Genomic DNA, 57,671 nt, shown 5'->3' with positions numbered 1-57,671 from the left:
CGACGGAAGTAGATTGACTTAGGTAGTTTGTGCCACAACATGTTTTCAGCTCGCTTCGCAACAGTTTTCTTGTTGATTAGGTGCTTAGGACCTACGTTCTCAGAGATAGAGTTACCACCCCATGAACCACAACCAAGAGTTAGAGATGGTGCAACGTTAAAGTTGTAAAGGTCACCGATACCACCGTGAGTAGTTGGGATGTTTACAAGGATACGTGCAGTCTTCATCTTGTCACCGAAGTAACGGATACGGTCTGCGTTTACGTCTTGGTTAGTGTATAGGCCAGATGTGTGACCGATACCACCGATTTCAACCATAGTTACCGCTTGAGCAACTGCGTCTTCGAAGTTGTCTGCGCGGAATAGACCTAGAGTTGGAGATAGTTTCTCGTGAGCAAATGCGTCATCGTATGACACTTTACCAAGACCTTCACCAACAAGAACTTTAGTGTCAGCTGGAACTTTAACGCCTGCCATTTCAGCGATTGCTGGCGCTGGCTGACCTACGATTTTCGCGTTTAGGTTACCGTCGATTAGCAGAACTTTACGAACTTTGTCCGCTTCAGCTTTGTTTAGAACGTAAGCTTTGTGAGAAGCAAAACGCGCTTTCACTTCGTCGTATACAGAGTCAACAACGATTGCAGCCTGCTCAGAAGCACATACTACGCCGTTGTCGAATGTTTTAGACATTAGGATAGACGCTACAGCACGTTTGATGTCTGCTGTTTCATCGATAACAACTGGAACGTTACCTGCACCTACACCGATTGCTGGTTTACCTGAAGAGTAAGCTGCTTTAACCATGCCTGGACCACCAGTTGCAAGGATAAGAGCGATACCATCGTGCTTCATAAGAGCGTTAGAAAGCTCAACTGAAGGTTGGTCGATCCAACCGATGATGTCTTTTGGTGCGCCTGCTGCAACTGCTGCGTCTAGTACTAGTTTCGCTGCGTCGTTAGTTGAGTTTTTCGCACGTGGGTGTGGTGAGAAGATAATACCATTACGAGTCTTCAGAGAGATTAGAGACTTGAAGATCGCTGTTGATGTTGGGTTAGTAGTTGGAACGATACCGCAGATGATACCTACAGGCTCAGCAATAGTCATTGTGCCTAGATTGTCGTCTTCTTCAAGAACACCACAAGTTTTCTCATCTTTGTATTTGTTGTAAATGAACTCAGATGCGAAGTGGTTCTTGATTACTTTATCTTCAACAATACCCATACCAGACTCAGCAACCGCTTGTTGTGCTAGCGGGATACGAGCTTGGTTAGCTGCTAAAGATGCTGCGCGGAAAATTTTATCTACTTGCTCTTGAGAGTAAGTAGCAAATTCAGCTTGAGCCGCTTTTACGCGTTCTACTAGAGCATCTAGTTCAGCCAAGTTAGTTACAGGCATAGGGAATCTCCTAAAATTAACAAATATTAAAAACTTTTTAGTAAGGCTACTTGTCTATCGTTTTTACTGTTTATCAGTAAGTTACTTAACAACCGACTTAGTAAATTGCTTTCAGGGCTGAGTATAATATTTCAGAGTATGAAAAAAATTGACTTGGATCAGATCCCACACTTTAAATACCCCGAAAGTGGTGCTTCAGCACAACGAAAACCGCTAATTCATTGATAAACAAATAAATTAAAAGCCACATTTGGTTGAGCAAAAAAGAAGCAAACGAACCAAAAGGTCAAATTAACAACAAAACCTTGTAAAAAAGTTTCATCATAAATCTACAAAATTACATAAAATTACATGTAGACGAGAAATTCTGTGCTACTGAGAGTATATCCAAATGGTTAACTCGCTAAAGAAGAGTGCTGGGTTTTTATCAAAAATGTGCGAATGTTAACGTTTATGTAAATTAATTGGATGCTTGCGAAGAATTATACACAACAAAGTGTGACAAATTATTTTACAACTCTTTCAATGATTAGTTTTTCTCAGCAATCAAACAGCTCACACGTTAGTTTTTTTCATTCGTGAAGTCGCGCAATATCGACTATATTTCGCCAACAATCTGTTCTCCTATCTTTCGTGTGGTTTCTCTAATGCAAACGTTCGAAGTCGCTATCTTTTTGCAGTTTTTCTTAGGCTTAGTGGCCGCAGTAAACCCTGTGGGCATCATGCCGGTATTTGTGTCGCTTACAGGCCACATGACACCGGAAGAAAAATACAAAACCGCACTAACCGCCAATGTCGCAGTTGCGATTATTCTGACCGTTTCATTGCTAGCGGGTCAGATGCTACTCGATATGTTTAGCATTTCTCTCGATTCCTTCCGCGTTGCCGGTGGTTTGCTACTACTTAGCATCGCCTTTTCGATGATGAGCGGTAAGTTGGGTGAAGATAAACAAAACAAACAAGAGCAATCGGAATACGTGAGTCGCGAACAAATTGGTGTTGTGCCTTTGGCAATGCCTTTAATGGCGGGTCCTGGTGCGATTAGCTCGACCATCGTTTATGGTTCTCGCTACCCAAGCATGTTCGATACCATGGGTATTGTGATCACCATTGTTGCCTTTAGCTTTTGCTCATGGCTGCTATTTCGCTCAGCGCCAATTATCGTTCGCTTTTTAGGACAAACAGGCATCAACGTGATCACCCGTATTATGGGTCTGATCTTGGGTGCACTCGGCATCGAGTTCATCGCCAATGGCCTGCGTAATCTCTTCCCCGGATTAGCCTGATTCCCGAAATAAAGGTATGATGTTGCAACGTTTCCACTATGTCGCAACATCATGTCACGCCAGTCACTCAAGCATCATCTATACGTTATAATTTTCGGTACGCACACGCCTGCAGGCAGAGCCTTTGATATTGGCTTGATTGTCGCGATTTTGACCTCGCTGCTGGTGCTTTTACTTGAATCTATCCCATCGATTCGCGCTCAGTGGGCCAGCGAACTCAAATATCTTGAGTATGGTTTTACCGCTCTATTTACGCTCGAGTATTTGCTGCGTTTATATTGCTCGCCAAAACCTGCCGCCTACGCACGCAGTTTTTATGGTGTGGTGGACTTACTGGCGATACTGCCGACCTATCTTGCCTTCTTGTTCCCTTCAGCGGCTTTTATGGGCGTAATTCGACTGCTGCGTGTGATGCGTATCTTCCGTATTCTGAAACTCGTTCGTTATTTGCAAGACTCAAACTTGCTGATGCGCTCCTTGCTGATGGCTCGAAGAAAAATACTGATATTTTTCAGTGCCGTGGCCATTTTGGTGACCATATTTGGCTCTCTGATCTACGTGATTGAAGGTCCGCACAATGGCTTTACCAGTATTCCAAAAAGTATCTACTGGGCCATTGTGACCATTACGACCGTGGGCTATGGTGACCTCGTGCCACAAACCGATTTAGGTAAAGCCATCGCGTCGCTGACAATGTTACTCGGTTACTCTATTTTGGCGGTGCCAACGGGGATCATTACCGCCGAACTCAACCAAGAGATGAACTCACACCGACAATTGGTCAAGTGCCCCAACTGCTCACGTGCTGGACATGAATCCGATGCACTATTTTGCAAACACTGCGGCAGTGAACTGGCGGATCCCGATAAACGTGTGGTTGCCGTACAAAGCACAGAATCCGACAAAAAATAAGCGCTCGTGTGAGCGCTTGATTGCCTTGTTGAATGAGCCGTAGCGGGTTCAACATCCGTCTGTGATGGTTTCCACTGCGAAGTCCGCCCCCGGTTCCATCGCTGCGGTGTATTTGACGTAGCAACGGCTCTCTTCGATGGCTTTATTGAAATCCACAATGTTGCCATCTGCCAACCATTGTGACTGCGTGATGATCCACCAATCGGGATCTGAGGCTGAGCCATTATTGTGTGCAGCCCAAACCCATTCACGTTCTAAATCATGGTACCCCGTGTCAATTTGTAAGAAGCTTTCCATTCCACCACGCGAGACACTCGGATAACCATATTGCACAATCCCGTAATTCGGCACGTGATAGGATTCAAGCTCTTCCATCCCTTCCACAGCGGTTTTTCCATACGCCATCTCAGCGGCATTCGTCACGGCGCCAGCTAAACCTTCGACGACGGAACGCCGTGCATCAGATTGTAAATTCAGGAATCTTGGCGCAGCGATCACCGCTAACACGGCGACAAGCACAATCACCACGATTAATTCTATTAGCGTAAAACCTCGAAATTTCTTATACATACAGAACACCACTCTCAAAACCCACGCTAAATTAGGTCATCAATGTCAACGAACTGTCATTGAACAAACAAAAAAAGCGCCAACAAGGCGCTTTTTAGAATGATGTCTCATATTTGAGTTATTGCTTCTCAGCAAGAATGATTCTTAGCGTACGACGCAAAGGTTCTGCCGCACCCCAAAGAAGCTGGTCACCCACGGTGAATGCGTTAAGGAAATCATCACCCATCGACATTTTGCGTAAACGGCCAACAGGAATTGAAAGCGTTCCTGTTACTTTAGCTGGCGTTAGCTCTTGCGCGGTAATGTCACGCTCGTTTGGAATCACTTTCACCCACTCATTGTCACTCGCAATGATCTCTTCGATTTCATCAAGAGGTACATTTTGCTTAAGCTTGATAGTCAGCGCTTGTGAATGACAACGCATTGCACCGATACGAACACAAGTGCCATCGATTGGAATTGGAGAGTTTTGTAAACCAAGGATCTTGTTCGCTTCTACGCCACCTTTCCATTCTTCTTTGCTTTGACCGTTTTCACGTTTCACGTCGATCCATGGAATCAATGAGCCAGCCAGAGGCGCACCAAAGTTGTCAACTGGGAACGAGCTGCTGCGCATCGTTTCCGCAACCTTACGATCGATATCAAGAATAGAGCTTGATGGGTTTGCCAGTTCTGAGCTTACTGCATCATTGATCACACCCATCTGAGAAATCAGTTCACGCATGTTCTGCGCGCCCGCACCAGAAGCCGCTTGGTAAGTCATCGCGCTCATCCACTCAACCATACCTTGTTTGTATAGTCCACCTAACGCCATCAACATTAGAGAAACGGTACAGTTACCACCAACAAAGGTGTTTGTGCCACTATGGATGCCTTGCTGAATTTGAGCTAGGTTAACTGGGTCAAGAGTGATAATCGAATCTGGAGCCATACGCAGCGTAGATGCCGCATCGATCCAGTAGCCTTTCCAACCCGCTTCGCGCAGTGCTGGGTATACCTTTTCTGTATAACCACCACCTTGACAAGTGATGACTGCGTCGAGCTGTTTCAACGCGTCAATATTGAATGCATCTTGTAGTAAACCAGCATCTTTACCAAAATTTGGCGCTGGAATACCAATTTGAGAGGTACTGAAAAAGACTGGTTCAATCAGATCAAAGTCTTTTTCTTCAACCATGCGCTGCATCAGCACCGAGCCAACCATGCCACGCCAACCAACTAAACCCACTCTCATCACATTAACTCTCCGTGTATTCAAATAACAAAATAAAGTTGCATTAATAGTTCTATTTTCTAGGCAAAATCTCAAGCACTAATTGACGAAAACGTCCAACTTTTTCGTTTTGATTTGTTAAGGTCGCAAAACTTTATGATTTAGCTTTGGTAAGAGCTCTGACCGAGCTGGATTTCCTAACCAGCCTCTGCATTCACATATGAAGCACATTTATTTCACATCACACAACACTTAAAACTAATTATTTTAAACTTTAGTAGTTTATTATTTCACAAAATACGTATTACACCGATCTACATCAAAACAAACGACTAAATAAATCGAATTATCCACTACGTTAATGTAATGTAAGCATCCTAAACATACGGGGGCGTAATCCCTCTAACGCTCCGACATTTATCAGAGGAATATATGAAGCAGGAAATTACTCGCTTACCAAGTCTTCCCCAAGTGCTTATTTCACTGGGATTGTTTTTACTTTTGGCTTTTTCGTTTACCGCGAAATTAGATCTACCTATTCAGCTAGCACTTTATATCGGCTGGTTCATTATTATGGTGTTGGGCTTACGTCTAGGTCATCAGTATAAAGACCTGGAAAAAGCGGCATTAAACGGAATTTCGAATGGTTTGGGTGCTGTTCTTATTCTATTAGCCGTTGGCGCATTGGTTGGTACCTGGATCTCCGGCGGTATCGTACCCACTATTATTTACTATGGTCTGAAGGCAATACATCCTTCTATCTTCCTTTTAGCCACTATGATCATTTGCTCCCTAACAGCTCTTGCAACAGGCACCTCTTGGGGCGCAGCAGGTACCGCAGGTATCGCAATGATGGGGATTGGCCAAGGTCTTGGCGTACCAGCACCGATCACAGCAGGTGCGGTACTATCAGGCTGTTACTTCGGTGACAAAATGTCTCCGCTTTCAGATTCAGTGATCCTTGCTTCTTCAATGTCGAACGTGGAAGTCATGGAGCACATCAAAGGCATGCTGCCGATCGCTCTGATCAGCTACATCATTACCGGCATTATGTTCACGGCATTTGGCTTCCATTACGCAGGTAATGTTGACATGAGCCAAGTAGAATCTGTGATTAAAGCGATGGATCAGCAGTTCTACATCACGCCTTACTCGTTTGTTCCCGTGATCATCGTATTGGCGCTGCTTGCCATGCGTATGCCTTCATTCCCTGTCATCAGCTTTGGCTCTCTACTGGGTATTATTTGGGCAGTCATGATCCAAGATGTGGATTTCCTAACCGCGTTCAATACTGCTTGGGCACCGTTTGCGATTTCTTCAGGCGTCGATTTCATTGATTCCATCCTAAACCGTGGTGGCATGTCCTCCATGTTGGGCTCAGTTGCTGTTATTGTGTTTGGTCTTGGTTTTGGTGGTCTGCTGGATAAAGTTGGCGTGCTAGAAACCATCGCGAAACTGTTTGAACGCCGCGTGCAAAATGCCGGTTCTCTCGCAACCAGCACGATTGGTACAGCGTTTATGGGTAACGTGTTCGGTTCAGCGATGTACGTTTCTCTTATCCTAACGCCAAAGATTTGTGCGAAAAACTACGACCGCCTAGGTTACAAACGTAAGAACCTGTCACGAAATGCCGAGTTCGGCGGCACGCTAACATCCGGTATGGTGCCTTGGAGTGACAACGGTATTTACATGGCGAGTATTCTTGGTGTCGCTACCCTGTCGTATGCACCGTTCATGTGGTTGAGCTTTGTTTGTATCGCAGTGACGATTTTCACCTCCTACATGGGTTGGTTTGTCGACAAGTGCGAGCCAACCGCGCAAGCGAGCGAAGACGAAACACTGGCAGAGACAAGACAACAAACCGCTTGATCTTCAGCACTCAATAAAAAAGCGTAGCCCTCGAGCTACGCTTTTTTGTTTCTCAGCGGCACTCGTTGTGCCAACATTCTGCCCTTTGGCTAATTGCTCTTTCTTTGTGCTCTCTTTCCGAGTGCGTAACCTAAGCCAAGCGGGGCAAAGAAAATCACAGCGATAAACAGAACAAAGTAAATAATCACGCTTTTGATCAGCTCAACCAACTTATCCATCGCCAGCGCGACCACATCTTGTGAGAGCTTATCCATATCTTGAGTAAAGCTCACTCGCTCTTGCGTCACCATCTTATTTAGCGCTTCTCTTTCACGCTCTATCATCGCAAACAGCTCACCCCTCTCGCGTGCAACCATGGCTTCCAATGCCGCCCTTTGTTCATCGAGTTTACTCATCTGACGCGAGGTTTTTTGGTCAATATCAACCACCAGCGGCTGCAACTCTATGGCCATCTGCTCCGCCAAGTTCTTCATGTATTCTGGGTTATTCTTCACGAAATCTTGAAAGGCCTCAGAAGTGGCCTTCATGGAGGCCAAGGTTTGTGACAAATCTTCGCCACTGATGTGGCTGTTAAGTGCAATAAGCTCCGCTTTCCAACTCATGATCTTCGGCGTTTGCTCTGAAATCAAACTGAGGCGATCAGAGACATCGCCTAAAGCTTCCGGCATAGTGCCTAGCGTGGTTATCGCCTCATCTTCATTAATATCATTGGCTTTTAGCCAAGCGCGGTAAGCCGGCGTGGGATTAAATTTGAGATCGGTAAATGGATGTTGTGTGGCAAACTCGCGAACAAATTGCTGGCTGCTCTTGTACGAACTGTTCTTCAATAGATCACTCGCCAACTGTTCCACTTGTGTCAGTAAGGCCTGTGATGCATCTGAGGCGAGAGCCAATTCAAACTGCTCGCGACCCGGCCCTTGAGAAAAATAGTCTGCCATCTGCTGAGTAAAAACCCAACTGTCGATCAGCGCCGCAGTGGGTGAAACCTGATACGCAGCCCGTGCTAGACCTTCCTCTGCATTGATTTTCCACAACAAAATATAGGACTGGTGCAGCGTATCCGTCGCAGGATAGCGGCTTTTAAGCGTATCCGCCGTTTGCTCGACTTGGGTAAAAAATTGCAATGCGTATTCACGCGTATGTAAACGAGTATTCAGCTCTTGCTGAGTCAACGGGGTGACTTGACTATCCAGCTTCACCTCTAATAACGAGCATCCCGACAAACTCATTAGCGCCAAAATAGGCAAACAAAAACTTTTGTAAAAAGCGACCATCGTTGAGCGAGTCATTGCTATAACCACGACAAAAAGAAAAGGACAACGAATATAACCAGTATAAGTCAGAGAAATATCAGCGTCTTATGATGAGATGATAATCTCGCGATTGAGAATGCGGTGCGCGTAAGCCACCGTTTTATCAATGCACTCTTTCAATTGCTGCAATTGTTGCTCTGTCGGTTCATGACCATGCTTCATGCTGGATTCAACCTCCATCGCCACTTTACGTAAAGCATCTGCACCAAGGCTGGCGGCAACCCCTTTCAGGCTGTGAACGATGCGCTGTGCGGTTTCGGGATCATCGCGATAGGTTGCAACAAAATTGCTGTGCTCATCCGCATGATCTTGGACAAACACGCTCAATAACATCTGCACCGATTCTTCATCTCCAGATAAAGAGTCCATCATCAGATCGATTTTAATCGGCGGCAGTTCTTCACTCCCTTGCGATACTGCCGTGGTGGACATGGAACGGTTTCTGTCTATCTCTGTTCTCTGCTCAAGCAGAGCGGTGTCACTTTGACGGCTTGATTGCTCCGGCCTCTCCTCGGTTTGCACTGCTTCGGATGACAAGCGTTCTTTCAAGGTTTCTGTCGGTACGTGCAACACCTCATTTTCTGCCGATTGTTGCGGCGACTTCACTAACGTATTGCCCCAGTACAGTAACCACAACAAACCGAGAAAACAGAGCCCACTCACCGCAATCACAATCACGATGGATTGCAAAACAATATGGTGATACTGCTCTTCTAACCAAGATTGCTGGGCGTAGACTTCATGGGTACTGACTTGATTGACCAGATGATTCACTTCGGCATTTTGCCCAAGTACCACCGCCGATTGGGCCAACAACTTTTGTAGCGGCACACGTTGCGCTTCTTCAAGTTCATTCGATAACAACACTAAATTATCGATATCTTTGAATACTGGGCTTAAGCGCGTGCTGTTGCTTAACGTAGCCTCGGAAATATACGAGCCGAGTAAAGCAAAGGAGAGAATGGAATCCGCATGCGTTTGTTGAAGACGTTGGCGACGCACCTCAGCGACCAAGTCTGACAAGCGGCTGTCGATTTGCAAAATGGTTTTTACACTATCTATGTAGCGATCGGTGACGTGCAAAAACTGAGTAATATCCGGGGCAAAAAACGAGTGTACATAGGTTGCTTCGAGCTGAATACGCAACGCATAAATCAATTGCACATTCAGCGAAATTTCATCTAACTTTTGGATTCTTTGTTCACGCTTGTAAGAAAATGCCGCGTGCACTTCTTCAATTTTGTTCCCAACTTCCTCTACGGCATCGACCGCAGCACGCATGTTGGTGATTTGCATCCAAACAAACGCGACAGAGCACAACCACACCAAGGCAAGACCCAAAGAATAGCGAAATACCCATTTATTACTCAATCGAACCATGCTCCATCCTTGCACAGAGATTCCAAGTTGCTTTCATAAGCTTATAACACAATCCGCTAGGGTAATGTGAAGTCACAAAAAAAGAGAGCATCTCGCTCTCTTTCTTCATTTGTATTATCGATTTCGCGTCAGTTGGTCACGCAGATTTGGCGGCGTGCCTTTGATCGTCAGCGTATCGGTCTCTGGATCGTAGAAAATGCGCTCTCCCAGCAGCAAACTATCGAAGCTCACGTTGAGACCACCACCAGCCCCTACATACTTCGTTAACTTGCGTACTAAACCACGATCGGCAGGAAAACTCTCTTCCAAGCCATAGCCTTGTTCTTGGGTAAATTCTAAGAAGCTCGCGCCAGATGGGCTTGGTGGTAACTCGCCAGAAAGCTCGCGAATTTCCACTTCTTCGCCTGCTTTGATTTGGCCATTACAGTATTCATAGACTTGCTTCTTGTACTCGTTGACTTCTTGTTTTTCCAACTTTGCATCGGTACAGAAATCATCGAGCGCTTGCATCAACACTTGGTTTTGCTGCTTGCTGTCTAGGCCCACTTCCGCTTGCAAGAAATCGAGGAAGAAATCCGCCACTTTACGGCCAACTCGGCCCTTAATGTAAGAGAGATAACGGTTGGAATCTTTATCTGCTTCGTACACCGATAAATCAATACGCGCAGCGATGTCCATCTTATTGATGTCCAAATAATCGGTCGCGCTGATGTCCAACCCTTCTGTCACTTTCAAACTTTGATTAAGCGGCAATATACCCACGAACAAATAATCGGTCGCTAGGCTTTGGTACTCCGCAAACACAAGAATACCTTCGTCCGCAAACGGGTATTTTGCTAACTCTTCTTTCAGTCTTACGGCGCATTTTTGTGAGAAATCATAAAAATCCAGTTCGCCACGTTGTAATTCATTGAGCCAAATCTGAAATTCGCTGTCAGATTGGAAACACCCAAAGCCTTTTCCTGCTTTGGAATGAAACACGCGATGCAGCTCAGCGACCAGATTTTCTGTAGAAGAATCATTGACCAGGGACTCAGAACGGTAGTTTACCATTAGCTCATCCTGATCATTTTTACTAAGCTGATGCAGAATAACGTTTGAAAGATGCAGACTCATAGTATTTTATCTTGCTTCAAGGTTTTAGTTGCGAGGCATTGTAGGTTATCATAGGCCGCTTTTACTATCATTATTAGAGTTTTTATGCCGATTACATCGAAATACACAGACGAACAAGTAGAATCCATTCTTACTGAGATTGGAGCGGTGCTTGATAAGCACGGTGCAACACCAGAATTATCACTGATGATTGCCGGAAACATCGCAACAAACGTTCTTAATCAACAAGTTGCTGCTTCTCAACGTAAGCTAATTGCTGAAAAGTTTGCACAGGCACTGATCTCTTCTTTACAAGAACCAAAAACTCACTAATAACGGATAACAGAATCAGACATGGTTGACAGCGGAAACTCATACGGCGAGCGCGTATCCAGATTAGTTGGATGGGGTCACTGGTTCGCATTTTTCAATATCATTGCTGCGATGTTGATTGGTACGCGTTATATCACCCAGTCCCCTTGGCCAGAAACGCTACTCGGGCAATTTTATCTGGTTGTCTCTTGGGTTGGTCATTTTGGCTTTTTGGTGTTTGCCTTATACCTGCTGATTCTGTTTCCTTTAACTTTTTTATTGCCATCGCAGCGGTTATTCCGTTTAACTTCTGTGGTTTTTGCGACCACAGGATTGACGGTGCTGCTGATCGATACACAAGCGTATCAGAGCATCAACCTACACCTAACCCCCGTGGTTTGGGAGTTGCTGTTTAGCGATGACAAATCCGCTCTCAGCGCCGATCTCCAGCATCTGTTTATTGTGCTTCCGCTGATCTTTTTCCTGCAACTTGGTTTGTCGGAATGGGTGTGGAAGAAACAACGTAAACTCGCACACAAACATATTGGCCGCCCATTAGCCGCCGTCTTCTTTGTCTGCTTTATTGTTAGTCATCTGATCTACATGTGGTCCGATGCTTATTTCTATAATCCCGTGACTAGCCAAAGAGCCAACTTCCCGTTGTCTTACCCAATGACAGCGAAAAGCTTTATGGAAAAACATGGTCTACTGGATCGTGATGAATACTTAAAACGTTTGGAAGCGAACGAAAACAACGTCGAGTTGGTGCGTTACCCATTAGACCAGCTAACGTTTAACCGTCGTGGTAACAACCTCAATGTACTGATGATCAGCGTAAACAATTTACGCAGCGATCGTCTTTCGGCAGAACAAATGCCAAATATGTTTGAGTTTGCCTCTAACAACCAATGGTTTACCAACCACTACAGCTCAAGTAACGATGGCTATGGCATTTTTGGCCTTTTCTATGGCCTGCCGACCAGCTACGCCAGCAGCATTAAAGCACAAGGCACCGCGCCCATTTTCTTGAAAGTCCTCCAAGATCAGGGCTATCAATTTGGTTTGTTTAGCGGAAATGGCTTTAACGAGCCTTTGTATAGTGAAGTTATCTTCCGTAATCAGCATTTAGCGACGCAGATCGAAGCAGAGAAAAACGCGCAACAAGCGGTGACTCATTCCGATGCAAACGCGGTCGATGCGTGGAACGAATGGGTAGTAAACCAAGCAAAATCGCCTTGGTTCAGCTACATCGAAGTCACTGAACTCGATAATATTGAAACCGCTTCGCTGCCAACCACCGCCAACGCGAGCGATAAATTCAAGCAAGCTTATGATGTCGCAGTGCGACAAGCCGACAGCACGCTACAACGTATTTTTGCGACCCTAGATGAACAGCAGTTAAGCGATAACACCGTGGTGATTATCACCTCAAATCACGGCAGCGAGTTTAACGAAACCCAAACCAACAGCTGGGGCGCAAACAGTAACTACAGTCGTTACCAGTTACAGGTACCTATGGTGATTCATTGGCCAGGAAAGCTGCCTGCGCAATTTGGCCAAAGTACCAGTCATTTGGATCTCTCCGTTACCCTACTTCAAGACCTGATGGGTGTGGCGTCGAATCCGGCTGATTTCAGCTCTGGGCGAAATCTGTTTGATGAAAGTAAACGCCGCTGGATCCTCGCAGGTGATACGAGAGAAATCGCGCTGATCACACCAAATCAAACCACGGTGATCGATAAATTCGGTAATTTCAAACTGTACGATAACCACTATCAGAGAGTTCGCGACGACAGCCCGAAACTGCCAGTATTGATGCAAGGGCTCACTGAGTTACAGCGCTTTTACGCTAAAAGCAACTAAGCCGCTATTTGTTGGTGATTTTCTATTCACTTAGTATTCATAGGGCTTTACAAACGAATTACGGGCTTATATATTTACCCGCACTGGAGAGATGGCTGAGTGGTTGAAAGCACCGGTCTTGAAAACCGGCGTACGTTAATAGCGTACCTAGGGTTCAAATCCCTATCTCTCCGCCACTTTAGTAAAAGGGCCACTAAGACATTAGTGGCCCTTTTCGTTTCTATCGTATCCAGGTTCGTTATCTCTCCGCTTCCCAAGTAATTCCATACACTGTTTCTCGTGCAAATCAGCAAAGGGATTTATTCTGCTCAATCTTGAGTGTGTCGCTTCACGCATCACACTCGCCATCATGAAACATCGCTGTTTTTATGCACAACTTTCGTTAATCTTCTGTCAAATTCTCATCAATAAATTTGCACCGAAGTGAAATTAGGCGCAGACTTTTCTGCCGAAATCCATAGATTAAGAGGCGCTCATGAGACGAGCTGAAAAACAATTTGCGGTGATTGGCTTAGGTCGTTTTGGTCTGGCGGTGTGTCAGGAGTTGACCAATTCCGGTGCTCAAGTGCTGGCCATCGACGTTAATGAAGAACGCGTCAAGTTAGCTGCAAGTTTTGTCACTCAAGCTCTAGTGGCCAACTGTACACATGAAGAGACCATGGCAGAGCTGAAATTAGATGACTACGACATGGTGATGGTCGCCATTGGTGCGGATATGAACTCCAGCATTTTAGCCACTCTGATTGCCAAAGAAGCGGGGGTCAAATCAGTTTGGGTTAAAGCCAACGACAAGTTCCAAGCTCGAGTTTTGCAAAAAATCGGCGCAGACCACATCATCATGCCAGAGCGCGATATGGGGATCCGCGTGGCAAGGAAGATGCTCGACAAACGCGTTCTTGAATTTCATCCACTTGGCAGCGGCTTGGCCATGACTGAATTTGTGGTGGGGTCACGCTTAATGGGCAAAACCCTCGGAGAGTTGGCTTTGTGCAAAGTTCCTGGCGTGCAGGTACTTGGGTTTAAACGTGGCCCCGAACTGGTCAAAGCCCCAGAGTTAGATGTCGAACTCGAAATTGGTGACATGATCATTTTGGTTGGCCCACAAGACGCATTGGCAAACAAACTCAGTTCACTATGAATCCATTTTTTTCTAACAACGGCTTGTTTTACCTCGCCGATAAAGCATCGAAACAAAGCAAAGGGAATGAGCCTCGCATCATTCTGCTTAGCTTTTTGGCGGTACTATTACCCTCCGCAATCCTGCTGACATTGCCCGTTTTTTCTGTCTCGGGCTTGTCGATAACCGATGCGCTTTTTACCGCAACTTCCGCCATTAGTGTGACTGGACTTGGTGTGGTGGATACCGGTCAACACTTCACCTTAGCGGGAAAAATCTTGCTGATGCTGCTGATGCAAATCGGTGGTTTGGGGCAAATGACACTTTCTGCCGTGCTACTTTATATGTTTGGTGTGAAACTGAGTCTTCGCCAGCAAGCTTTGGCCAAGGAGGCACTTGGGCAAGATCGACAAGTGAATCTGCGTCGATTGGTTAAAAAAATCGTCGTCTTCGCTTTTGTCGCAGAGTTGATCGGTTTTGTGTTATTGGCGTTTCGTTGGGTGCCGGAAATGGGCTGGCAAAGCGGGCTGTTTTATGCCCTTTTCCACGCCATTTCTGCCTTTAACAATGCCGGCTTTGCACTCTTTTCTGACAGCATGATGAGCTTCGTTGACGATCCTCTGGTCATTTTCACCCTCGCAGGGCTGTTTATTTTCGGTGGCTTGGGGTTCACTGTGGTGGGGGATGTGTGGATGAACTGGCGACGCGGTTTTCACTTCCTGCATTTGCACACCAAAATCATGTTAGTCGCCACTCCTGCACTGCTCATTATTGGTACGCTCTTGTTCTTCGTCTTAGAGCAGCACAATGCCAGTACGATGGGCGAGTTAAGCACTTCTGGGCAGTGGCTTGCCGCCTTTTTCCAATCCGCCAGCGCGCGAACTGCGGGATTCAACAGTGTCGACCTCGCCCAGTTCACGCAACCAGCCCTACTGGTGATGATCGTGTTGATGCTAATTGGTGCAGGTTCAACCTCTACAGGTGGCGGGATCAAAGTCTCTACCTTCGCCGTTGCGTTTATGGCGACCTGGGCATTTTTGCGTCAAAAGAAACATGTGGTGATGTTTCAGCGCACCGTGAACTGGCCAACTGTGACCAAATCTCTCGCAATCATTGTGGTCAGCGGCGCAATTCTTACCACGGCGATGTTCTTACTCATGATCACCGAGCAAGCTCAGTTTGACAAAGTGATGTTTGAAACCATCTCTGCATTTGCCACGGTCGGTTTAACGGCAGGCTTAACCGCTGAGCTTTCGGAACCGGGCAAATACATCATGATCGTGGTGATGATCATCGGACGAATTGGGCCACTAACGCTGGCTTACATGCTGGCAAGGCCGGAACCCACCCTGATCAAATACCCTGAAGATACCGTATTGACGGGCTAACAAAGCACGCACAACATCTCATTTTAGAAACGGTGTTTTGAAAAATGACTGGTGTTCGCTTTCGCGAGCAGTAAAATCGTCGCAAGCCAGTAAAAACTGGTTTGCGACTTTTATTTTCTTTTTGGGGGTAATCACCGTGTTTGTCGGTAAAACAACAGAGCTCGCCTTTACATCTTGTCTCTCTTCTAATCTCAAGCAAATCATTGCGCAGGTGTTAGCTAAACTGGCTGAGCCAATTGAAGATGGGCGTCATGAGTTGGACGGCGACAATGCGTTCTTTCTGGTCATGAGTGACCATACTCAGCCGCTCACGTTAAGAAAATCAGAATGCCACCAGCGCTACCTCGACGTACAAATTCTGTTAAGCGGGAAAGAGACGTTCGGCTACAGCTTGCAACCTTTTGAAGCGTTGGATGAAGATTATCTCGCAGAGCGAGACTTGGCATTTAGTCACCATGTTGTGGATGAAAAGTTTGTGACACTCGGCGAAAACGAGTTCATTATTTTCCCACCAGGGCAGCCTCATCGTCCTCTTATCGCGCCAGAAGGCGAAGGCTCACCCGTGCGTAAAGTGGTGATTAAAGTGGATGGCGCAACGCTTTAACCTCACTTAAGATCAGTATGATAAAACGATGCGCCACTCGCTTGGGCCGCATCGTTTATCCATCTAATATCGTGAGCTTTACTGGATTTAAACCTCACACAACTTGCATGCCTGCCGTGCCACTTCCAAACTATCTGAAGAATCCATTTTTGGGCTTGGTCCGTTGCGAACATTTATCCATAAAGCATTGACGTATTGTTCTGTGATGTTGCTCTGCGCATGTACATCACTCGAAAATCACTCACCATTCGACAAGCAACCAAGCTACCAACTGGGCTACCAAGCAGACTCTCGCCTATCGGCCTATCTTAACCATCATCCTCAAGACAGAGAAAACTTAACCGCTTTTTTCCCTCTGGACAAAGGACATGATGCGCTCCTCGCGAGATTGGCGTTGATCGAGGCGGCCGATAAAACGCTCGATTTGCAATACTACATCTTCCGCGATGACGAAACCGGACAATTACTGACATGGCGTTTATTTGAAGCAGCCCAACGAGGGGTTCGAGTTAGAATTCTCCTCGATGATATGCAGAAAAGAAACGATAACGGATTGGCTCGATTAAGCGCTCATCCCAACATTCAGATTCGCTTGTTTAACCCACATCAATATCGAACGGCACGCACGCTTGCAATGGCCAGCGATTTTTCACGACTAAATCGGCGCATGCACAATAAGTCCCTCACCGCAGACAGCGTGGTGGCCATTGTTGGGGGCCGTAACATCGGTAACGAGTATTTTTCGGTTAACTCCCCTGTCGAATTTGGGGATTTTGATTTGATGCTTTATGGCAACAGTGTTGAACAGACTGCCGAGCAATTTGATTTGTATTGGAACAGTCTCCATGCCGTGCCAATTGAGTGGCTCACCGACAACCCCATCTCGGTTACCGAAGCGGAACTGCAAACTTGGCTAAAGGAAGCCCAGCTAGAACAAAAGTTTACTCAAGGACAATACGACTTTACTCAGTTGCAACTGTACGAACAGTTTACCGACAAGAGTTTAGTTTGGTATTGGGGTAAAGGGCAGGTTTGGTATGATCTGCCTGACAAAGTAGACACGCAAGCACCACAATTGGCAGACAACCTCGCTTCGCTTTTAAGAACCGTGAAGGATTCCCTCGTCCTTATCTCGCCCTATTTCGTTCCAACGGAACGAGGCACACAAGCCTTGGTAGAAGCGGCTCAACGCGGCGTCGACATCACCATTGTCACCAACAGCTTGGCCTCAAATGACGTCTTTGCCGTGCACGGTTGGTACGCCAAGTATCGACAAGATCTTGTTGAAGCGGGCATTCAGTTATGGGAAACCAAAGCCAGCGCAAAAATCGACAGCAAATGGAGTTTCACCGGAAGCAGTCGCTCAAGCCTGCATGCCAAAGTGCTGTTAATCGACCACCGATTGCTGTTTGCCGGCTCCATGAACTGGGATCCTCGTTCGGCTTTGCTCAACACCGAAATGGCAGCGGTGATCGAACATCCTGATTATGTTCAAGCATCAGAAGACAAATTGCCCATGGGTTTAAAAACCAATGCCTATCAGGTGCGAATGAAAAAAGGTCAAGTGGCTTGGTTTGATCACCAATCTCAAGCCTGGTTTGATTCAGAACCCGAAGCCACGGTATGGCGGAAAATCGGCGCTTGGTTTGCTGGTATTTTACCTATTGAAGAGCAACTTTAGACCTAACAAGCAATGCTGCCCCTTTACAGTTCGCGGCTCTCCATGGCGCGGCTTGATACAACGCGATTTTTGCCACTCTTTTTGCCTTGATACATTGCAGCGTCGGCTTGGCGAATAACCTGATGAAACGAGAGTGCACCAAGATTGCACGCGACTCCGAAACTTGCGGTGAAGTGGTAAGCACCCAGCGCACCCTTCGATTCATTGAACTCATATTGAATACCAGCAGCCAGATCGTAGGCGCGTTTGACATCAAAGTTCGGCAGTAAGATCAGGAACTCCTCCCCTCCCCACCTTGCGCAATAACCATGCTGCCCAATGACTCTGCGAGTAATCTCAGCAATTCTCACTAAAACTTCGTCTCCGACGTGATGCCCATATTGATCATTGATGGTCTTGAAATCATCGATATCAAACAAAATCAGGGCAAAGTTTCCTGACACTTTCCCCGCCATATCGGCAAGATAGCGACGGTTGACCAACCCCGTCAGTGCATCGGTGGTCGCCATTCTTTTAAGTTGTTCATTTTGTTCGATCAATGCGCGCTGCAATGTCACCAACCCCGCATGAGTGCGAACTCTGGCCAACACTTCCATCACTTCGAAAGGCTTTTGAATATAATCGACGCCACCGATCTGAAATGCGCGCACTTTATCTTGAACATGATCTAAGGCGCTGAGAAAGATCACCGGGATATCTTGTGTCGAGGGATCCTTTTTTAGCTGTCGACACAGCTCATAGCCATCCACCTCTGGCATCATGATATCGAGTAATATCAAGTCAGGTTTCTTTTTTTGGCACATGCGTAATGCACTCTTGGCACTCAAAGCACCTTTCACCAAATAGCCTTCGTTTTGCAGCAACTGACTTAAAAGCTTGACGTTATCAACGGTATCATCGACAACCAGAATTTCCGTATTCGATGGTTCTACTTTCATCTGCTTTCATTGCGACGCTTTTCCCGCAATGCCCTTTTTTATTCTTGAAATAACTCGTAAAGCTCATCAAATTGATAGTTCTCTACCAAGCTGTTTAGACGAGTGCGAACCTCACTGCTCGCTATCGTTTGTTCGAACAAGTAATAGAGCTCCTGCTGTTGCCCTTGCTCTATCGCTTCAACAATATCTTGAGTCGACTCGTTGGTTAAATCATCCAAAAAGCTCAGATCCAAGTCATCGAATGATATGTTCTCTGCCTCGTCTTGCCCCTGCTCATAGTCATAATCGAGATCGAGATGCTTCTTCATCATGTAAAACAAATCTTGCGGCATAAACGGCTTACGCGCAAAATCATCCATACCTGATGCTAACATCTCTTCTATCTCGTCATTAAAGACACTGGCGGTCAGGGCAACAATTTTTACCTGGCTGTTCTCTGAGGCGGCGCGGATTTCTTTGGTTGCTTGCAAGCCATCTTTTTTCGGCATGCGGCGATCCATCCAAATAAAATCCGGGCTCCAGCTCTTATGCAGAGCAACCGCTTCTTCGCCGTCTCTGGCCAGTTTGACGGTAAAGCCCGCTTCCTGCAAAAGCGTGGCAAGCAGCGTCTGGTTGTCCAGCTGATCTTCTGCGATCAAAATCTTAGGACTGAATGAGCCACTTTTTAACCCTAAGACTCGGGGCAAATTCGCAGGCTTGTTCTCGACCAAATGCTCACTGGTTTCCATCACAAGACTGAATGAGAAAGTAGAGCCTCGATGAAGTTCACTTTTGAGCACCAACTGGCCTCCCATCAGTTCGACAAACTGCTTACTGATGCTCAATCCCAGCCCTGTGCCATTTTGTGTAATATCAGAGTCCAATTGCTCAAAAGGTTGGAAGACGCGTCCTTGGTTTTCTTCACTAATACCAATGCCCGTATCACTCACTTCAAACGTTACTTTGTGCTGGCCATTTTGCAAAGCTTCGCTGGCGATGTTTAAACGAACATTGCCTCGATATGTAAATTTAATCGCATTTCCCAGCAAGTTGATCAGCACTTGTCGCGTTTTCACGACATCACCTAATACAAAATGCGGCACTGAATCCTCAACGCGGCAGTGCAATGTCAGTTGCTTTTGCATTGCCTTCATCTGCATGAGGTCATTAATCTCTTCAGAAACTTCTCGGAAGTTAAACCACTTGCACTCTACCACACTATGCCCAGCGTCGATCTTTGACATGTCCAACACATCATTGATCAGCGATAACAGGTGCTCACCAGAACGGTTAATGATATCGAGATATTCGTGATGTTTTGCAGTTAAGCGTTGGTCGCACTTCATCAACTGCGTATAGCCCAACACGGCATTCAACGGTGTGCGAAGCTCATGACTCATGTTAGCCAAAAAGATCGATTTTGCGCGGTTTGCCACTTCCGCTTTGTCTTTGGTTTCAGAAAGGCTCTGTTGCAGGCGCTTGAGTTTATCGATATCAACATGGATGCCGTTCATGCGCACAGGGACACCATCTTGATCGCGCTCGAACACTCGCCCAAGATCTAAAATCCATTTCCACTGACCATCACCGCAACGTACACGAAATTCGGCATGGTAGAGTTCCGTCTCACCGTCTAAATGGGCTTGAATCTTATCTGTGGTTTCAGCCACGTCATCGGGATGAACGATTTCAGACCATTTTTCGATGCCATTGATGATCTCAGAAAACAGAGCATCGTCAGAAAACAAATGATCGGGATCGAGTTTTTTCTGTATCGCCCACGTTTTATTGCCAATGATACAGCCCGTTGACGGATTAAAATCCCAAATGCCCAAATTCGCGCCCTGGGCAGCGAAGTCGAGCCGTTCAATATCACGACGTAAGCGCGCATTTTCGTCTCTGAGCGCATCATCACAAACGGCTTCTTGTAACCATAAATAGAAGCCACCTTGCGTTCTTGGGCTCGCAGAAAGCGTCCAATGCGTCGCGCGGGCAGACATGATGCTGAGTGGCGGGGATTGAGCAGAAAGCTGCTTTACCCATTCATGAAAGGTTCGACTGGAGTGAGCGCACGTGAGTGCTTCCCCTACCATCAAGGGTTGAAGCCAAAGCTCGCAAGACTGTGCTTGCTGGTTATACGCTTCAATCCATCCCTCGTGGGTGATTGAAAGCCAACCAATGGGCAGCGTTTCGGGACAAATCGTTACCATTGCCATTCCCTTGCTCAATGCCCTTCGAGGACATTGTCCTTTGATTGCTTGCTCTTGTTAACGAGGACTAAGAAAACCTAACGCCCACCTTCGAAGTAAGGCCATATCCACTCGTTATTGTGCAAAACATCATCATACTAAACATATGAGCGTACGCTTATTTAATTAATTCAAATTTATAGTGAAAGTTGATGCATAGCACACTTTGTCAAAACAACGTTTTCGAGCAAAAATCTTGGCACGAATATGCATCAATCTCGTGTCGAACGATACACATCGTACGCCGCGTGGAGCAGTTGCAAATGCAGCGGCACCAGCGATTCATGATCCGTTCGATATCCACCACCCACCACCGCTGCAACCGGGATAGCATTGGCTTTCGCCTGCCCAAAGAGAAAGACGTCACGTTGATACAAAGCGTCTGTGGATACATTGAGATAGCCCAATTCATCGTCGACATGAATGTCGACACCGGCATCGTAGATAATGAGATCCGGTTGATGGAGACGTATCGCCATCGGAACCACCTCTTTAAACGCCGCAAGAAACGCATCATCACCACACTCTCTTGGTAAACCAATATCGAGATCAGAATCCGGCTTGCGGGCAGGGAAGTTCTTATCGCAATGGAAAGAAAGCGTCACAATGTCGTCGCGCCGTTGGCATAAAGTGGCCGTCCCATCGCCATGATGCACATCACTATCGATGATCAACACTTTGTCGACGGAAGCATGTTCCAATGCTTTGTGTGCAGCCATCACAAGATCGTTGAACAAGCAAAAACCGCTGCCATAGTCGAAATGGGCATGGTGATACCCGCCACTAAGATGAATCGCAACGCCATGTTGTAAGGCTTTTTCCGCTGTCAGCACGGTTCCGGCGGTCGAGGTTAACGTACGTTCAATCAGTTGTTCGCTCCAAGGAAAACCGATTCTGCGCATTTTCGCTGCAGGTAATAAGCCAGTCGTCAGCAGCTCCACGTATTCTTGTTGGTGAACTTGTTTGATGGCTTCAATCGACAACGCTTCAGGCTGATAAAAAGCAAATGCCCGCTGCCACTCGAGATGCTGTTGCTGATATCGACACACCGCTTGATAGAGATGGTGATATTTCATGATCGGGTAACGATGCCCCTCTGGCAGGGGCAACTGAGAGTAGATTGGGTGATAAATCAGAGGAATGCTCATCATGGGGTTTAAGCCGACTTGTTGGTTCTGTTTTTGGTCGCGGTTGACGCCGTTTTCTTGCTGGTACTGGCGCGTCTCTTGCGCTTAAACGCTGGGCGCTCCACTGGTGGTAGTTGACGCAGCGAACTCGGCACGGGCGATGTCTTGACCTGCTGCATTAATTCCGAAATACGCTGTTGCAAGGCTGCCATAAAGGGCTGGTAGGCTTGATTGCGTTCAGCCATGCCCTGCAACTGGTGCTCCCAGTGGGCCGTCATGTCCGGATAGGTTGATTCTTGTGGCAACGCATGGATCAACCCTCTCCCTGCCGGGGTGCTAAGAATGGCTTTGCCTTGCCGAGAGAGTAACTGACGTTTAAACAGAGTATCGAGTATGCCCGCTCTGGTCGCTTCCGTACCTAATCCGTCGGTCTCTCTTAAGATTTTTTTCAGTTCTTTATCACTGACGTAACGTGCAATTCCCGTCATCGCCTGCAATAAGGTCGCTTCGGTAAAGTGCTTTGGCGGCTCGGTTTTACAGTCTTTGATTACCCCTTCTCGGCAGGTGAGCTCCGTGCCTTTCACAAGGGGTGGTACGGTATCTGCCCCATCCTCTTCTTTTTCTGTTGCTCCCGTGAGTGCTTTCCAACCAGCGAACGTCAATTGGCGACCTTTCGCAATAAAGACACCACCAGCAATCTCAAACACCAATTTTGCTTCAGCGTATGTGGCTGCGGGATAGAACTGCATCAAATACTGTCTGGCGATCAATTGATAGATCTTCATTTCGTAGCCAGACAGCGCGTTAACACTAGCTTGTTTCGGCGTGGGGATAATCGCATGGTGGGCTTCAACTTTGCTGTCGTTCCACGCTTTCGATTTTAGAGAAAGGTCAGCGCCACTCACCGCATCGGCCAGCTCTTTCGCATTATTGGCAATGGCTTGGCTGACACTGGCGGCCTGCGCATAGTGCTCTTTAGGCAGATAGCGGTTATCCGAGCGTGGATAGGTGATCAGTTTGTGCTTTTCATACAGTGACTGACACGTATCCAGCACCTGTTGTGCACTCATGCCATAGCGTTTAGCCGCATCAATTTGCAACGCTGACAGTGAATAAGGCAAAGGCGGGGCTTGCTTGGTCTGTTTATGTTCTGATTCCGTCACGGTAGCGGGTTGATTGGCAATACGACTGGCGACGTTTTCCACCAGTTTACGACTCAAGACTCGCCCTTCTTCGTCTTGCCAAGGTTGGCAAGCTTCGCTCGGTTTCCAACGTGCTTTGATGTCAAACCGCTCACTGCCATTCTGATAAGGGATCAGCGCATGAAGAGTGAAGAAATCACGCGGTACGAAATTTTCGATTTCCTCATCACGGCGCACCACCAGCCCCAATACCGGTGTTTGCACTCGTCCGACAGACAGCACACCTTGATAGCCTGCTTTTTGCCCCAACAAAGTGTAAGCACGTGACATGTTCATGCCATACAGCCAATCAGCCCGAGAACGTGCCAGTGCAGAAACCGACAGAGGAACAAAGTCACGATTGCTGCGTAGACTACTCAACGCGCGCTTAACCGCAGGCAGGTTGAGATCGCTGATCAACAATCGCTGGGTTTGTGCTTTTTTGGTTTGGCTCAGTTTGCAGTAATCCAGTACTTCATCCACCAGCAATTGCCCTTCTCTGTCAGGGTCACCCGCGTGGATCACTTCACTTGCGTCTTTTAGTAGCTTGCGAATCACGGTCAATTGTTTACTGGCCGATGGACGTGGGCGCAGTTGCCATTGCTCAGGGATGATGGGCAAATCCGCCATATTCCATTTTTTATAGCGTTCGTCGTAAGCATCGGGCTCAACTTGCTCCAGCAAATGTCCAATACACCACGTCACGATGTCACCATTGCCACAGCGAATAAAGCCTTGTTCTTTCTTTTGCGGATTGGGCAATGCCGCTGCAATAGCGCGGCCTAAGCTGGGTTTTTCAGCAATAAACAGACGGGTCATAACAAATTTTTCGAGCTCAACAAACAAAGGGCCACATTAGCGGATGTGGCCCTTAAAAACCAACAAAAACTGTATGTATAGACAGTTATAGATACTCAACAAATTTAGCCAGATCACGCTCTGGTACTTTCATCGCGGAACATTCTGCGCTGCCCAAGTAGAGGAAGCCCACAATGGCATCGTCTCCCTGTAAGCCAAACGCTTGTTTCACTTCCGTATCGAACATCCATTCACCTGAGCGCCAAAAACCTTGGAATCCTTGAGCCACTGCGGCCATTTGCATTGCTTGCACCGCACAACCCGCGGAAAGATGCTGTTCAAATGCAGGGACTTTTTCACTCTCAGTGACTTTCGCAATCACGGTGATCACCATCGGCGCACGAAATGGGGCATTTTTCACTTTTTCCACCACCGACTCTTCACTGCCTTTGGCCTGCGCCGCTTTTACTAGAACGTCGGACAGCTTATGCAGGCCAGAGCCTTGCGCGATGACAAAGCGCCAAGGCGTCAGCGCACCGTGATCTGGTGCTCTTAATCCTGCACGAATGATATTTTCAAGTGCTTTGCCTTCTGGGGCTGGAGCGGCCAATTTGCCAATAGAACGACGATTAAGTAGAAGATCGAGAGCGTCCATCCAAGAATCCTTATAGTGGTATCGATTTGCGTTTACACTTTAGCATAGTTCACTACACCATATAACCGCCTGTTTATTGTGGAAATTCACGATTTACGCAACAACTGGTCAAACAAAAATACCGCGAATCACTTCGCGGCATTTTTTATGTTCAAACCATCAACCTTCACCGGCTAAAGTTTTGTCGCAAGCGTGACCCCTTGCTTAATCGCGCGAACCGCATCCAGCTCTCCGGCGTAATCGGCCCCACCGATCACATGCAGCTTATCGCCAAGCTCGTGCCATTTGTCTTCAAATGGGCGAACCGATTCTTGGCCTGCACAAATGATGATGGTGTCGGCATCGAGCAATTGCTTCTTACCATTGAGGGTAATTTCCAATCCTTCAGGCTTGATACCGTCGTAACTCACGCCCCCGAGCAAATTCACACCACGTTTTTCCAATGTGCGCTTATGAATCCAACCCGTGGTTTTTCCCGGTCCTTTGCCTACCGCGCCTTTGCGACGTTGCAGCAACCACACCGTTTTGTCACTCATCGCATCCGGGAATGGATACAAGCCGCCCGGTTGCGTCATCTCTTTATCGATGCCCCATTCTTGTAGCCAGTCGTCTAGATTGTGCTGAGCGGGTTCTGTGACCATGCTCGCGACATCAACACCAATCCCCCCTGCACCGACAATCGCTATCTTGTTGCCGACTGGGGTTTTCTCACGGATCAATGTTTGATAATCGATCACTTTACTGCTTTCAGTTAGGCCGTCAATTTTCACTTTGCGCGGTTCAACCCCTGTGGCGAGCACCACTTCATCGTACTCTTTGAGCAGTTCTAACGTGGCGTCGGTATCGAGGCGTAAGTTCACTCCTGTTTCGTCAATCATATTGGCGAAGTAGCGAATGGTTTCACGAAATTCTTCTTTGCCAGGGATCTGCATCGCGAGGCGGAACTGACCACCAATGCGATCATTTCGTTCAATCAAATCAACACTATGACCACGTTGCGCCAAGGTGGTTGAACACGCTAACCCAGCAGGGCCTGCGCCCACCACCGCGATGCGTTTTTTCTCACTCGCGGGCTTCACCACCAACTCGGTTTCATGACACGCCAATGGGTTAACCAAACAACTGGCACGCTTGCCCTTGAATACGTTGTCCAAACACGCTTGATTACAGCCAATACAGGTATTGATGAGGTGAGATTTCGCTTGCTCCGCTTTGGCAATGAAATGCGGATCGGCGAGGAAAGGTCGCGCCATCGACACCATGTCCGCTTGACCAGAAGCAAGAATGCGCTCGGCTTCTTCTGGGGTGTTGATGCGGTTGCAGGTCACGATCGGCACAGAGACATGCGGCTTCACTTTCTCAGTCACCCATGTGAAGGCGCCACGAGGCACTTGCGTTGCGATGGTAGGTACTCGGGCTTCATGCCAGCCGATGCCAGTGTTAATGATCGTCACCCCTGCGTCTTCGAGCGCTTTGGCGAGCATAATCACATCTTCAAACGTGCTGCCTTGCTCCACCAAATCTAGCATTGATAGTCGGAAAATAATGATGAAGTCACTGCCTACAGCTTTGCGCACCGCTTTAACGATTTCTACAGCAAAACGCATGCGTTTTTTGTAGGTACCGCCCCACTCGTCATAACGCATATTAGTACGCTTACACAGGAATTGGTTGATCAGGTAACCTTCAGAACCCATGATCTCTACCCCATCGTATCCCGCCAGTTGTGCGAGACCTGCGCTGTTGGCGAACGCTTCGATGGTTTTGCGAATCTGTCTTGGGCTCATTTCGCTGGGTGCAAACTTCGCGATAGGCGCTTTGATGCCAGAGGCACTTTGCGCAAAAGGATGCATCGCGTAGCGGCCAGCATGCAGGATTTGCAACGCAATTTTTCCACCATGTTTGTGCACGGCTTCCGTCACCACTTTATGCGCTTGAGCGTGTTTGGGTTTACTAAATTCCGCACTCAGCGGGTGCAGACGACCGCGTAAATTCGGTGAAAAACCGCCCGTCACAATCAGACCGACGCCACCTTTGGCACGCTCTTCGTAAAACGCAGCGAGTTTTTGTAAGCCTTCCTTATGCTCCTCAAGGCCTGTATGCATCGAACCCATGAGCACTCGATTTCGCAGTTGAGTGAATCCGAGATCCAAAGGCTGTAACAAATGTGGGTACATGGCAGACATGACAAACTTCCATTTTTATTATCGTGGTCAGACCAGAGTATGAGCTCTTATCTAAAAAATCAAACATGCGTTTACATTTTTGTAACACCGATCAATCTTAAGTGAGCTATGCCATTTGGATTATTTGCGTGTTAAGCTTTGATAACTGTTATCTTTTGCATGACTTATTGATGGCGTTGGCGCCAGTTTGGCGATCATTTCGATCTTTCATGTGAATGGCTGAGACATCTCGTTACGGAGAAACAATGAAATCATTATTCAAACTCATCGGTTTGGTTTTTAAAGGAATATGGAAAGCCATTACCTTTGTGCGTCTCGCACTCACCAACCTGATTTTTCTACTGTCTATTGCGCTCGTTTACTTTATCTATTTCTACGGCCATGACACGCAGCCTCAGGTTGAGCAGCCTTCCGCATTGGTGCTGAACCTATCCGGCCCTATCGTCGAACAAAGCCTTTACATCAATCCGATGGATTCCTTTGCAGGTTCGCTGTTTGGGGAAGAGATTCCTAAAGAGAACGTATTGTTTGATGTGGTGGACACCATTCGCTATGCCAAAGACGACGAGAAGATCACCGGTTTGGTATTGTCATTACGCGATATGCCGGAGACCAACCTCACCAAGCTGCGTTACATTGCCAAAGCACTCAATGAATTTAAGGCTTCCGGCAAGCCTATTTATGCGGTTGGCGCCTTTTATAACCAAAGCCAATATTATCTCGCTAGCTACGCAGATAAGATCTACCTTGCCCCCGATGGCGGGGTTATGCTGAAAGGCTATAGCGCTTTTAATCTCTATTACAAAACGCTTCTCGAAAAGCTCGATGTGACAACGCATGTTTTCCGTGTTGGCACTTATAAATCGGCGATTGAGCCGTTTGTACGTGATGATATGTCACCTGCTGCTAAGGAATCTGCGACACGTTGGTTGACTCAACTGTGGAGCGCTTTCGTGGACGATGTGGCGAATAATCGCCAGATTGACCCAAAAACACTCAATCCTTCGATGGAAGAGTTTTTGTCTCAGTTGAAATCCGTCAACGGTGATCTCGCGGCTCTTTCCATCAAACTTGGTTTGGTCGATGAACTCGCAACTCGCCAACAATTAAGAGCGCAACTGGCTGAGAAATTTGGCGCAAGCGGGGATGACAGCTACAAAGCCATCAGCTACTACGACTACCGAGCAACCATGCGCGATAACTTTGATGTGAATGCTGATGATATTGCCATTGTCGTCGCCAGCGGCACCATCATGGATGGTCAACAACCGCGTGGCACAGTGGGTGGTGACACCGTTGCCGGATTACTGCGTCAAGCTCGTAACGATGACAAAGTGAAAGCGGTGGTATTGCGTGTGGATAGCCCCGGAGGCAGCGCATTCGCTTCAGAAGTGATTCGTAACGAAGTGCAGGCACTAAAAGACGCTGGCAAGCCAATTGTGGTGTCCATGTCCAGCCTAGCTGCATCCGGCGGGTATTGGATCTCAATGAGCGCGGATAAGATTATTGCTCAACCGACAACGCTCACTGGCTCGATTGGTATTTTTAGCGTCATTACTACCTTTGAAAAAGGCTTCAATAAACTCGGTATCTACACCGATGGTGTTGGTACATCGCCATTCTCTGGTGAAGGCATCTCGACAGGCCTTTCAAAAGGGGCATCACAAGCGTTCCAAATGGGCATTGAACACGGTTACCAACGTTTTATCAGCCTAGTCGGTAACAATCGCGATCTGTCATTGGATGCGGTGGATAAAGTGGCTCAAGGCCGAGTGTGGACGGGCTACGACGCGCTGCAACACGGGTTGGTTGACCAAATCGGCGATTTCGATGACGCCGTTGCAGAAGCAGCAAAAATGGCTCAACTTGAGAACTACAACCTCTACTGGGTCGAAGAACCGCTCTCACCGACCGAGCAGTTTATCCAAGAGTTTATGAAGCAAGTGAAAATCTCTATGGGCGTCGATATTCAAAGCATACTGCCACCGAGCTTACAGCCTGTCGCCCAACAAATGGAGCAGCACGCTTCGCTGTTGCAAAATTTTAACGATCCGAAAGGCTACTACGCCTTCTGTTTGAACTGCGAAGTGCAGTAGAAGTAAGAAGTGAGAGGCATCTGTGTAGCAGATGCCTCTTTTTCTTAGCCAAGTTTTCGCTATAATCGCCGCTCTGTTCCCCTACACCTAAGTGATCACTCACTATGACAAGAAAACACATCTATATTGCCTACACTGGCGGTACTATCGGCATGAAGAAGTCTGATCATGGCTACATTCCTGTCGCTGGTTTCATGGAAAAGCAGTTAGCAAACATGCCGGAATTCCATCGCCCAGAAATGCCGCAATACACCATTCACGAATACGAACCATTGATGGACTCTTCAGATATGACCCCTGAAGATTGGCAACACATTGCCAACGACATTCGTGACAACTATGACAAATACGATGGTTTCGTGATCCTACACGGCACCGATACCATGGCGTATACCGCATCTGCGCTCTCCTTCATGCTGGAAAACCTTGGTAAGCCAGTCATTGTCACAGGCTCTCAAATCCCCTTGGCGGAACTGCGCTCTGACGGCCAAGCAAATCTGCTTAACGCGCTGCATATTGCGGCCAATTACCCGGTTAACGAAGTCACTTTGTTCTTCAACAATCAGTTAATGCGTGGCAACCGCAGTGTGAAATCGCATGCGGATGGCTTTAATGCGTTTACATCGCCAAACTTACCACCTCTGCTTGAAGCAGGGATCAACATCCAGATCAGCAACAGCATCAAAGTGGGCGCGCAACCAGAAGGCGAATTCAAAGTTCATAACATCACGCCACAACCTATCGGTGTGATCACCATGTACCCAGGCATCTCACACGAAGTGATTCGCAACACTTTACTTCAGCCGGTGAATGCGATGATTCTGTTGACCTTTGGTGTGGGTAACGCGCCACAAAACCCTGAGCTATTGGCCCATCTCAAAGAAGCGTCTGAGCGCGGAGTGATTGTTGTCAACTTAACTCAATGTTTAGCGGGTAAAGTGAATATGGGTGGCTATGCAACTGGCTGTGCCCTCGCAGAAGCAGGCGTGATCAGTGGTTACGACATGACCCCTGAAGCAGCCTTAGCAAAACTTCACTACCTATTGAGTCAAAATCTGTCTTATGAAGAAGTGAAAACACAAATGCAGCAAGTGCTGCGTGGTGAAATGAGCTTATAAACTAAAAACCTAGAACCGGGATCTATTCTAGGTTCTAGGTTCTAGGTTCTAGGTTCTAGGTTCTAGGTTCTAGGTTCTAGGTTCTAGGTTCTAGGTTCTAGGTTCTTTAACGACTAATCTCGATTTGGGTTAACGCGGACAATATCTTCCTGACCCGATTGAAACTGTTTTTTCAGCTCCGCTTTCGACTTAAAACAGATTTCGCCACCCGCTGCCACTGACATATGCTCAGCATCAATATTGTGCTTAGATTGATACAACATCACAGCTTGCATACAGGAATCTCGCTGCGTTTGTGAAAGTGGTGTACCCTCTGGCCAACGTCCTGTTTCTACTGCATACGTCAGACGTTGGTAAACTTCTGGTGTCATTGCGCTGAGTAGCTGCTCTGTGTTCATAACATACCTTTACACTAACATTTTGTTCACAGAACATATCTGGATACTAAACTGAGTCAAGAAACAGTAAATAAATTGTTGTAATGGATCACAAGCAAATCACCATGAGTAATAAAATTTGGCTACTCGCCCTTAGCATACCGCTGCTACTCAGTGGCTGCTTAGAAGGCAACAAAACCACGGAAGAACTGTGTCAATCTCAACCAGGGCTACGCTGTGAAAAACTGAATATGGATGACGGGCAGTGCCGTGTTGCACGTACCGACCTTATTTGGCACCGCTTTGAGGTACTGAAAAACCCATCCGACAGCAACAAGATTAAGGAATACACGCTAACCGCTGAGTATCGCAAGTGCCTGGAGTTGGCTTCGCAAATTACACCCATCGATCAAAGTGCGTTAAAGCAAAAACGTTTTAATGCGCTGGTGCATAGCATTTCTGAACTTGAACGTATAGTGCAAGAACTTAGCTCTTCAAGTGAACCGGAAAGCCTCTATTTCCTTTGGAGCCAGACAGGCAATACCAATGCACGTCGTCAGTTTTTACAGATGGAAGGCACACCCGCGCTAGAAACCGCTGAAATGCAATACGCCTTGGCAACGTTTTATACTACACGTGATCAAACGAAAACCATCCAACTGCTTAATCATTCTCTCGAGTTGACCAAAGGCGGCAAAGTGAATACCGAAGCGTTAAAGTCATTGGCAAGTACCCATCAAGGATTACGTCAAATGAAGCAAGCTTACGTTTGGGCAATGGTAGCAAAAGAGTTTGATGTGCCCTTAGCCACAGAACGAGAAATGCAACTGATGTTTGGCTTTAGTGCACAGGAGTACAAACATCTGGATGCTTTAGCTGAGCAAGTGGCATCTGCGCTCGAAAAAGGGCAATACCGCTCTATGATGATCCCGAGTGACTTGTAGTCTTATACGCTCGTAGCCACATGCATATCGCAATGCTGCTTTAGTTCGGCGCTTATTTCAAAGAACGACGCACTCAAACTAAAAAACCTTCCACATGGAAGGTTTTTGTCTCTTGGTTACTCACGCCATTTTGACTCTTTCAGTATGATTGCTAGACACGATATGACTGAAAGCGGAGAACAGCGTTCGGTGAAAAATCACTCATTAGTTTCAATTTTGTTGAAAATTAACGACACTGAGTTGACACAAAAACGTTCTCCGGTTGTTTTAGGTTCATCAGGAAAAACGTGCCCTAAGTGGCTATCACATCGTGCACAGCGGATCTCTACTCGCTTCATTCCGTGACTAAAATCATCTAAATACAGGACAGCCATCTCATTAATCGGCGCATCAAAGCTTGGCCAACCACAACCTGAATCGTATTTGTTAACAGAAGAAAACAGCGGCGCATTACAGCAAGTGCATGCATATTCTCCGCTGTCTTTATTGTGCAGTAGTTTGCCACTAAAAGGAGGTTCGGTTCCTTGCTCACGACACACATGGTATTCCTGTTCAGACAATTGCTCACGCCATTGCTGGTCTGACTTGAGCACAACTTTACTTTCTTTTGTCACGTCACTAATTTCCCTTTTTCTTATTAATGTTGACGACTTTTTGTGCAAAAAACTTGCGAAGCATCATGGTTGTAGCACATACTTTCTCACCATCATGTCCTATGTTTTAAAATTGCTTAGAGCACCTGCTCTTGAGTTATTTTACGCCAATTGGTGAGTAGAATAACCGGTTCAAAGTTTAAAAAACGAGCATTTGCAAAGAATTGTTAAAAAAAGCGTCGCTTTTTTTTGACTTTAAACAAGTTAAGTCCGATTATCACTTGCAGATGTTTACTGGATTCTGTAATTTTACTACCAGTTATCTTTAATCAGAAATTAAGTTGTGGAGCAACTATAATGACTATCAAAGTAGGTATTAACGGTTTTGGCCGTATCGGTCGTTTCGTTTTCCGTGCAGCGCAAGAGCGTGCTGACATCGAAGTTGTAGGTATCAACGACCTTATCGACGTAGATTACATGGCTTACATGTTGAAATACGACTCAACTCACGGCCGTTTCAACGGTACTGTTGAAGTTGAAGGCGGTAACCTAATCGTTAACGGTAAAACTGTACGTGTAACTGCTGAGCGTAACCCAGAAGATCTAAAATGGGATGCAATCGGTGTTGACGTAGTAGCTGAAGCAACTGGTCTATTCCTAGACGACGCAACAGCTCGTAAACACATCACAGCTGGTGCTAAGAAAGTTGTTCTAACTGGTCCTTCTAAAGATGCGACTCCAATGTTCGTAATGGGTGTTAACCACACTTCTTACGCTGGTCAGGACATCGTTTCTAACGCTTCTTGTACTACTAACTGTCTAGCTCCTATCGCTAAAGTTCTTAACGACAAGTTCGGTATCGAATCTGGTCTTATGACTACAGTTCACGCTACTACAGCAACTCAAAAAACTGTAGACGGTCCTTCTGCTAAAGACTGGCGCGGTGGTCGTGGTGCTTCTCAGAACATCATCCCATCTTCAACTGGTGCAGCTAAAGCAGTAGGCGTTGTTCTTCCAGAACTAAACGGCAAACTAACTGGTATGGCTTTCCGCGTACCAACTGCTAACGTTTCTGTAGTTGACCTAACTGTTAACCTTAAGAACGGCGCATCTTACGAAGCTATCTGTGCAGCAATGAAAGAAGCTTCTGAAGGCGAACTAAAAGGCGTTCTAGGTTACACTGAAGATGCAGTAGTTTCTCAAGACTTCATCGGTGAAGTTCAAACTTCTGTATTCGATGCTAAAGCTGGTATCGCTCTAACTGATAACTTCGTTAAAGTTGTATCTTGGTACGACAACGAAATCGGTTACTCAAACAAAGTTCTAGACCTAATTGCTCACATCTCTAAGTAATTTCTACTTAGTAAAATAAGCACTTAGCGAAGAATTTCGTTAGACAAAAAGGCGACCTTAGGTCGCCTTTTTAGTATCACGGATTTGAGGTTAGCAATGGAGCTTTAGACTCTCAGCAGTGTCTGACTTCACGGTCCGTTTCTAAAACGAATCTTTTGAAACTGATTGTTAAGGAAATTCAGATGGATCTTAATTCACTTCCGGCGCTGACTGTCCTGTCTGATTGCGTCACCATTGTTGAAAAAGACAATGTCAAAATTGTTCGTGTGATTCACGAGAAAGCAACCGCAGGTATCTCTTTGTTTGGCGGCCATGTCGTCTCCTACCAGCCAGCGGGTCAAGCTGACGTCATTTGGATGAGTGACAAAGCAGTATTTGATGGTAAAACTGCGCTGCGTGGCGGTATTCCAGTGTGTTGGCCTTGGTTTGGCCGCATTGCAGCACCTGCACACGGCTTTGCTCGCACTTCAGAATGGGAACTGGTTGAACACCGCGAAAACGACAACGGTGTGATCGTTGAACTCGCCTTATTCCCGACAGAAGAGTTGCACAATCTCTGGCCTCATATGTTTGATGTTCGCTTAATCGTCGAGATCGGCGATGAACTGAAAGTGTCACTCAACATTCTTAATATTGATGATGAGGTATTCACTTTCTCTGGCGCTCTGCATACCTATTTGAACGTCGGTGATATTGAGCAGACTCAAACTATGGGCATGGGCTCTGAGTACATTGACAGTTTGAAAGCGGGCGAACTATGCCATGGTGGTGAAGTTTTACAATTGACCGACACGATCGATCGCGTCTACACGCAACCTAAGAAAGAGATTGTGGTTAAAGACCCAGTCATTGAACGTACTCTGTGCATTGAAAACCAAGGTCACAATAGCGCCGTGCTTTGGAACCCTTGGGCTCAAGGTGCCGCTGGCATGGCGGACATGAGCGATGACGGTTACAAAACCATGCTGTGTGTAGAATCCACTCTGCATGCAGACAGTATTATTCAGGGCAAAACGCTCAACCCAGGCGAAAGTCACCAGTTAACTACTGTGCTTTCTGCACGTTAAAGCTGACCATCGTTCAAACGCAGTGGGCAAATGTTCACTGCGTTGTTTATCCCATCCGTTCTCTGGTCATTCCATCACCACAAATGAGCAATTACTTAATAAATATCAATTAATTCTATCAATCTTCGGCTATTATCCCTTCCATTATTACAATCTATTCTTTCAAACATACATCGTGTAGAGGCTGCTGATTTCAGCAGGAATAACAGTGCTAGAAAAATATAAAAATCAAAGCGTCGGTTTTCAGTTAAAACTGGTGATTACGCTATGCCTTATCATCGCCTTTGGCGGAACCGCCACTCTTGTCTATCGTAACGCATCTGACGTGCTACTCGAAAACACGCTTCGGGAACACCAATCAAAAGTGGAATCAATGGCCGCAACCATTGCGGGCCAGTTTGATGCCTATTTACAAACCGCGAAGGTACTTGAATCCACTTTCCGCAACGGCTACTTGGCCGGTATTTATGTGGAAGATTACCAAGTGGATTTTAATGGCAAATCGCTGCGTAATATCACGCAATACGGTGAAAGCCTGATTAATGACACCAAACTTGTCGACAGTTTCACGCGAGATACTGGCGCAGTAGCGACTATTTTTGCTCCGTTTGGCGATGATTTTATTCGCGTTTCAACCTCGCTAAAAAATCCTTCAGGACAACGAGTTGTTGGTACCACTTTAGGCTACAACCACCCTGCCTATCAGAAGCTCCGCGCGGGACAGGCCTATTACGCGCAAGTGAAGTTGTTTGGTGAAAGCTACATTACCTATTACTCGCCCATTCTTGACGCACAGAACAAAGTCACTGGTGTTTCTTTCATTGGCTTACCCGTGCAAAAAGCAACAGAAGATCTCTTTAGTGCGTTGAATCAGGTGAAATGGGGTGACACAGGTTACACCATCGTCGTTGATAACGAGCAAAGCAACCTTGGTAAGTACTTGCTGCATCCAACCCGAACCCAACATGACCCTTCTATTATCGATACCGCAGATTACGACGGCAACAAACCCTATGTCGCGATTTTTGAAAACAAAAGCGGTTTGATTCGCTACCGCCATGAATATCAAGGTACTGTTGGGGAGAAATACCTCGTCTATACTGAAATTCCTGGCTGGAACTGGAAGCTTCTTGGCGGCACCTTCATTTCAGAAGTGACGAAAGGAAGTCAAACGCTGCTTAAATTGATTATCGCCACCGCCGTAGCCGTTGCTACATTTGCGATCTTGACGTTTGCCATCAATCGCAATCTTCACCCTTTGACGACCTTAAATGCTCTGATGGCAAGGCTTGCTAAAGGTGAAGTGAGCATTCAAATTGCGAGCACGGGTCAGCCTTCAAAAAATGAGATCACCAACCTAACCAACGGCGTTGCCAACATGGCAAATCAGCTCAACATGCTGGTAGGCGAAATTCGTCAAACGGCTGAAACCGTGTATATCGCGTCACACAGTGTTTCTGAAGATGCGGGCAATAACCTATCTCAGGCAGATCGCCAACAGGAACAGGTGGAGCAAGTGGTGACGGCCATTGAAGAGATGGCCACCTCCGCTCAGTCGGTCGCTCAACAAGTGGAGAGCATTGCGGATAACGTTCGCAGTGCGAATGAGGATAGTCAATCTGGATTGAGCCTAGTAGAAGGTGTCTGCATTGATGTGGCAGAACTGAATGATCAACTTGATCGCTCTGCCCATGCCATCAAACAAGTCAACACCGACAGCGAAAGCATTCAAACCGTGACAAAAATGATCGATGAAATTGCGGAGCAAACCAATTTACTGGCACTGAATGCCGCCATCGAAGCTGCGCGAGCCGGCGAACAAGGCCGTGGCTTTGCTGTGGTTGCTGATGAAGTAAGAACGCTTGCTCACCGTACCCAAACTTCAGTCAAGGATGTGGTTCAGATTATCGAGAAACTTAAAGCATCCACGGGCAATGCGGTGGGGCTGATGAGCCAAAGCCAGCAAAGTGCCAATCAAGTGCTTGATAAGGCACAAGAAGCAGGTAGTTCCCTAGAAGCCATTGCGAGCCAAGTTCACGCCATCGCGGCGCAAGCGGAAACCATTGCCGCCACCTCAGAGCAACAAGCTCAAGTGTCGCAAGAAATCGCGGCCAATGCGCACTCGATCAGCGATCTTAACCGACAGAGCCGAGCCACTAGCGCGCAAACGTCTGAAAGTGCTGAAGAGCTGCAAAAACAGGCTAACTCACTTAAATCGCAAGTCGACTTTTTCCATTAATTTGTAGAGCGACCAAAAACAAAGGGCGAGTTTTCGCCCTTTGTTGTCTTTTACTTTGAGTGTTAATTACACTTCCAGCACTTCCCTTTAACCCGAGTATTAAACCAAGTTGTAGAACTCACACCTCCAGACTCAGCCCAATCCACCACCTGCGGATAAGCCAAGGTGCTATCAATGTTTTCATAAGGGTGTTTCCAAGCGGTTGGAATCGAAAGTGCCCAAGGTAATCCTTCAGCCGTTAAATAAAACTCGCCTGCCTGTGCGTCTGTGACGTCTACCCCTTGGCCAAACGAGTTGCTATTGGCGAGATCACTGCTTGGGTAATTCATCAAGTGCACTTCCCGGCCTCTTTGCGCTGCTCGGAAGATAAAGGGATTCAGCGTATGGCTGGCAAGTGGTGGCATCGAGCTCTTGAGTATGAGAGAGACACTGTAATCGATGACAGGTCTGTCATCACCCATCTCTGTATTATAAAAATCACTGTTGGCATCGCCAGGTAACAAAGTACTGATGCTTTCTAAAACCACGAAGACCAATTCGCCACTGTGTCCATTTTCAGCCGCCACGCTGGCACTGACGCCATCGACGACACGTGTCAAACTGCTCACATCGGCAGATTCTAAGCCCGCGATCGACAAGGCAAAGCGATTATCCACAGACGCCCCTCTTGCTACCGCCTGACCAGTAAAATCTAGACGAGTAATCTGATTGTTCGCGTTGGTGTACACCTCGTACGCGTAATGTGAGACAAAATCGTTGAGATCATAATCACCAGCAAATGGCCACATGTCTTCATAAGTTAGCGTATACCAACCGGAAGTAGGGGTACGTGCGTAAAAGGCAATGGTCGGGTCGTTAGGTGCATAATCATTGGCATCCGCCACACCATCTCCATCTGAATCCCCTATTTCAGGCCATTCTATTTCGGTGATATCGCTGATTAAACCATTGGCATCTTCAGCTTGCACTTGCACTTTCCAGCGCTCACCATTGTTGGTTTGAGAGGCTGATACACTTGCGCCGGTATGATTATTTTTCCCCGCAAACTCATCATCGACAAAGAATCCCTGCCCAACATCAACAAACCAACGATAATTGTAACTGACGGAATCACCATCGGGATCGGCGGGAGTCGGGCCAATAATCGACACGACTAAGTCATCATTGGTCGATAGCCCTTGGCTTCGGCTTAGCTCAGGAACAGAAGGCGGTGTATTGCTCGTGACCAAATAGGTCACCGTCATTAAGCTGTAGTCTAACGTCGTTAGCCAGCCGCCATTGTTCATATCAATATCCAAAAAGACATTCACTAAACCATCATTAAGCGACGCTATCGGCAGAGCAAACTCAGTAATCGACCATGTATTGTTGGTCCCTTGTAAAAATCCAGGATTCAGTTGAACACCATCGACGGAAACGCCGTCGTATTCACCGTTTTCACCACGAAAGGCTTCTGAATCAACATCGTATGCATAGATGGTCAATTTCGCTTCAAGAATCTGAGCGCCATCAGGGATCGCTATTGCGTGCTGCCAGCCATAATCTTGATTGGCATTGCTATAGATGCCAAAACCATAGGCACCTGGCGAGACATAGTGTGGCGCACTACTGCTTTCATCAACCGTTTGAGTAATCGTGACAGAACCATCAGCGTTGACGACTTGCGAGTTGTTCGTTGCGGCCGCCCAAGCCACTGGGCTCAGCAAACAGAGAGAAACGGCAAATGGGCTAAAATGCTTAGTTGATGTCATGGTCGTTCTCCTAATCCGAGTCCAGCGCGATATCGCAGCCAACCGTAATTTCATCGACAATCACAGCGATATCAGTATGAGATACGCATTCAATGCCACGCACGCTCGACATCGCTTTGATGGCTTGCCAATGCCCAGCCAACTCAATTTGATAGGTCAGTTCCCCCGAGACATCGGTGAGGCCAGTAAACATCGCGACTGAATCTTCTACGTCTCCAACCACGCTAAACAAGTGCACCAAATGTTGGCCGCGGATGGGCATTGACTCCCCGCCCTGCTGACTAAAATTGCTCACTAGCTTAATCGTGACCTGCAGATGTTCGCTCCCTTTCCATTCGAAGCCAGTCGGCGCGGCAATATCGCTAAACTGGGTTTGAACTTCGGGCGTAGGAGCAGAACCAGATCCACCTCCGTCTCCACCACCACACCCCGTCAAAAGCCCTAAACTGACGGTCCCCCAAACCACTGCTTTCGTGAAATCGTTCATCGTCGCTCTCCCTTCGTGTTTTTAGAACACTTAGCGAAAGGTGTGCCAATCCGCATCCAACTGATTTTTAATAAAAACATTACTTTCCTCAGTGAGAGTTACTGAGATTTCTTTGAATGATTCTCAAATTAGGAAGACTGCAAAGACAAGGAAAACAGCGCTAACCAAGCGGATTAGCCTTTGGCGTCACAGCCAAACAACGGGATAAGAAGAACACCTAACCAACCTTTTTAAACAATAAGATAGATATACCAATCATCATTTTTGATACTGAACCAACATCCTTTGATAGCCATAATTGCAAACCGTCTTCGACTCAGTAATATGAACCTGAATGATTACCTTTCCTCCAACGGGAGTAAAAAATGAAAGCACCTTGGATACCTGTCGCCCTTTCTGGGCTTGCCTTAACGGGCTGTTTTTCTGATAAAGATGACACAACCTTAGCCAGCGCTCAGCCACTAAAAGTAACTGCGGCGGATGCCATCTACTATGGTGGAGAGATCCTAACGATGGCGGGTGATGGTCCGGAATACGTTGAAGCCGTCGCCACGTTGGATGAAAAAATCATTTACGTCGGAACAAAAGAAGGCGCTATGGAACATAAGTTTGGACAAACCCAACTTATCGACCTCAAAGGCAAAACCATGTTGCCAGGTTTTGTTGACCCACACAGCCACGTTTATGGTGTTGGCTTACAAGCCATGGTTGCTAATGTCCTTCCGCCACCCGATGGTGGTGCAAACACGGTCGCCAAGATTATTGAGATCCTAAAGGCCTCTGAGCAAGATGAAACCAAGAAGCTTTTCATCGAGAAAACCGGATGGATTCTTGGCTTTGGTTATGATGATTCACTGCTCGATTACTATCCAACCAAAGCCGATTTGGACAAGGTAAGTACTGATAAACCCGTTTTGATCATTCACACCTCCGGACACCTTAGCGTCGCCAACAGTAAAGCGCTTGAGATGGTTGGCATCACCGCCAAAAGTAAAAATCCCGAAGGTGGGGTAATCCGTCGCATGCCCGATAGCCAAGAACCTAATGGCGTACTGGAAGAAAATGCACACTTTGCCACGCTCTTCCGCTTAACCATGCTCATCGACCAAGAGCTGCAAGATATGATGCTGGCCGCATCACAGAAAATGTACGCACAATATGGCTACACCACCGCACAAGAGGGACGAGCAACAAAAGAAGGCTATGAAGCACTGAAACGCGCTGCGAAACAAGGAGATTTGTTGATTGATGTGGTGGCGTATGCCGATATGGCCACCAGCAGTGATTTCATGACGTCAGAATACCACTCACCTCAATACACCAGTCACTTCCGAATTGGAGGTGTAAAACTGAACTTCGATGGCTCACCTCAAGGGAAAACGGCTTGGTTAACCCAACCGTACTTTCATCCGCCTCATGGACAAAAGAAAGATTACGCAGGCTACCCAACCTTTACTGACGCACAAGCATTTGAGTACGTTGAAACCGCGTTCAAAAATGGTTGGCAAGTACTAACCCACAGCAATGGTGACGCTGCGATTGAACAATTTATCGACGCGGTGACCGCGGCCAATAATAAACTCGGAAAACAAGACCGACGCCCTGTCTTGATTCACGGCCAAACCATCCGCGAAGACCAAATCCAGCGCCTCGCAGAGCAAGGCATTTTCCCTTCCCTCTTCCCAATGCATACGTTTTATTGGGGAGATTGGCATCGTGACTCAGTGCTTGGCCATCCTCGAGCCGATTTTATTTCACCGACCAAAGCCGTACGTGATGCTGGATTGATGTTTAGTACGCATCATGACGCTCCGGTTGCCCTGCCCGATGCGTTTCGGGTGCTTGATGCAACGGTCAACCGCACCACCCGTACAAACAAAGTGCTCGGTCCCGATCAGCGCGTTGATGCCTACACCGCATTGAGAGCGATGACCATTTGGCCCGCTTACCAACATTTTGAAGAAGCAATGAAAGGCAGTATCGAAGTGGGGAAAAACGCCGATTTCATTCTGCTAGATAAGAATCCTCTCAAAGTGGAGAGCGCGATGTTAAAAGACTTACAGGTCCAACAAACCATCAGCCGAGGGAAAGTGGTCTTTACCAATACGACCCGCTAAGGCAATTTCGCCCTCTAATTTCTCTTTTGCGGGAAGTTAGGGGGCTGAGAGTAAAAGCGAGGGACTAGGGACTAGGGACTAGCAAGCCAGGAACCTAGAAAACTAGAAAACTAGAAAACTAGAAAACTAGAAAACTAGAAAACTAGAAAACTAGAAAACTAGAAAACTAGAAAACTAGAAAACTAGCCAAAGCTTTCCAGAAATAGAATGAGACTAAAAAGCAAAAAGCCGCCCAAAAGGCGGCTTTTTTAATGGGTGGGACCCCAGCCACATCCCGGCACACAAGTCATTCGCTGCGGCTGCTTCCTTCCGGACCTGACCGAGTTCACGAACTATTGTTGCGAGAGGACCAGAGCCCCATAGATTCGTTTATCAAGCATTTCGCTCAATGTGGGCACGATTATTAAGCATCCCCCCCAAGATTGCAACCCCAATTCGGCAATAATCCATGATGAGGTGAGCGACTGCTTAACTCTTGTGCAAAACACCACTTTTCAAATGGGAGAGGTTAAGAATAACCCATCTCACGTTGTTCATTCTTGCTCTGGTACATGTCGACATCAGCCAGATGCAGCGCTTTTTGCAAGCTCATGGCCCGCTCCCGTCTCGCGGACAAGCCAATCGAAGAGCTGATGATCAATGGTTTTCCGGCAATATGCTGCTCAAGTCGAATTCGGCTAAAGCGTTCAAACGCTTCTTCAACCTCTTGCTGAGACGCTTTGCCAATTAAAATAAACTCATCGCCACCCACGCGGAAACCTTTACCACGCCAATGGCTTTTGATTTCTTGGGCGATGGCCTTGAGCACCATGTCGCCACAGTGATGACCATATGTGTCGTTAATCGGCTTAAAATTGTTAACGTCGATGTACAAAATCGCAAGATCACCCGCGATGCCATTACCATATTTTCTCTGTAGTTGGCGTCGATTGCCTAACCCAGTTAAATTATCTGTATTCGATAAACGATGCAGATAATATGAGAGTGCAAACGCGAGCAATAACATCGCCGCAAATAGCGTTTGTGTTTTTGCAGCAAACTTTTGCTCCATGTCTAATGAGCTTCGCCAGTCAGGACGAACATCGTAACGTTCGATAATGCTATTGAGATCGAGCATTTCTATCGCCCGACTAAAATACGGAGCCAGCACTCTGCCTTTTTCCGTGTTAGCCAAACCGATAGAAATTTTCGACGCATCAAATACGCCAATCGCGTCATCTTGCTCAATAGCCAGCTTCAACTCATTTCGTAGTAAATAGTTGAGTGTTGCCGTGTCCATCGTGATGTAATCCACTCGGTTGGCGAGTAAAGCACTGACCATCGCATCGTGATCGGAAAAACGGCTCAGCTCTTTCAATGGCAACATTTGCGTCAACAACGCATCAAAGTAGTCATCCTCAACCACTCCTACTCTCTCTGCAATTAACTGGGAGACATGAGAATAGACATTGGGCTTATACCCCAAACGTTTTACGATAACCGACTGAGGCGCATAGTGTGGGCTTGTGTAATAAGTAAACTGCTCTCTCGCTTTGGTCATAGCCAACGGAGCCAGTAGATCAAACTCTTGCTGAATGAAGCCTTGTAACATTTCTCCCCAACGTTCATCTGAACGGCTCACCAGTTGACAGTTAAGGGTGAGAATATCGCAACTTTGCTGCAGAACTTCGGCAGTAATACCACTCACGTGGCCATCAGGATGGTAAATCACATAAGGGTAAATCGGCTCAAGTTTGATGGTTAATGGTTCATCTAGATCGAGGGGAGCCTGAGCAATAGCCTGCTGTAGCGCCTGTTTTCGAATGGCAAATTGGTATTGCGTAATTTCTTCACGAAGCCTTTTTTGCATCTGCTCGCTGTGAATGAACTGAGCAAATTGAGTCAACTCTTCTAAGTGTTGCCCTTTTTGACTGACGATAGAGACGGGTTTTATCGAAATTTCATCGTTGAGAAGATGGGCATTGGTCCCTTTAAGCAACATAGGCTTAAGTTGATTGATAGCATCCACAATGCCATCCACTCGACCGTGACTGATCAACGCATATGCTTCTTCGTGGCCTTGGTACGAAACAAGCTGAATGTCTGGATGATTTACCGCAATCAGCTCCCCATAAATGGTGTCTTGAGGCACACCAATACGTGTCGCATCGCGCAACGAATTGGTCGTATTAGAATAGAGATAGGTATATTCAATATTGGTTGGGTGTGAATAACTGAATCTTTTTTCACGTTCATGCGTAAACGTAATGTTCGCTGCGAAATCTGTTTCACCACGCGCAACTGACTCGAGAATAGCATCAAAACTCGGCATATTCACATAGGTGACATCCAGCGCAAACTGCTCGGCAATGGCATCAAACAGAACCCGCGTCACCACATCATCCGCTTCCGTTGCTACTGTGATCTCTTTACTCTTTGCCCAACAGTTGAACGATACCCAAACGAATACGCAGGAAAGCAGCCAACCAAATTTTTTTATCATGTCACTGACTTAATCTAGGTTTCACACAAGCGTCAAAATATGAAGCAGAAACCTTATATCAACTCATTGTCACGTGCATAAATATTTTTATTGATATGCAATACCGGTCACTGTTCTAGGCAACTCAATCCTGCTCTTTCATCTCTTCTTCCGCATTTAAGATGTAGTCTGTCATCCAAGCGGTACCCAACAAGCAGATCCACACCACAAACACAGAATTGGGCACATCGACATTCGGCGTCACCACTAATGCGGCGAACCCTACGGTCGGTAATGTCCAACACAGCAGTTTGTTCCATGAAAAAGTTTTAAGTGAGTTAAGACTTTCCATACACGCCATAATGCCAGTAATTGAGAGCGCCACTAATACCGCGTAAGGCAAACCTGCCATCCATAGTGGGATCAATAGTAGCAATGGCCACCAGCTATGTTTGCTCGAAGGTCGCCAGTGATTTGCCGCCCACCAAATGACCGTTACCGATAGCACTTGTACCACGGTTACCCATGGCGAACCGGTCAACTTACCGGCCATTTGCGTCACCATAATGCCGACCATCAGAGCCAAGACGATCATCCCTGCCGTGAGCAATACGCCCAGGCTGCTTTTCTTGGAAAACACCACCATAAGGAGTGGAAACAAAATCCACACGCACACAGAGAGAGCTATCGGCTGCATGGGTAACGTGAGGCCATACACCGTCATCGCAGCGAGCAAGACGAGACCAGCAATACCACCTTGAGGTAGAATCCACAAAGCAGGAATCACTAAGGCAAGGACGGGGATATCACCAGCGCTCATGCTGATTGCTTTGGCACAGACCACCGCTAAAAGGCTTGTGATTGTGAATTGAAGAATTGAAAATATCATAGCGCCTCCTTTAAGACCCGATTCTGTTTTTAATCAGACTCAGCGCAACGCAGAAACTTAAAACACAAAAGGTTGTACGCTAAGTGGGTTCATTTCCAGCACACCTGGCTTACCAATCCTTGGTAAACGACGAACTAGGACAATTTGAGTATGGACCATTTTTTGCCCCAAATCTTTGCTGTAATTCAACAAATTCCCTTTGGTAAAGTGACCACGTACGGAGAAATCGCACGTATGGCTGGATTTCCTGGTTATGCAAGGCATGTCGGTAAAGCATTAGGGAACTTGCCAGAAGGCACAAAACTACCTTGGCATCGAGTGATCAACAGCCAAGGCAGAATTTCGTTGCAAGGTTCAGACCTCAATCGTCAACGCCAATTGTTGCAGGCTGAACAGATTGAAGTGAGTGAGATAGGAAAAATAAGTTTAAAAAAATACCGATGGCAACCTTAGTCACCATCGGTATCAACATTAGGGGGGTATCAACAATCAATTGTTGTGGCGTTGAGCACCTTGTCGTGATTAACGAACGCCCACAACCATGATCTCAACATTACGCGTGTTCGCCTCGTCAGTGATGACAGGAACAATGGTGTCACTGATAAAACGTAAGCGGCCATTCACTTCGATACGTGCACGTACGTTGTAACGGTGATTGGCAATGATCTTTTTGCTGTCATAAGCAAGATCGAACGACAGTGGAACTTGCTTACCATTGGTAATAAATTTGTGCTTTGCGATCACTTTGGCAGGCGCATCAGCCAGTGAGACATCTTCCAAAACTAGGGTGACAGCCGCGTCTTCTGGTAAGGCAATACGCTCACGATAAAAAACCGTCCCACTGATGGTTTGGATACCTTGGTCTTTCACTAATGGCTCCGAAGTCTGGCAACCCGCTAACAAAGCACCAAAGAACACTGACATCATCACTAAGATTATTTTTTTCATAGAGCCTCACTCATTAATAAATTCGCGAAGATTATAGTTTGAGCACGTCACTCTGTCTTGTGGATCAAATGTTTATTGACAATAGTTTGACTAAGTTAAAAATATTCACCGTTGTTAATTGCGTTATACTCAACGCAGTTGCTTGAATCAAAGTGACAAACCCATGTGTTAAAGAGAGGAATCAACCAACATGAGTAAACCCTTAAACGAGTTACTAAGTTTACTGCAACTTGAAAAGCTGGAAGAAGGACTGTTCAGGGGTCAAAGTGAGAATCTTGGTTTACCACAAGTGTATGGAGGCCAAGTGTTGGGGCAGGCCTTATCGGCAGCTCGCTATACGGTGTCTGACGACCGCACAGTGCATTCGTTTCACAGCTATTTTCTCTATCCTGGCGATCCAGAAAAAGCCATCATCTACGATGTCGAGAATTTAAGAGACGGTAAAAGTTTCAGCACTCGCCGTGTTAAAGCAATCCAAAATGGACGCCCAATATTCTATCTCACCGCTTCCTACCATGGTGAAGCACCGGGGTTTGAACACCAAAATACCATGCCCGATATTCCAGGGCCGGAAAATTTCATGTCTGAATCGGAGCTCGCCAGTCATATTGCTGAGTTTCTTCCCGCTAAGCTGAGACAAACCTTTTGTGGAGAGAAACCGATCGAGACCAGACCTGTCACCGTCATCAACCCGCTTAATCCTAAAAAGGCCGAGCCAAAACAGTATCTCTGGATACGTGCCAACGGTGAGATGCCCGACAGTCAATTGATCCACCAATATCTGTTAGCCTACGCCTCTGATTGGGGATTTTTAGTCACGGCATTACATCCACACGAAGTTTCGCTCATGACGCCGAAATTCCAAGTAGCGACCATCGATCACTCCATCTGGTTCCACCGCCCATTTAAGATGGATGAATGGCTGCTCTATGTCATCGAAAGCCCAACAGCCTCTAATACCCGAGGACTGGTTCGTGGCGAGATCTACAATCAGCAAGGCCACTTAGTGGCTACAGCGGTGCAAGAAGGGGTGATGCGCTTTATTGATAAAAAGTAACAGCGCAGGTTATTTTCCCCTTGAACAAAGAAGGAGCGCATCGGCGCTCCTTCTAATTATTGTCGTTGGTAGTTTAACTGCAATATTCCCCACTCATACAAGGTTCTTGGGTCACCATAGGTGAGGCTAGATACCACCTCTCCCTCTCTTGGGTAACGGCCACCATCGCGCTCTGGTAAAAATCGGCGCTCGCCTTTACGGTAATAGATCATTGGACGGACAAACTCATACGGGCCTTCCAGCAGCGGGGAATCATCCACCACCGTAACTCGCGTCATCCGCAACGTACGAGACCCATCTTCGCAGTATCCTGGTGTATCAAATGCAACCGCTTGGAAGGGTTCAATATTGTCGGGGTCTAACTTGGTGGCGCAATCATCAAAACGGGCAATATGCAGCATCAATTGACGTCGTTCAGTGAGCACATCGGAGCCAATAGGTTTCACTCTCACGATGGCAATCATACCTTCACCGTACTCTTTGAACTGTTCATCGGTTGGTCGCAACACACGATCAACACCCATCAGCCCAAATTGAGACTCTTGTAGCCTAGCAAATTCAGAACCACTCAGTTTGCTGATAATGACCGTCTGCTTCTCTGTCAGGGTGTGATTTGCATCCGCTTGTTCCGCTTTCGGTGCGTTCAACGTAAAGTTCAGAGACGCTTGGCTCAGCGCAAGGTAGTCTCTTATCTCATCTTCACTCACGACGATGGAGGCCGCTTGATCTTGGTTATCACCTCGATAGTCCTTGAGCGTTATCACGCCGCTGATAGGATCAACGGAGATGGTGCTATCAGACAGAATCGTTTTGTAGCTGCGCGTACCAATCGGTGAACGCATCGCCAAACTAACCTGCTTGAAGGGCACAAAATCAACGCTCTGCGGCTTGTAATCAAGCGCTTTGGCCGTGGCCTTGCTAATCGTCCCCGTTACTCGCTTGGTCGCTGTTTGATAGTTGCGAGCTGAAACCGTGACTTCAATCTCAAAGCTCCCAGCGTGAAGCATACTTAACGCCCCCTCGGTACCAGAAGTGAGCTTTACTGTTGGATCAGCTTGATTGATCAAGCGATAACTGTGCTTATCCATTGCGATCGAAAGAGACGGCATAATCGTTTGGTTCTCTTCAAAGATCGTATTTGGATAACGAATCTCAACCGGGTTATCGGCGGGTAAGACGCGAGCGGTAAAACTGGTTTCACCTGCATTCACACCACTACTGCCCGTGTCTTTAACGATGACTCGAACAGAACCCGCATTGAGTATCTTCATAAAACCAGAGTCTTTATCCAATTCGATAACGTCGGTTGGTTCCCCTTCGGCGAGATAGTAGTTCAGTTTACCCTCAGCACCAGAGATTGCCGGTGCTGCAATCGAGCCGAATACAGAAGTCCAAGTGCCCTCAACAAGCGATTGATCCACTCTTAACTGACTATCAGCGCTATTGATACGAACATTGACGTACTGTACTGGACCTGCCAAATAGTTGTTTGTTTCTGCTCTTTGAATCGTCAAACGAGTTTCACCCGCTTTCAAGACGTGCAAAATACCGCCTTCAAGCACTTTGACAACACTAGGATCACTGTTATCGAGAACCAGCAAGTCATTGGTGCGAGGGTTTAAGTCTCGCTGAAGATTGATCTGAAGATCTTTGTAATAGGTTTCTTGATAATCTTGCGTTTGATAGGGTTCAGCCGTCGCCTTGGCCACATCAATAGAAAGAGTAAACTGCGTTGATTGATACAACTCACCGCCATCATCCTCAATTTGCAGCGAGTATTGCCCTGCTTGCTTAATGAATAATGTTTTATCCACAAGGGCCAGTTGAGGAGATGAACCACTCACTAATGTTAAACGACCTTTTTGGCCCGAGAATTCAAACGGAATACGCAGATCTTCTTGATAGGTTAAAGAGATAGGATCTTGCTTGATGCCTTGGTGTGATGCTTTATCAATTTGGATGGTAAAACGCGCACTGGAGACTTGATAGTTACGCAGATTTTGCTCTGTCACTTCCACTTCCGCCAGCCCTACACCATCAATAACGGGCAAGTTAGCAAGGGGATCAATGTGGAGCACATCCGCACCACTCAATAATCGATACTGAAGCTCGCCTTTAGCATTGCTCACAATAGGTTGCAGACGAGCATTAGCTTGATATTCCGTCACCATATTGGCGACCGACAGCGGCTGGCGCGCAGCCTTATCAATCGTCACGTCGTATTCGCTGGTTTGCTGAGCCGTTTTGTAAGTCTCTGGATAATATGCCGTAGCTCGCACCGTTACTTTACCGCTGTTTTTGATCGCCAGCATGCCTTGGCTTTGCTGTGAAAACTCCGCGACTTCCCAATCCGGTTCACTTTTAACGATCTGATATACGATGCGTTCTGTTGGCGTCGTATCTAAGCGTTTTGGCGCTAACACTAACCCTGGCTGATATGATCGCGAAAGTGCGGCAAAGCTAAGAGATTCCGCGTCGACCGCTCTGACAATGACGTCGGCTTCCATACTTCGTTCAGAATAGAACTCATCACCCAAATCGCTCACTTGGATACGCGCAATACCAGGGCGACCTCGACTTTGCACCTCTCCTTGTGCAGAGAGATCAATAATAGCGTCAGGATCGGAGAGAACACGATAACGCAACTCACCTTTTGCGCCACGGACAGTAAGCGAACTTGGCGTTGTTTGCGTGGTGGTTAAATAAAGCGGACTGATGGAGAGCGCATCATTCCAACCCTTTTGAATGGTAATCGTAAAATTCGACTCCGAGGTTTGAAAGGTATCGCTGGTGTCAATCGCCTTCACATGGGCAACACCTGGCTTTAATACTTTGATGCGGCCTTGGCTATCGAGCAACACCACTTGTGCACTTTCGTCATCAATGAGCTCAAACGCGACGTCACCTTTCACTTGGAAAAGTTGCGGTTGAACAATCTCGCCTATTTGTACATAGGTGGTGGTCAGGTCCAAAGACTCAAGAGGCGCACGATATTGCTTGCTTGGTTTCACAACCGCAGGGGCCGAACTGCCGCCACCTCCACCGCCACACCCCACCAACACATTGGCAGTCAGCAATAAAATTAACCCATATTCTATTCGCATTATTACGCCTCAACTGAATATTTACTCAACAGGCGCGGACCTTATCACAAGGCAGAAAATTAAATCAGGCAAAGAAATCGGCAGATTTTGCGCGATTTATTACATGCAAATAGGAATGAATCACATTGCTAAAAAATGTGTTACTAAACTCAAAAATAAACAATAAAAAACATATAGTTATACCAATTCAGCTTTAGCTTACACTGTTATGAAAAATTAGAGAAAGCTGATATTGTGAACATTGTTCATTTAAGATTCTTATCTTTGATACAGATAGATTCAATTGGTAACACCCATTTGTGTACCAAATAATCTTATGCATCTATTCCATCACTGACCAAGCGGTAGCGCGGTGGTGTATTTGAGAGGCTCCATCGCAAACGTTGAGGTGACGTTGGATATCCCTTCAACACTATTGACCAACTTCTTATAAAAAGTATCGAAGTTTTTCATATCTTTAACCAACACTTTCATCATGTAGTCGTACTCACCCGCCATGCGATAGAACTCCATCACTTCAGGAAAATCGTTCACTGTTGCAACGAAACGGTCATACCACGCATAAGAGTGATCACAGGTTTTAATTTGCACAAAGGCAATAAATGAGAGATCCAATTTCTCTGCATTCAGCAACGCCACTTTCTTTTCAATAAAGCCTTCATCTTCTAAACGCTTTAGGCGCTTCCAGCACGGTGTCGTGGTGAGATTCACTTGCTCAGCCAAATCGCTCAGGGACAAGGTGCCATCCTGCTGCAGCAGTGAAAGTAGCTTCAGATCAACTTTATCCAGCATACAATTATCAATCCGCTCAATTAGAGAAAATTTTTCTACAATATAGAGACATCACCACATAAAAAGCAAAGCTTTTCTCTACAAAGGTAGGTACTTTGTTACTGTAAATAAGAATTAAGAGAGGCCCCCATGTGTACGGACCACAACTGGATTAATAACGCGATTCGCAAGATTGAAGCTGACTTCCAACGCTCTGCTGATACCCATTTATTTAAGCTCGATCTTCCGTCTCTCGATGGCATTGATATTTATCTCAAAGACGAAAGCACCCATCCAACCGGTTCGCTAAAGCATCGCTTAGCGCGTTCGTTGTTTCTCTACGCGATTTGTAATGGCTGGATTGGCCCAGAAACCACCGTCATTGAGTCATCTTCAGGCAGTACTGCCGTGTCAGAGGCGTACTTCGCACGCTTGCTAGGCTTACCTTTTATCGCAGTGATGCCGAAATGCACCGCTAGAAAGAAAATCGAGCAAATTGAGTTTTATGGCGGTAAAGCTCATTTGGTGGATCGCTCCGATCAAATTTACGCAGAATCTCACCGCTTAGCCAAAGAGTTGAATGGTCACTATATGGATCAGTTCACGTACGCGGAGCGCGCAACGGACTGGCGTGGCAACAACAACATCGCGAACTCTATCTTCAGCCAAATGAAACTCGAAGAGCACCCAGAACCAAGCTGGATCGTGATGAGCCCAGGAACAGGCGGCACGTCGGCCACCATCGGTCGCTTTATCCGTTACCAAAAGCTGGACACCAAGTTGTGCGTGGTTGACCCAGAAAACTCGGTGTTCTTTGACTACTTCCAAAGCGGTGACAACACCATAACGGGCAATACGGGCAGTAAGATCGAGGGCATCGGTCGTCCACGTGTTGAACCAAGCTTTATTGCTGGCGTTGTGGATGAAATGCGAAAAATCCCTGATGCCGCTTCTGTTGCGTGTACCCACTGGGTATCTAAGCTGATTGGCCGTAAAGTTGGCGCCTCAACGGGCACAAACCTGTATGGTGTATTGCAATTGGCATGCGAAATGAAACAGCGTGGCGAGCGTGGCTCTATCGTGACCCTACTGTGTGACAGCGGAGATCGCTACTTAGACACCTACTTTAATGAAGAGTGGGTTAAAACCAACATTGGTGACATTCAACCCTACTTAGAGCAGCTTGAAATCATTGAGCGCGATGGCTGCGTGGCGCCCATCTGCTGCCCTGCGTAATGCAGAAAATAAAACCACTCGCGATAAAAAATGCCCACGTGATTCAGTGGGCATTTTGTTTTAAACAGTGCTGCGAGTTGAGCTTAGTGAGGCGCTGCGCGCGTTATTTCTTCTGTTTTGCCTCAAAAGCCGCCAATTGCTCTGGCGTGGCTTCAGGTTGATGATTGGTTTTCCACTCTTCATAAGTCATGCCGTAAACACGCTCACGAGCATCATCCAAATCAAGATCTAACCCTAAAACATCCGCTTCGGCTTTGTACCATTTGCTAAAGCAGTTACGACAAAAGCCCGCCAAAATCATCAAATCAATATTTTGCACCTCTTTGTTGGCATCAAGGTGAGCCAGCAGACGGCGAAATGCGGCAGCATCGAGTTTGTCTTGCTGCTCTTGAGTCAACTCTTGGTATTTAAACTGTGTCACTTTACTTTCCTTTCTTCTCATTTTGCCGTCTTAATCACGGGCGGATGACCAGCATAGTACAAAATCCACTAATAAAACCAAGCTCTTCGCCGAGGAATTGTGTACTATCTCAGCCAACACTCTCTTATGCATCTTATTGAATCACTCTTAGGTGGCGAACGATTATGAAAAAAATTATGCTGGCGTGTTCAACATTATTACTTTCCCAGCCGGTTTTCGCGGAGAAAATGGGGGAGTTGCCGAACTACTTTTACCTTGGCGCAGGCACGATCGCTTTTGATGTTTCTGCTTACGGTGACAACAGCGGCAGTGAGCTTTCAACCCCAAACTTTACGATCGGCTTTGGTAAAAACTTCAATGAACATGTTGCTGTCGAAGGTCTGTTTCGCTACACGCAAAATGAAGTCACCAACAGCACGGCAGGAACCAGCCTTAACTTAGACTATTATCAAGCAGGCGTTTCCGCTCTGCTCTCCACAGGCAACTTGGGGGATTCCCCGATTTCACTTTTCGGCCGCTTGTCGGGTTTGATCACCCAAGCAAACATGTATGACGTGACAAACAACGCAGTGAAAATCTCGGAAGAAGCGGGAATGATTTTCAACGTCGGGGGCGGATTAGGCTGGGATATGGGGCAAAATTTCTGGCTGAAAGCCGAATATGTCTATAGCTTTGCTGACGCAGGCTTTGACGATTTCTACGATAAGTATTCTGGTTTCCAACTCTCTATCGGTAAGCAGTTCTAGACAAGCCGAGATAAAAGAGCCGAGGTTTTGTTCCTCGGCTCTTTGGGTTTTAGGATTGGTTTAACCGTGGCTTACTCGGCCTTTCGTATCATGGCTAAGGGCTTGATTTAGTTCCGTTTCTACATGCCCTGGTGCTTCTGTGTATCGAGATATCAAACGATACATCGCAGGGATAACGAACAAGGTGACTAGAGTGGCAAAACCCATACCGAAGAAAATAACGGTCCCAACCGCCACGCGGCTTTCGTAGCCCGCCCCATCCGACAAAATAAGTGGAATCGCGCCCGCTAGAGTCGTGAAGGCGGTCATTAAAATCGGTCGCAACCGTCGTGCCGAGGCATCAATAATCGCTTGTTCAAACTCAAAACCTCGGTCACGCAGTTGGTTAGCAAACTCTACAATCAAGATACCGTTTTTGGTCACCATGCCGATCAGCATGATCATACCAATCTGACTGTAGATGTTCATGCCTTGCTGCATGATGAGCAAACCTAAGAAACCACCAAACACCCCCATAGGCACGGTAAACATCACCACCAGAGGGTTGATGAAGCTTTCAAATTGCGCAGCAAGAACGAGGTAGGCCACCAGCAAAGCCAAGGCAAACACAATGGCAACGCTAGACTGGTTTTCTTTGAAGTCCTTCGATTCACCGGAATAGCTGATGGTAATATCGCCCGGCAAGGTCTCGATCGCTTGCTGATCAAGAAAATCCAAAGCATCACCCAGCGTGTAACCATCCGACAAGTTGGCGGTAATCGTGATCGCTTTCTGCTTGTTGTAGTGCGATAAGCGAATCGACGACGCAATTTCCTCAACGTTGGTCACGGTATCTAAGGTAACCAGATCGCCACTTTGCGTGCGCAGATAAATTTGGCTCAAATCCGCTGCGTTATTAAAGCGATTTTCATCACCACGAAGATAAACATCGTACTCTTCACCACGTTCTACAAAGGTGGTTTCTTTACGCCCACCCAACATGATTTCTAAGGTATCGGAAATCTCTTTGATGCTGATGCCCAGTTCTGCGGCACGGCGTTTATCCACCGACACCACCAATTCTGGCGTTTTCTCAGAATAGTTGATCTCCGCCCCTTCCATAATTGGGGATTCTTCTGCTTTGTTCTTCAGCACCTCGGCCCAATCGCGCAGTTCGTTGTAATCCGAGCCGCCAAGCACAAACTGCACAGGCTCACTCGAACCGCCACGGAATCCGGGCATAAACGGGAAAACACGAACATCTGGAATGCCCGCCAGCGCTTTACGCACTTCACCTAACGCTTGCTGCGCTGTCACCGAACGTTCATTCCAATCATCCAAGATCATAATAACGAATCCGGTTTGGTCACCCGCTTGGCCGCCAAACGCCGGTGACTGGATGCTGAATGACTTAAGGAACCCTTGCCCTAACAACGGCATTAAACGCGCTTCCACTAAGTCCATATTGGCAGACATGCGGTTATAACTGGTGGCATCGGCACCACGGACGAAGGCAAAAATCACCCCTCGATCTTCTTGTGGTGTTAATTGTGCTGGCACTTGATTCATTAGCGCGTAGCTGCCACCCATACAAGCAAGGATGATCAGGGGCGCAAGCCATCGCCACGCGAGTGCTCGCTTTAGCACCGCGCGATAACCGGACTCTAACTTGCCAAACAACAGGTCCACTACGTCATTGAAACGGTTTTTCTTAACATTGGCTTTAAGAATTTTGCTGCCCAGAACTGGTGTGAGCGTGAGCGCAATCAATGATGAAAAAATCACGGACATTGCCAACAACACCGAGAACTCGGTAAAGAGTAGGCCCACCATGCCGTCCATGAAGGAGATCGGTAAAAACACCATCACCAATACTAACGTGGTGGCAATGACCGCAAAACCCACCTCTCGCGTGCCTTTATAGGCTGCAAGCAACGGCGATTCGCCTTTCTCGATATGATGGAAAATGTTCTCAACGACCACAATCGCATCGTCGACCACCAAGCCGATAGAGAGAATCAAGGCCATTAAGGTGATGAGGTTAATCGAGAAACCAAAGTAGTACGCGGCAATAAAAGAGGAAATCAGCGATACAGGCACGGTCACCGCGGGAATCAAGGTGGCGCGAGCTTGACCGATGAAGATATACAGCACGAGAATCACCAGCCCGCCAGTGATAAACAAGGTGCTGTACACCTCCGAAATAGAGCGGTCAATAAACACGGTTGAATCGTAGTCGATAGCGAGACGCGTCCCTTCCGGCAAAAACTTCTGCACTTTATCGACTTCTTCATGCACTCTTTTTGCCACCTCAAGCGGGTTAGCGTCCGACTGAGGGACAATCCCCATGCTGACGTTGACTACCCCGTCACTTTTAAACGTCGAGTTCTCATTCTCAGCACCGATAAAGACATCCGCCACGTCTTTGAGATAAATCGGCGTGTTGTCACTGGCACGCTTGACCACCAGATACTGGAAGTCTTCTACTGAGTTATAGCTGCGCGCGGTACGAACAGACATCACCGTTTGATCGTTACGCACTTCACCCCCAGGACTTTCAAGGTTCTCACTGCGTAGCGCCGCGGTAATGTCCGTGGCGGTCACGCCTCGCCCAGCCATAAGCTCAGGACTTAGCTTCACGTACATAACTTTGTACAAGCCACCCGAGATATCAACGGAACTCACTCCGGTAATAAGGCTAAAGCGATCCATGAGTACACGCTCGATGTAATCGGTGAGCTGGGTACGATCCATCTCTGAAGAGCTGAGGTTGATGTAAAGGGACGCCTCACCACTACCGTTGTTTTTGAACACGATTGGATCGTCGGCTTCCTCGGGTAGCGAACGCTGTGCGCGCGCCACGGCATCACGAACATCACTCACCCCAGTATTGAGGTCATAACCCAGTTCAAAGGTTATGGTGATACGAGACATGCTGTTACGCGTGGTCGACGAAATCTCATCAATACCACTGATGCCTGAGAGTTGATCTTCAAGCACTGACGTGATCTGGCTTTCGATGATCGTCGCCGATGCTCCGTCGTAACGTGTGCTAATGGAGACAACCGGGCTTTCTATATCCGGCATCTCACGTACCGCCAATTTGCTGAACGAGACAAAACCAAACACACACAACAACAAACTCAATACCAGCGCAGCAACTGGTCTTTTTACTGACACATCAGAGAGTAACATTATTGCGCATCCTTCTTCGCTACGGTCTCTTGCCCTGCTGCTGCGCCGCCAATTTCTTTGACTAACACACCGTCACGCATGTTCACGATACCTTGCACGACGATTTTATCGCCGATGCTGACACCCGACTCGATCACCACTTGGTTCTCGACTCGCGCACCAAGCAGAACTTCTGTGCGTTTCGCTTTATTGTCGCTACCGATGACATAGACGTAACGTTTGGTCCCAGAATACTCTAATGCCTGCACCGGAATGATCGGCGCTTCAATCGCTGGGAACGCTAAGGCGGTATTGAGCAACATCCCTGGTTTCAACTGATTTTCCGGATTTTCAAATTGAATGCGCACTCGTAGGTTCAACGTTTCGGCGTTAATCCGTGAGTCAATGCCCACCACCTTGCCAGTGAACACTTGTTTACCCCAAGCGCTGGAAGTTGCTGTCACAGGCATACCTATCGACAACATAGACAGATAACGCTCCGGAATTCTAAGATCCAGTTGCATTAATGACAGATCGTCGAGAGTCAGTAACTCAGTGCCTGAGTTCACCAACTTGCCGCGACTAAAATCGACGAAACCCACCGTTCCGGCGAAGGGTGCAGTGACATGAAGATCATTCAAGTTGGCATTGGCCGCTGTCAAACGCGCTTGTGCAATCTCGACACTCGCTTTTTGCGCGTCAATTTCTGTTTGCGTAATCGCATTGCGGCTGACCAGTCGCTCAAATTCTTTAAGTTTTCTCTGCTCATCTTTCAAATAAGCTTTTGCTTCAGAAACAGCCGCTAAGGCTTTATCGTCCTCAAGCTTGACCAGCAATTGCCCTTTAGTGACATTCTGGTTCGCTTTCACTTGAATGCTTTCGACTTTGCCGGACACTTCGGACGCAATCACCACTGACTGCACCGCTTCCAATTTGCCGACCAGCGCTAAAGATTGGCTAATTTGGTGTGTTTGCACTTCTTCTGCAACCACAGTAACAGCAGATGGCCCTCTTAGAGCAGCATGGGATAGAGAGGAAGTCCCCATAAGAGCCAGAGTAATAAATGAGATAAGAATGCGTTTTTTCATGTTCCGTCAATCAATAAAGCCATAGTTGAGATTATGAGTGTATCAGCTCTAGCGTACTGTAACGTCAAGTTGTGTAAATTATGGTGAGAAGTGAAGGATTTAGCGGCCTAAGTTGTCACCAAAATGTGTACTTTCTGGCATCTTTGCCCAAAAAGGCAGCATTCAACATGTAAAGCACAGAAAAAGGCTTTACACACTGAACTGGTTTGCTATGATGCGCTCCGCACTTGAGCGATGCGTTGGGAAAACACCGCTTAAGCCTAATCCATAGGAGATTAGGAAAATACCCTGGAGGGGTTCCCGAGTGGCCAAAGGGAGCAGACTGTAAATCTGCCGGCTCCGCCTTCGATGGTTCGAATCCGTCCCCCTCCACCATATTCTTCTTGTGATTATTCTCTGGATTAATTGTGAGAAACACTTGGATAGTGTGTTGGGAAAACACGTTCTAAGTATAAAAACACCCTGGAGGGTTCCCGAGTGGCCAAAGGGAGCAGACTGTAAATCTGCCGGCTCCGCCTTCGATGGTTCGAATCCGTCCCCCTCCA

General features: G+C 46.9%; 44 protein-coding genes, 3 tRNA genes and 1 other RNA gene (1 of these 48 running past the window's edge). 23 read left to right on the top strand and 25 right to left on the bottom strand.

Features of this window, described 5'->3' with window-relative positions:
* On the bottom strand, positions 1-1,394 hold the 5' portion of the coding sequence (gene adhE / locus CIK04_RS19465) for a bifunctional acetaldehyde-CoA/alcohol dehydrogenase (RefSeq protein WP_097352861.1). 1,282 nt of this gene lie to the left of the window's left edge; 1,394 of the gene's 2,676 nt are visible here — the first part of the coding sequence; it begins with the start codon at positions 1,392-1,394; its stop codon lies beyond the left edge, outside the window.
* 647 nt (positions 1,395-2,041) lie between these two features.
* Between adhE and CIK04_RS19460 the strand changes: the two genes are divergently transcribed.
* Both CIK04_RS19460 and CIK04_RS19455 read left to right on the top strand, forming a co-directional pair.
* Positions 2,042-2,680 (top strand): YchE family NAAT transporter, encoded by a 639-nt coding sequence (locus CIK04_RS19460; protein WP_011080913.1) that lies wholly within the window; start codon positions 2,042-2,044, stop codon positions 2,678-2,680.
* Between the two features lie 51 nt (positions 2,681-2,731).
* The gene (locus CIK04_RS19455; protein WP_097352860.1) at positions 2,732-3,592 is read left to right on the top strand and encodes an ion transporter; all 861 of its coding nucleotides are present in this window, start codon (positions 2,732-2,734) and stop codon (positions 3,590-3,592) included.
* A 48-nt stretch (positions 3,593-3,640) separates the two neighbouring features.
* Here CIK04_RS19455 and CIK04_RS19450 read toward each other — a convergent pair whose 3' ends face one another.
* Together CIK04_RS19450 and asd are read right to left on the bottom strand one after the other, a co-directional pair.
* Positions 3,641-4,162: a prepilin-type N-terminal cleavage/methylation domain-containing protein gene (locus tag CIK04_RS19450; protein WP_176463381.1), complete on the bottom strand. Its 522-nt coding sequence runs from the start codon at positions 4,160-4,162 to the stop codon at positions 3,641-3,643.
* A gap of 118 nt (positions 4,163-4,280) precedes the next feature.
* On the bottom strand, positions 4,281-5,396 hold the full coding sequence (gene asd / locus CIK04_RS19445; RefSeq protein WP_026050792.1) for an aspartate-semialdehyde dehydrogenase: 1,116 nt from the start codon (positions 5,394-5,396) through the stop codon (positions 4,281-4,283).
* A 411-nt stretch (positions 5,397-5,807) separates the two neighbouring features.
* Between asd and nhaC the strand changes: the two genes are divergently transcribed.
* A complete protein-coding gene (gene nhaC, locus CIK04_RS19440; protein ID WP_013572127.1) occupies positions 5,808-7,244 on the top strand; it encodes a Na+/H+ antiporter NhaC in 1,437 nt (478 codons plus the stop codon).
* An 89-nt stretch (positions 7,245-7,333) separates the two neighbouring features.
* On the opposite strand, the gene CIK04_RS19435 is transcribed toward nhaC, so the two are convergent.
* From CIK04_RS19435 to yejK, 3 genes are all read right to left on the bottom strand, one after another.
* On the bottom strand, positions 7,334-8,518 hold the full coding sequence (locus tag CIK04_RS19435; protein ID WP_176463384.1) for a chemotaxis protein: 1,185 nt from the start codon (positions 8,516-8,518) through the stop codon (positions 7,334-7,336).
* An 84-nt stretch (positions 8,519-8,602) separates the two neighbouring features.
* Positions 8,603-9,937, bottom strand: coding sequence for an Hpt domain-containing protein (locus CIK04_RS19430; protein WP_097352857.1), 1,335 nt, complete (start codon positions 9,935-9,937; stop codon positions 8,603-8,605).
* A gap of 114 nt (positions 9,938-10,051) precedes the next feature.
* Positions 10,052-11,053: a nucleoid-associated protein YejK gene (gene yejK / locus CIK04_RS19425; RefSeq protein ID WP_017428848.1), complete on the bottom strand. Its 1,002-nt coding sequence runs from the start codon at positions 11,051-11,053 to the stop codon at positions 10,052-10,054.
* 84 nt (positions 11,054-11,137) lie between these two features.
* Between yejK and CIK04_RS19420 the strand changes: the two genes are divergently transcribed.
* The 7 genes from CIK04_RS19420 to CIK04_RS19390 all read left to right on the top strand — a co-directional run bounded on the left by CIK04_RS19420 (position 11,138) and on the right by CIK04_RS19390 (position 17,997).
* Complete coding sequence (locus CIK04_RS19420; RefSeq protein ID WP_011149891.1) at positions 11,138-11,365, top strand: YejL family protein; 228 nt, start codon at positions 11,138-11,140, stop codon at positions 11,363-11,365.
* 21 nt (positions 11,366-11,386) lie between these two features.
* Positions 11,387-13,207, top strand: a complete 1,821-nt coding sequence (locus tag CIK04_RS19415; RefSeq protein ID WP_038939708.1) for a DUF3413 domain-containing protein — start codon at positions 11,387-11,389, stop codon at positions 13,205-13,207.
* Between the two features lie 85 nt (positions 13,208-13,292).
* Positions 13,293-13,383, top strand: a tRNA-Ser gene (locus tag CIK04_RS19410).
* A 299-nt stretch (positions 13,384-13,682) separates the two neighbouring features.
* Positions 13,683-14,345, top strand: a complete 663-nt coding sequence (locus CIK04_RS19405; RefSeq protein WP_097352856.1) for a TrkA family potassium uptake protein — start codon at positions 13,683-13,685, stop codon at positions 14,343-14,345.
* A complete protein-coding gene (locus CIK04_RS19400; protein ID WP_097352855.1) occupies positions 14,342-15,712 on the top strand; it encodes a TrkH family potassium uptake protein in 1,371 nt (456 codons plus the stop codon). Before CIK04_RS19405 ends, CIK04_RS19400 begins: the two co-directional genes overlap by 4 nt.
* 136 nt (positions 15,713-15,848) lie before the next feature.
* Positions 15,849-16,316 (top strand): YhcH/YjgK/YiaL family protein, encoded by a 468-nt coding sequence (locus tag CIK04_RS19395; RefSeq protein ID WP_045608606.1) that lies wholly within the window; start codon positions 15,849-15,851, stop codon positions 16,314-16,316.
* A 205-nt stretch (positions 16,317-16,521) separates the two neighbouring features.
* Positions 16,522-17,997 (top strand): phospholipase D family protein, encoded by a 1,476-nt coding sequence (locus CIK04_RS19390; RefSeq protein ID WP_176463383.1) that lies wholly within the window; start codon positions 16,522-16,524, stop codon positions 17,995-17,997.
* 23 nt (positions 17,998-18,020) lie between these two features.
* Here CIK04_RS19390 and CIK04_RS19385 read toward each other — a convergent pair whose 3' ends face one another.
* From CIK04_RS19385 to CIK04_RS19360, 6 genes are all read right to left on the bottom strand, one after another.
* Positions 18,021-18,935, bottom strand: coding sequence for a diguanylate cyclase (locus tag CIK04_RS19385; protein WP_038938891.1), 915 nt, complete (start codon positions 18,933-18,935; stop codon positions 18,021-18,023).
* Positions 18,936-18,973: 38 nt separating this feature from the next.
* On the bottom strand, positions 18,974-21,124 hold the full coding sequence (locus tag CIK04_RS19380) for a PAS domain-containing hybrid sensor histidine kinase/response regulator (protein WP_232708663.1): 2,151 nt from the start codon (positions 21,122-21,124) through the stop codon (positions 18,974-18,976).
* A gap of 251 nt (positions 21,125-21,375) precedes the next feature.
* Positions 21,376-22,314, bottom strand: a complete 939-nt coding sequence (locus CIK04_RS19375; protein ID WP_097352853.1) for a histone deacetylase — start codon at positions 22,312-22,314, stop codon at positions 21,376-21,378.
* Between the two features lie 5 nt (positions 22,315-22,319).
* Entirely contained in the window at positions 22,320-24,290 is a 1,971-nt protein-coding gene (locus tag CIK04_RS19370) for a DNA topoisomerase III (protein ID WP_097352876.1), read from the bottom strand.
* Between the two features lie 85 nt (positions 24,291-24,375).
* Positions 24,376-24,924 carry an NAD(P)H nitroreductase gene (locus CIK04_RS19365; RefSeq protein WP_017428839.1) on the bottom strand — a complete coding sequence of 183 codons (549 nt, stop codon included), beginning with the start codon at positions 24,922-24,924 and terminating at the stop codon, positions 24,376-24,378.
* A gap of 173 nt (positions 24,925-25,097) precedes the next feature.
* The gene (locus CIK04_RS19360; RefSeq protein WP_017428838.1) at positions 25,098-27,110 is read right to left on the bottom strand and encodes an NADPH-dependent 2,4-dienoyl-CoA reductase; all 2,013 of its coding nucleotides are present in this window, start codon (positions 27,108-27,110) and stop codon (positions 25,098-25,100) included.
* Positions 27,111-27,355: 245 nt separating this feature from the next.
* Between CIK04_RS19360 and sppA the strand changes: the two genes are divergently transcribed.
* Together sppA and ansA are read left to right on the top strand one after the other, a co-directional pair.
* Positions 27,356-29,206: a signal peptide peptidase SppA gene (gene sppA, locus CIK04_RS19355; RefSeq protein ID WP_097352852.1), complete on the top strand. Its 1,851-nt coding sequence runs from the start codon at positions 27,356-27,358 to the stop codon at positions 29,204-29,206.
* A 104-nt stretch (positions 29,207-29,310) separates the two neighbouring features.
* Positions 29,311-30,324, top strand: a complete 1,014-nt coding sequence (gene ansA / locus CIK04_RS19350; protein WP_097352851.1) for an asparaginase — start codon at positions 29,311-29,313, stop codon at positions 30,322-30,324.
* A 113-nt stretch (positions 30,325-30,437) separates the two neighbouring features.
* On the opposite strand, the gene CIK04_RS19345 is transcribed toward ansA, so the two are convergent.
* The gene (locus tag CIK04_RS19345; RefSeq protein ID WP_011080935.1) at positions 30,438-30,722 is read right to left on the bottom strand and encodes a YeaC family protein; all 285 of its coding nucleotides are present in this window, start codon (positions 30,720-30,722) and stop codon (positions 30,438-30,440) included.
* 83 nt (positions 30,723-30,805) lie between these two features.
* On the opposite strand from CIK04_RS19345, the gene CIK04_RS19340 reads away from it, so the two are divergent.
* Complete coding sequence (locus CIK04_RS19340) at positions 30,806-31,645, top strand: DUF2989 domain-containing protein (protein WP_097352850.1); 840 nt, start codon at positions 30,806-30,808, stop codon at positions 31,643-31,645.
* Between the two features lie 197 nt (positions 31,646-31,842).
* Here CIK04_RS19340 and msrB read toward each other — a convergent pair whose 3' ends face one another.
* Positions 31,843-32,259: a peptide-methionine (R)-S-oxide reductase MsrB gene (gene msrB / locus CIK04_RS19335; protein ID WP_176463380.1), complete on the bottom strand. Its 417-nt coding sequence runs from the start codon at positions 32,257-32,259 to the stop codon at positions 31,843-31,845.
* 336 nt (positions 32,260-32,595) lie between these two features.
* On the opposite strand from msrB, the gene gap reads away from it, so the two are divergent.
* The 3 genes from gap to CIK04_RS19320 all read left to right on the top strand — a co-directional run bounded on the left by gap (position 32,596) and on the right by CIK04_RS19320 (position 36,897).
* Positions 32,596-33,591, top strand: coding sequence for a type I glyceraldehyde-3-phosphate dehydrogenase (gene gap / locus CIK04_RS19330; RefSeq protein WP_011080938.1), 996 nt, complete (start codon positions 32,596-32,598; stop codon positions 33,589-33,591).
* A 182-nt stretch (positions 33,592-33,773) separates the two neighbouring features.
* Positions 33,774-34,658 carry a D-hexose-6-phosphate mutarotase gene (locus tag CIK04_RS19325; RefSeq protein WP_097352849.1) on the top strand — a complete coding sequence of 295 codons (885 nt, stop codon included), beginning with the start codon at positions 33,774-33,776 and terminating at the stop codon, positions 34,656-34,658.
* 208 nt (positions 34,659-34,866) lie between these two features.
* Entirely contained in the window at positions 34,867-36,897 is a 2,031-nt protein-coding gene (locus CIK04_RS19320) for a methyl-accepting chemotaxis protein (protein WP_097352848.1), read from the top strand.
* A 62-nt stretch (positions 36,898-36,959) separates the two neighbouring features.
* Here the strand turns inward: CIK04_RS19320 and CIK04_RS19315 are convergent, their stop codons facing one another.
* Positions 36,960-38,648 carry an LruC domain-containing protein gene (locus tag CIK04_RS19315; RefSeq protein ID WP_097352847.1) on the bottom strand — a complete coding sequence of 563 codons (1,689 nt, stop codon included), beginning with the start codon at positions 38,646-38,648 and terminating at the stop codon, positions 36,960-36,962.
* Positions 38,649-38,658: 10 nt separating this feature from the next.
* The gene (locus tag CIK04_RS19310; RefSeq protein ID WP_097352846.1) at positions 38,659-39,135 is read right to left on the bottom strand and encodes a hypothetical protein; all 477 of its coding nucleotides are present in this window, start codon (positions 39,133-39,135) and stop codon (positions 38,659-38,661) included.
* Positions 39,136-39,500: 365 nt separating this feature from the next.
* Between CIK04_RS19310 and CIK04_RS19305 the strand changes: the two genes are divergently transcribed.
* Complete coding sequence (locus CIK04_RS19305) at positions 39,501-41,252, top strand: amidohydrolase (RefSeq protein WP_097352845.1); 1,752 nt, start codon at positions 39,501-39,503, stop codon at positions 41,250-41,252.
* A 258-nt stretch (positions 41,253-41,510) separates the two neighbouring features.
* On the opposite strand, the gene ffs is transcribed toward CIK04_RS19305, so the two are convergent.
* The 3 genes from ffs to CIK04_RS19290 form a co-directional block, all read right to left on the bottom strand.
* Positions 41,511-41,607: signal recognition particle sRNA small type (gene ffs, locus CIK04_RS19300), an RNA gene on the bottom strand.
* Between the two features lie 153 nt (positions 41,608-41,760).
* On the bottom strand, positions 41,761-43,734 hold the full coding sequence (locus CIK04_RS19295; RefSeq protein ID WP_097352844.1) for a GGDEF domain-containing protein: 1,974 nt from the start codon (positions 43,732-43,734) through the stop codon (positions 41,761-41,763).
* A 124-nt stretch (positions 43,735-43,858) separates the two neighbouring features.
* Positions 43,859-44,602, bottom strand: a complete 744-nt coding sequence (locus tag CIK04_RS19290) for a hypothetical protein (protein WP_011080945.1) — start codon at positions 44,600-44,602, stop codon at positions 43,859-43,861.
* Between the two features lie 150 nt (positions 44,603-44,752).
* Here CIK04_RS19290 and CIK04_RS19285 point away from each other — a divergent pair, with 150 nt between their 5' ends.
* Positions 44,753-45,055 carry a DNA base-flipping protein gene (locus CIK04_RS19285; RefSeq protein WP_039467594.1) on the top strand — a complete coding sequence of 101 codons (303 nt, stop codon included), beginning with the start codon at positions 44,753-44,755 and terminating at the stop codon, positions 45,053-45,055.
* A 69-nt stretch (positions 45,056-45,124) separates the two neighbouring features.
* Here the strand turns inward: CIK04_RS19285 and CIK04_RS19280 are convergent, their stop codons facing one another.
* Positions 45,125-45,550 (bottom strand): YbaY family lipoprotein, encoded by a 426-nt coding sequence (locus tag CIK04_RS19280; RefSeq protein ID WP_039547594.1) that lies wholly within the window; start codon positions 45,548-45,550, stop codon positions 45,125-45,127.
* Positions 45,551-45,740: 190 nt separating this feature from the next.
* On the opposite strand from CIK04_RS19280, the gene tesB reads away from it, so the two are divergent.
* The gene (gene tesB / locus CIK04_RS19275) at positions 45,741-46,607 is read left to right on the top strand and encodes an acyl-CoA thioesterase II (RefSeq protein WP_017420307.1); all 867 of its coding nucleotides are present in this window, start codon (positions 45,741-45,743) and stop codon (positions 46,605-46,607) included.
* A 56-nt stretch (positions 46,608-46,663) separates the two neighbouring features.
* Here the strand turns inward: tesB and CIK04_RS19270 are convergent, their stop codons facing one another.
* Positions 46,664-49,711, bottom strand: coding sequence for a D-tyrosyl-tRNA(Tyr) deacylase (locus CIK04_RS19270; protein WP_097352843.1), 3,048 nt, complete (start codon positions 49,709-49,711; stop codon positions 46,664-46,666).
* 330 nt (positions 49,712-50,041) lie between these two features.
* Positions 50,042-50,503: an Lrp/AsnC family transcriptional regulator gene (locus tag CIK04_RS19265; protein ID WP_011080950.1), complete on the bottom strand. Its 462-nt coding sequence runs from the start codon at positions 50,501-50,503 to the stop codon at positions 50,042-50,044.
* Between the two features lie 129 nt (positions 50,504-50,632).
* Here CIK04_RS19265 and CIK04_RS19260 point away from each other — a divergent pair, with 129 nt between their 5' ends.
* Entirely contained in the window at positions 50,633-51,718 is a 1,086-nt protein-coding gene (locus CIK04_RS19260; protein WP_017788717.1) for a PLP-dependent cysteine synthase family protein, read from the top strand.
* Between the two features lie 103 nt (positions 51,719-51,821).
* Here CIK04_RS19260 and CIK04_RS19255 read toward each other — a convergent pair whose 3' ends face one another.
* Positions 51,822-52,139, bottom strand: a complete 318-nt coding sequence (locus CIK04_RS19255; RefSeq protein ID WP_026050255.1) for a DUF1244 domain-containing protein — start codon at positions 52,137-52,139, stop codon at positions 51,822-51,824.
* Between the two features lie 164 nt (positions 52,140-52,303).
* Between CIK04_RS19255 and CIK04_RS19250 the strand changes: the two genes are divergently transcribed.
* A complete protein-coding gene (locus CIK04_RS19250) occupies positions 52,304-52,885 on the top strand; it encodes a porin family protein (RefSeq protein ID WP_039450451.1) in 582 nt (193 codons plus the stop codon).
* Positions 52,886-52,945: 60 nt separating this feature from the next.
* Here CIK04_RS19250 and vexH read toward each other — a convergent pair whose 3' ends face one another.
* Together vexH and CIK04_RS19240 are read right to left on the bottom strand one after the other, a co-directional pair.
* Entirely contained in the window at positions 52,946-56,059 is a 3,114-nt protein-coding gene (gene vexH / locus CIK04_RS19245; RefSeq protein WP_017420312.1) for a vibriobactin export RND transporter permease subunit VexH, read from the bottom strand.
* Positions 56,059-57,126: an efflux RND transporter periplasmic adaptor subunit gene (locus CIK04_RS19240; RefSeq protein ID WP_097352842.1), complete on the bottom strand. Its 1,068-nt coding sequence runs from the start codon at positions 57,124-57,126 to the stop codon at positions 56,059-56,061. Before CIK04_RS19240 ends, vexH begins: the two co-directional genes overlap by 1 nt.
* A 290-nt stretch (positions 57,127-57,416) precedes the next feature.
* Between CIK04_RS19240 and CIK04_RS19235 the strand changes: the two genes are divergently transcribed.
* Positions 57,417-57,501, top strand: a tRNA-Tyr gene (locus CIK04_RS19235).
* Positions 57,502-57,590: 89 nt separating this feature from the next.
* Positions 57,591-57,671: transfer RNA gene (locus CIK04_RS19230), tRNA-Tyr, on the top strand.

It is taken from the genome of Vibrio sp. 03_296, assembly GCF_002265885.1.
Note: the sequence above shows the minus strand (reverse complement) of the source record. Positions and strands in the feature narration are given on the sequence as shown.

Bases quoted from the DNA above. Each gene is read 5' to 3' on its own strand.
- vexH (WP_017420312.1), bottom strand. From the start codon at position 56,059: ATGTTACTCTCTGATGTGTCAGTAAAAAGACCAGTTGCTGCGCTGGTA.
- CIK04_RS19290 (WP_011080945.1), bottom strand. From the start codon at position 44,602: ATGATATTTTCAATTCTTCAATTCACAATCACAAGCCTTTTAGCGGTG.
- CIK04_RS19360 (WP_017428838.1), bottom strand. From the start codon at position 27,110: ATGTCTGCCATGTACCCACATTTGTTACAGCCTTTGGATCTCGGATTC.
- CIK04_RS19270 (WP_097352843.1), bottom strand. From the start codon at position 49,711: ATGCGAATAGAATATGGGTTAATTTTATTGCTGACTGCCAATGTGTTG.
- CIK04_RS19260 (WP_017788717.1), top strand. From the start codon at position 50,633: ATGTGTACGGACCACAACTGGATTAATAACGCGATTCGCAAGATTGAA.
- CIK04_RS19420 (WP_011149891.1), top strand. From the start codon at position 11,138: ATGCCGATTACATCGAAATACACAGACGAACAAGTAGAATCCATTCTT.
- nhaC (WP_013572127.1), top strand. From the start codon at position 5,808: ATGAAGCAGGAAATTACTCGCTTACCAAGTCTTCCCCAAGTGCTTATT.
- CIK04_RS19385 (WP_038938891.1), bottom strand. From the start codon at position 18,935: ATGAAAGTAGAACCATCGAATACGGAAATTCTGGTTGTCGATGATACC.
- asd (WP_026050792.1), bottom strand. From the start codon at position 5,396: ATGAGAGTGGGTTTAGTTGGTTGGCGTGGCATGGTTGGCTCGGTGCTG.
- CIK04_RS19280 (WP_039547594.1), bottom strand. From the start codon at position 45,550: ATGAAAAAAATAATCTTAGTGATGATGTCAGTGTTCTTTGGTGCTTTG.
- CIK04_RS19430 (WP_097352857.1), bottom strand. From the start codon at position 9,937: ATGGTTCGATTGAGTAATAAATGGGTATTTCGCTATTCTTTGGGTCTT.
- CIK04_RS19305 (WP_097352845.1), top strand. From the start codon at position 39,501: ATGAAAGCACCTTGGATACCTGTCGCCCTTTCTGGGCTTGCCTTAACG.
- CIK04_RS19380 (WP_232708663.1), bottom strand. From the start codon at position 21,124: ATGGTAACGATTTGTCCCGAAACGCTGCCCATTGGTTGGCTTTCAATC.
- CIK04_RS19450 (WP_176463381.1), bottom strand. From the start codon at position 4,162: ATGTATAAGAAATTTCGAGGTTTTACGCTAATAGAATTAATCGTGGTG.
- CIK04_RS19460 (WP_011080913.1), top strand. From the start codon at position 2,042: ATGCAAACGTTCGAAGTCGCTATCTTTTTGCAGTTTTTCTTAGGCTTA.
- CIK04_RS19340 (WP_097352850.1), top strand. From the start codon at position 30,806: ATGGATCACAAGCAAATCACCATGAGTAATAAAATTTGGCTACTCGCC.
- CIK04_RS19285 (WP_039467594.1), top strand. From the start codon at position 44,753: ATGGACCATTTTTTGCCCCAAATCTTTGCTGTAATTCAACAAATTCCC.
- CIK04_RS19455 (WP_097352860.1), top strand. From the start codon at position 2,732: ATGTCACGCCAGTCACTCAAGCATCATCTATACGTTATAATTTTCGGT.
- CIK04_RS19405 (WP_097352856.1), top strand. From the start codon at position 13,683: ATGAGACGAGCTGAAAAACAATTTGCGGTGATTGGCTTAGGTCGTTTT.
- CIK04_RS19265 (WP_011080950.1), bottom strand. From the start codon at position 50,503: ATGCTGGATAAAGTTGATCTGAAGCTACTTTCACTGCTGCAGCAGGAT.
- CIK04_RS19240 (WP_097352842.1), bottom strand. From the start codon at position 57,126: ATGAAAAAACGCATTCTTATCTCATTTATTACTCTGGCTCTTATGGGG.
- CIK04_RS19365 (WP_017428839.1), bottom strand. From the start codon at position 24,924: ATGGACGCTCTCGATCTTCTACTTAATCGTCGTTCTATTGGCAAATTG.
- yejK (WP_017428848.1), bottom strand. From the start codon at position 11,053: ATGAGTCTGCATCTTTCAAACGTTATTCTGCATCAGCTTAGTAAAAAT.
- CIK04_RS19315 (WP_097352847.1), bottom strand. From the start codon at position 38,648: ATGACATCAACTAAGCATTTTAGCCCATTTGCCGTTTCTCTCTGTTTG.
- ansA (WP_097352851.1), top strand. From the start codon at position 29,311: ATGACAAGAAAACACATCTATATTGCCTACACTGGCGGTACTATCGGC.
- CIK04_RS19325 (WP_097352849.1), top strand. From the start codon at position 33,774: ATGGATCTTAATTCACTTCCGGCGCTGACTGTCCTGTCTGATTGCGTC.
- CIK04_RS19345 (WP_011080935.1), bottom strand. From the start codon at position 30,722: ATGAACACAGAGCAGCTACTCAGCGCAATGACACCAGAAGTTTACCAA.
- CIK04_RS19370 (WP_097352876.1), bottom strand. From the start codon at position 24,290: ATGACCCGTCTGTTTATTGCTGAAAAACCCAGCTTAGGCCGCGCTATT.
- CIK04_RS19375 (WP_097352853.1), bottom strand. From the start codon at position 22,314: ATGATGAGCATTCCTCTGATTTATCACCCAATCTACTCTCAGTTGCCC.
- gap (WP_011080938.1), top strand. From the start codon at position 32,596: ATGACTATCAAAGTAGGTATTAACGGTTTTGGCCGTATCGGTCGTTTC.
- CIK04_RS19400 (WP_097352855.1), top strand. From the start codon at position 14,342: ATGAATCCATTTTTTTCTAACAACGGCTTGTTTTACCTCGCCGATAAA.
- CIK04_RS19435 (WP_176463384.1), bottom strand. From the start codon at position 8,518: ATGGTCGCTTTTTACAAAAGTTTTTGTTTGCCTATTTTGGCGCTAATG.
- CIK04_RS19390 (WP_176463383.1), top strand. From the start codon at position 16,522: ATGTTGCTCTGCGCATGTACATCACTCGAAAATCACTCACCATTCGAC.
- CIK04_RS19310 (WP_097352846.1), bottom strand. From the start codon at position 39,135: ATGAACGATTTCACGAAAGCAGTGGTTTGGGGGACCGTCAGTTTAGGG.
- CIK04_RS19295 (WP_097352844.1), bottom strand. From the start codon at position 43,734: ATGATAAAAAAATTTGGTTGGCTGCTTTCCTGCGTATTCGTTTGGGTA.
- sppA (WP_097352852.1), top strand. From the start codon at position 27,356: ATGAAATCATTATTCAAACTCATCGGTTTGGTTTTTAAAGGAATATGG.
- CIK04_RS19250 (WP_039450451.1), top strand. From the start codon at position 52,304: ATGAAAAAAATTATGCTGGCGTGTTCAACATTATTACTTTCCCAGCCG.
- CIK04_RS19415 (WP_038939708.1), top strand. From the start codon at position 11,387: ATGGTTGACAGCGGAAACTCATACGGCGAGCGCGTATCCAGATTAGTT.
- tesB (WP_017420307.1), top strand. From the start codon at position 45,741: ATGAGTAAACCCTTAAACGAGTTACTAAGTTTACTGCAACTTGAAAAG.